General features: G+C 63.4%; 59 protein-coding genes (1 of these 59 cut by a window edge). 27 read left to right on the top strand and 32 right to left on the bottom strand.

Annotated features, from left to right (window positions below; genetic code table 11):
- A protein-coding gene (locus AC04SF_RS28690) for a response regulator (protein ID WP_096449299.1) crosses the window boundary here: on the bottom strand, positions 1–24 show its beginning. Its footprint begins 696 nt before the window's first position; the window shows 24 of its 720 coding nt (coding positions 1–24); the start codon lies at positions 22–24; its stop codon lies off the left edge, out of view.
- Positions 11–544 carry a MarR family winged helix-turn-helix transcriptional regulator gene (locus AC04SF_RS28685; RefSeq protein ID WP_202353709.1) on the bottom strand — a complete coding sequence of 178 codons (534 nt, stop codon included), beginning with the start codon at positions 542–544 and terminating at the stop codon, positions 11–13. Before AC04SF_RS28685 ends, AC04SF_RS28690 begins: the two co-directional genes overlap by 14 nt.
- A gap of 254 nt (positions 545–798) precedes the next feature.
- Here AC04SF_RS28685 and AC04SF_RS28680 point away from each other — a divergent pair, with 254 nt between their 5' ends.
- The 3 genes from AC04SF_RS28680 (at position 799) to AC04SF_RS28670 (ending at position 2,952) form a co-directional block, all read left to right on the top strand.
- Positions 799–1,692, top strand: coding sequence for a branched-chain amino acid aminotransferase (locus AC04SF_RS28680; protein WP_488480514.1), 894 nt, complete (start codon positions 799–801; stop codon positions 1,690–1,692).
- A gap of 145 nt (positions 1,693–1,837) precedes the next feature.
- Positions 1,838–2,155, top strand: a complete 318-nt coding sequence (locus AC04SF_RS28675) for a hypothetical protein (protein WP_096449293.1) — start codon at positions 1,838–1,840, stop codon at positions 2,153–2,155.
- A 158-nt stretch (positions 2,156–2,313) separates the two neighbouring features.
- Positions 2,314–2,952 (top strand): MBL fold metallo-hydrolase, encoded by a 639-nt coding sequence (locus AC04SF_RS28670; RefSeq protein WP_488480513.1) that lies wholly within the window; start codon positions 2,314–2,316, stop codon positions 2,950–2,952.
- 157 nt (positions 2,953–3,109) lie between these two features.
- Here AC04SF_RS28670 and AC04SF_RS28665 read toward each other — a convergent pair whose 3' ends face one another.
- The 3 genes from AC04SF_RS28665 to AC04SF_RS28655 form a co-directional block, all read right to left on the bottom strand.
- The gene (locus AC04SF_RS28665; RefSeq protein ID WP_488480512.1) at positions 3,110–3,553 is read right to left on the bottom strand and encodes a BA14K family protein; all 444 of its coding nucleotides are present in this window, start codon (positions 3,551–3,553) and stop codon (positions 3,110–3,112) included.
- A gap of 188 nt (positions 3,554–3,741) precedes the next feature.
- Entirely contained in the window at positions 3,742–3,954 is a 213-nt protein-coding gene (locus AC04SF_RS28660) for a cold-shock protein (protein WP_008877668.1), read from the bottom strand.
- A gap of 318 nt (positions 3,955–4,272) precedes the next feature.
- Positions 4,273–4,485 (bottom strand): cold-shock protein, encoded by a 213-nt coding sequence (locus AC04SF_RS28655; RefSeq protein WP_006202520.1) that lies wholly within the window; start codon positions 4,483–4,485, stop codon positions 4,273–4,275.
- A 500-nt stretch (positions 4,486–4,985) separates the two neighbouring features.
- On the opposite strand from AC04SF_RS28655, the gene AC04SF_RS28650 reads away from it, so the two are divergent.
- Positions 4,986–5,408: a Kazal-type serine protease inhibitor domain-containing protein gene (locus AC04SF_RS28650; protein WP_488480511.1), complete on the top strand. Its 423-nt coding sequence runs from the start codon at positions 4,986–4,988 to the stop codon at positions 5,406–5,408.
- A gap of 42 nt (positions 5,409–5,450) precedes the next feature.
- On the opposite strand, the gene AC04SF_RS28645 is transcribed toward AC04SF_RS28650, so the two are convergent.
- The 5 genes from AC04SF_RS28645 to AC04SF_RS28625 form a co-directional block, all read right to left on the bottom strand.
- Positions 5,451–5,669: a hypothetical protein gene (locus AC04SF_RS28645; RefSeq protein ID WP_477224055.1), complete on the bottom strand. Its 219-nt coding sequence runs from the start codon at positions 5,667–5,669 to the stop codon at positions 5,451–5,453.
- Positions 5,670–5,767: 98 nt separating this feature from the next.
- Positions 5,768–5,905 (bottom strand): hypothetical protein, encoded by a 138-nt coding sequence (locus tag AC04SF_RS28640; protein ID WP_436160093.1) that lies wholly within the window; start codon positions 5,903–5,905, stop codon positions 5,768–5,770.
- A 40-nt stretch (positions 5,906–5,945) separates the two neighbouring features.
- Positions 5,946–6,212, bottom strand: a complete 267-nt coding sequence (locus tag AC04SF_RS28635; protein ID WP_488480510.1) for a hypothetical protein — start codon at positions 6,210–6,212, stop codon at positions 5,946–5,948.
- The gene (locus AC04SF_RS28630; protein ID WP_488480619.1) at positions 6,209–6,478 is read right to left on the bottom strand and encodes a hypothetical protein; all 270 of its coding nucleotides are present in this window, start codon (positions 6,476–6,478) and stop codon (positions 6,209–6,211) included. Before AC04SF_RS28630 ends, AC04SF_RS28635 begins: the two co-directional genes overlap by 4 nt.
- 169 nt (positions 6,479–6,647) lie before the next feature.
- On the bottom strand, positions 6,648–6,854 hold the full coding sequence (locus AC04SF_RS28625) for a cold-shock protein (protein WP_488480509.1): 207 nt from the start codon (positions 6,852–6,854) through the stop codon (positions 6,648–6,650).
- A 326-nt stretch (positions 6,855–7,180) separates the two neighbouring features.
- Between AC04SF_RS28625 and AC04SF_RS28620 the strand changes: the two genes are divergently transcribed.
- Positions 7,181–7,405, top strand: a complete 225-nt coding sequence (locus tag AC04SF_RS28620; RefSeq protein ID WP_488480508.1) for a hypothetical protein — start codon at positions 7,181–7,183, stop codon at positions 7,403–7,405.
- Between the two features lie 186 nt (positions 7,406–7,591).
- Positions 7,592–9,226, top strand: coding sequence for a tetratricopeptide repeat-containing sulfotransferase family protein (locus AC04SF_RS28615; protein ID WP_488480618.1), 1,635 nt, complete (start codon positions 7,592–7,594; stop codon positions 9,224–9,226).
- 80 nt (positions 9,227–9,306) lie between these two features.
- Here the strand turns inward: AC04SF_RS28615 and AC04SF_RS28610 are convergent, their stop codons facing one another.
- The 3 genes from AC04SF_RS28610 to AC04SF_RS28600 form a co-directional block, all read right to left on the bottom strand.
- A complete protein-coding gene (locus AC04SF_RS28610; protein WP_488480507.1) occupies positions 9,307–9,876 on the bottom strand; it encodes a dihydrofolate reductase family protein in 570 nt (189 codons plus the stop codon).
- 92 nt (positions 9,877–9,968) lie between these two features.
- Positions 9,969–10,322, bottom strand: coding sequence for a DUF1428 domain-containing protein (locus AC04SF_RS28605; protein WP_202352939.1), 354 nt, complete (start codon positions 10,320–10,322; stop codon positions 9,969–9,971).
- Between the two features lie 98 nt (positions 10,323–10,420).
- Entirely contained in the window at positions 10,421–10,843 is a 423-nt protein-coding gene (locus AC04SF_RS28600) for a VOC family protein (RefSeq protein WP_488480506.1), read from the bottom strand.
- 255 nt (positions 10,844–11,098) lie between these two features.
- Here AC04SF_RS28600 and AC04SF_RS28595 point away from each other — a divergent pair, with 255 nt between their 5' ends.
- On the top strand, positions 11,099–11,713 hold the full coding sequence (locus tag AC04SF_RS28595; protein ID WP_488480505.1) for a glutathione S-transferase: 615 nt from the start codon (positions 11,099–11,101) through the stop codon (positions 11,711–11,713).
- A gap of 49 nt (positions 11,714–11,762) precedes the next feature.
- On the opposite strand, the gene AC04SF_RS28590 is transcribed toward AC04SF_RS28595, so the two are convergent.
- The 5 genes from AC04SF_RS28590 to AC04SF_RS28570 all read right to left on the bottom strand — a co-directional run bounded on the left by AC04SF_RS28590 (position 11,763) and on the right by AC04SF_RS28570 (position 19,297).
- Entirely contained in the window at positions 11,763–11,936 is a 174-nt protein-coding gene (locus AC04SF_RS28590) for a hypothetical protein (protein ID WP_488480504.1), read from the bottom strand.
- Positions 11,937–12,060: 124 nt separating this feature from the next.
- A complete protein-coding gene (locus tag AC04SF_RS28585; protein ID WP_095201853.1) occupies positions 12,061–12,369 on the bottom strand; it encodes a HigA family addiction module antitoxin in 309 nt (102 codons plus the stop codon).
- Positions 12,370–12,500: 131 nt separating this feature from the next.
- Positions 12,501–14,027, bottom strand: a complete 1,527-nt coding sequence (locus AC04SF_RS28580; protein ID WP_488480503.1) for an ABC-F family ATP-binding cassette domain-containing protein — start codon at positions 14,025–14,027, stop codon at positions 12,501–12,503.
- A 401-nt stretch (positions 14,028–14,428) separates the two neighbouring features.
- Complete coding sequence (gene uvrB / locus AC04SF_RS28575; RefSeq protein ID WP_488480502.1) at positions 14,429–17,542, bottom strand: excinuclease ABC subunit UvrB; 3,114 nt, start codon at positions 17,540–17,542, stop codon at positions 14,429–14,431.
- 126 nt (positions 17,543–17,668) lie between these two features.
- The gene (locus tag AC04SF_RS28570; protein ID WP_488480501.1) at positions 17,669–19,297 is read right to left on the bottom strand and encodes a DUF2778 domain-containing protein; all 1,629 of its coding nucleotides are present in this window, start codon (positions 19,295–19,297) and stop codon (positions 17,669–17,671) included.
- Between the two features lie 520 nt (positions 19,298–19,817).
- Here AC04SF_RS28570 and AC04SF_RS28565 point away from each other — a divergent pair.
- From AC04SF_RS28565 to AC04SF_RS28550, 4 genes are read left to right on the top strand one after another with little or no spacing between them, the layout of a single operon-like run.
- Positions 19,818–20,687, top strand: a complete 870-nt coding sequence (locus AC04SF_RS28565) for a protein-L-isoaspartate O-methyltransferase family protein (RefSeq protein WP_096449255.1) — start codon at positions 19,818–19,820, stop codon at positions 20,685–20,687.
- Between the two features lie 22 nt (positions 20,688–20,709).
- Positions 20,710–23,418 carry a spermidine synthase family protein gene (locus AC04SF_RS28560; RefSeq protein ID WP_488480500.1) on the top strand — a complete coding sequence of 903 codons (2,709 nt, stop codon included), beginning with the start codon at positions 20,710–20,712 and terminating at the stop codon, positions 23,416–23,418.
- A complete protein-coding gene (locus tag AC04SF_RS28555) occupies positions 23,418–24,353 on the top strand; it encodes a hypothetical protein (protein ID WP_488480499.1) in 936 nt (311 codons plus the stop codon). Before AC04SF_RS28560 ends, AC04SF_RS28555 begins: the two co-directional genes overlap by 1 nt.
- 11 nt (positions 24,354–24,364) lie before the next feature.
- Positions 24,365–24,643 carry a hypothetical protein gene (locus AC04SF_RS28550; protein WP_488480498.1) on the top strand — a complete coding sequence of 93 codons (279 nt, stop codon included), beginning with the start codon at positions 24,365–24,367 and terminating at the stop codon, positions 24,641–24,643.
- A 4-nt stretch (positions 24,644–24,647) separates the two neighbouring features.
- Here AC04SF_RS28550 and AC04SF_RS28545 read toward each other — a convergent pair whose 3' ends face one another.
- Positions 24,648–25,577 (bottom strand): LysR substrate-binding domain-containing protein, encoded by a 930-nt coding sequence (locus AC04SF_RS28545; protein ID WP_488480497.1) that lies wholly within the window; start codon positions 25,575–25,577, stop codon positions 24,648–24,650.
- Positions 25,578–25,677: 100 nt separating this feature from the next.
- Between AC04SF_RS28545 and AC04SF_RS28540 the strand changes: the two genes are divergently transcribed.
- A complete protein-coding gene (locus tag AC04SF_RS28540; protein WP_488480496.1) occupies positions 25,678–26,883 on the top strand; it encodes a clavaminate synthase family protein in 1,206 nt (401 codons plus the stop codon).
- Positions 26,884–27,059: 176 nt separating this feature from the next.
- On the opposite strand, the gene AC04SF_RS28535 is transcribed toward AC04SF_RS28540, so the two are convergent.
- The gene (locus AC04SF_RS28535; protein WP_488480495.1) at positions 27,060–28,316 is read right to left on the bottom strand and encodes a hypothetical protein; all 1,257 of its coding nucleotides are present in this window, start codon (positions 28,314–28,316) and stop codon (positions 27,060–27,062) included.
- 173 nt (positions 28,317–28,489) lie between these two features.
- Between AC04SF_RS28535 and AC04SF_RS28530 the strand changes: the two genes are divergently transcribed.
- From AC04SF_RS28530 to AC04SF_RS28510, 5 genes are all read left to right on the top strand, one after another.
- Positions 28,490–29,530: a CapA family protein gene (locus AC04SF_RS28530; RefSeq protein WP_488480494.1), complete on the top strand. Its 1,041-nt coding sequence runs from the start codon at positions 28,490–28,492 to the stop codon at positions 29,528–29,530.
- A gap of 300 nt (positions 29,531–29,830) precedes the next feature.
- Positions 29,831–30,778, top strand: a complete 948-nt coding sequence (locus AC04SF_RS28525; RefSeq protein WP_488480493.1) for a hypothetical protein — start codon at positions 29,831–29,833, stop codon at positions 30,776–30,778.
- A gap of 341 nt (positions 30,779–31,119) precedes the next feature.
- Complete coding sequence (locus AC04SF_RS28520; protein WP_027047290.1) at positions 31,120–31,362, top strand: DUF1344 domain-containing protein; 243 nt, start codon at positions 31,120–31,122, stop codon at positions 31,360–31,362.
- Between the two features lie 201 nt (positions 31,363–31,563).
- Positions 31,564–33,186, top strand: coding sequence for an FAD-binding oxidoreductase (locus AC04SF_RS28515; protein WP_488480492.1), 1,623 nt, complete (start codon positions 31,564–31,566; stop codon positions 33,184–33,186).
- Between the two features lie 14 nt (positions 33,187–33,200).
- On the top strand, positions 33,201–33,824 hold the full coding sequence (locus tag AC04SF_RS28510) for a hypothetical protein (protein WP_488480491.1): 624 nt from the start codon (positions 33,201–33,203) through the stop codon (positions 33,822–33,824).
- Positions 33,825–33,888: 64 nt separating this feature from the next.
- Here AC04SF_RS28510 and AC04SF_RS28505 read toward each other — a convergent pair whose 3' ends face one another.
- From AC04SF_RS28505 to AC04SF_RS28495, 3 genes are all read right to left on the bottom strand, one after another.
- Positions 33,889–34,410 carry a hypothetical protein gene (locus tag AC04SF_RS28505; protein ID WP_488480490.1) on the bottom strand — a complete coding sequence of 174 codons (522 nt, stop codon included), beginning with the start codon at positions 34,408–34,410 and terminating at the stop codon, positions 33,889–33,891.
- Positions 34,411–34,573: 163 nt separating this feature from the next.
- Positions 34,574–35,704, bottom strand: coding sequence for a hypothetical protein (locus tag AC04SF_RS28500; protein ID WP_488480489.1), 1,131 nt, complete (start codon positions 35,702–35,704; stop codon positions 34,574–34,576).
- Between the two features lie 6 nt (positions 35,705–35,710).
- The gene (locus AC04SF_RS28495; protein WP_488480488.1) at positions 35,711–36,145 is read right to left on the bottom strand and encodes a hypothetical protein; all 435 of its coding nucleotides are present in this window, start codon (positions 36,143–36,145) and stop codon (positions 35,711–35,713) included.
- A 716-nt stretch (positions 36,146–36,861) separates the two neighbouring features.
- Here AC04SF_RS28495 and AC04SF_RS28490 point away from each other — a divergent pair.
- Positions 36,862–37,800: a diacylglycerol/lipid kinase family protein gene (locus AC04SF_RS28490; protein WP_488480617.1), complete on the top strand. Its 939-nt coding sequence runs from the start codon at positions 36,862–36,864 to the stop codon at positions 37,798–37,800.
- Positions 37,801–37,893: 93 nt separating this feature from the next.
- On the opposite strand, the gene AC04SF_RS28485 is transcribed toward AC04SF_RS28490, so the two are convergent.
- The 3 genes from AC04SF_RS28485 to AC04SF_RS28475 are packed head-to-tail and all read right to left on the bottom strand — an operon-like array spanning position 37,894 to position 41,635.
- Entirely contained in the window at positions 37,894–38,811 is a 918-nt protein-coding gene (locus AC04SF_RS28485) for an NAD(P)-dependent oxidoreductase (protein WP_488480487.1), read from the bottom strand.
- Positions 38,808–40,022: a mandelate racemase/muconate lactonizing enzyme family protein gene (locus AC04SF_RS28480; protein WP_488480486.1), complete on the bottom strand. Its 1,215-nt coding sequence runs from the start codon at positions 40,020–40,022 to the stop codon at positions 38,808–38,810. The genes AC04SF_RS28485 and AC04SF_RS28480 overlap by 4 nt, the downstream gene beginning before the upstream one ends.
- Entirely contained in the window at positions 40,019–41,635 is a 1,617-nt protein-coding gene (locus AC04SF_RS28475; protein ID WP_488480485.1) for a GMC family oxidoreductase, read from the bottom strand. Before AC04SF_RS28475 ends, AC04SF_RS28480 begins: the two co-directional genes overlap by 4 nt.
- A gap of 217 nt (positions 41,636–41,852) precedes the next feature.
- Between AC04SF_RS28475 and AC04SF_RS28470 the strand changes: the two genes are divergently transcribed.
- The 3 genes from AC04SF_RS28470 (at position 41,853) to AC04SF_RS28460 (ending at position 43,609) form a co-directional block, all read left to right on the top strand.
- Positions 41,853–42,794, top strand: a complete 942-nt coding sequence (locus tag AC04SF_RS28470; RefSeq protein ID WP_488480484.1) for a phosphoribosylaminoimidazolesuccinocarboxamide synthase — start codon at positions 41,853–41,855, stop codon at positions 42,792–42,794.
- Positions 42,795–42,893: 99 nt separating this feature from the next.
- Positions 42,894–43,289, top strand: a complete 396-nt coding sequence (locus tag AC04SF_RS28465) for an acyl-CoA thioesterase (protein ID WP_010911043.1) — start codon at positions 42,894–42,896, stop codon at positions 43,287–43,289.
- A 116-nt stretch (positions 43,290–43,405) separates the two neighbouring features.
- A complete protein-coding gene (locus tag AC04SF_RS28460) occupies positions 43,406–43,609 on the top strand; it encodes a hypothetical protein (RefSeq protein WP_096449219.1) in 204 nt (67 codons plus the stop codon).
- Between the two features lie 168 nt (positions 43,610–43,777).
- On the opposite strand, the gene AC04SF_RS28455 is transcribed toward AC04SF_RS28460, so the two are convergent.
- Positions 43,778–44,146, bottom strand: a complete 369-nt coding sequence (locus AC04SF_RS28455; RefSeq protein ID WP_172225502.1) for a winged helix-turn-helix transcriptional regulator — start codon at positions 44,144–44,146, stop codon at positions 43,778–43,780.
- Positions 44,147–44,237: 91 nt separating this feature from the next.
- Here AC04SF_RS28455 and AC04SF_RS28450 point away from each other — a divergent pair, with 91 nt between their 5' ends.
- Positions 44,238–44,843: an NADPH-dependent FMN reductase gene (locus AC04SF_RS28450; protein WP_488480483.1), complete on the top strand. Its 606-nt coding sequence runs from the start codon at positions 44,238–44,240 to the stop codon at positions 44,841–44,843.
- Positions 44,844–44,965: 122 nt separating this feature from the next.
- On the opposite strand, the gene AC04SF_RS28445 is transcribed toward AC04SF_RS28450, so the two are convergent.
- Together AC04SF_RS28445 and AC04SF_RS28440 are read right to left on the bottom strand one after the other, a co-directional pair.
- Positions 44,966–45,688 (bottom strand): MBL fold metallo-hydrolase, encoded by a 723-nt coding sequence (locus AC04SF_RS28445; RefSeq protein WP_488480482.1) that lies wholly within the window; start codon positions 45,686–45,688, stop codon positions 44,966–44,968.
- A gap of 157 nt (positions 45,689–45,845) precedes the next feature.
- On the bottom strand, positions 45,846–46,301 hold the full coding sequence (locus AC04SF_RS28440; protein ID WP_488480481.1) for a winged helix-turn-helix transcriptional regulator: 456 nt from the start codon (positions 46,299–46,301) through the stop codon (positions 45,846–45,848).
- 49 nt (positions 46,302–46,350) lie between these two features.
- Here AC04SF_RS28440 and AC04SF_RS28435 point away from each other — a divergent pair, with 49 nt between their 5' ends.
- The 4 genes from AC04SF_RS28435 to AC04SF_RS28420 all read left to right on the top strand — a co-directional run bounded on the left by AC04SF_RS28435 (position 46,351) and on the right by AC04SF_RS28420 (position 50,672).
- Entirely contained in the window at positions 46,351–47,346 is a 996-nt protein-coding gene (locus AC04SF_RS28435; protein ID WP_488480480.1) for a quinone oxidoreductase family protein, read from the top strand.
- A gap of 107 nt (positions 47,347–47,453) precedes the next feature.
- Positions 47,454–48,008: a winged helix-turn-helix transcriptional regulator gene (locus tag AC04SF_RS28430; RefSeq protein ID WP_488480479.1), complete on the top strand. Its 555-nt coding sequence runs from the start codon at positions 47,454–47,456 to the stop codon at positions 48,006–48,008.
- A complete protein-coding gene (locus AC04SF_RS28425; protein WP_488480478.1) occupies positions 48,005–49,108 on the top strand; it encodes an HlyD family secretion protein in 1,104 nt (367 codons plus the stop codon). The genes AC04SF_RS28430 and AC04SF_RS28425 overlap by 4 nt, the downstream gene beginning before the upstream one ends.
- A 7-nt stretch (positions 49,109–49,115) precedes the next feature.
- Positions 49,116–50,672 (top strand): DHA2 family efflux MFS transporter permease subunit, encoded by a 1,557-nt coding sequence (locus AC04SF_RS28420; protein ID WP_488480477.1) that lies wholly within the window; start codon positions 49,116–49,118, stop codon positions 50,670–50,672.
- A gap of 39 nt (positions 50,673–50,711) precedes the next feature.
- Here AC04SF_RS28420 and AC04SF_RS28415 read toward each other — a convergent pair whose 3' ends face one another.
- The 3 genes from AC04SF_RS28415 to AC04SF_RS28405 form a co-directional block, all read right to left on the bottom strand.
- Positions 50,712–51,398: a hypothetical protein gene (locus tag AC04SF_RS28415; protein WP_488480476.1), complete on the bottom strand. Its 687-nt coding sequence runs from the start codon at positions 51,396–51,398 to the stop codon at positions 50,712–50,714.
- Between the two features lie 162 nt (positions 51,399–51,560).
- Complete coding sequence (locus AC04SF_RS28410) at positions 51,561–52,802, bottom strand: RNA polymerase sigma factor (protein ID WP_488480475.1); 1,242 nt, start codon at positions 52,800–52,802, stop codon at positions 51,561–51,563.
- On the bottom strand, positions 52,799–53,203 hold the full coding sequence (locus AC04SF_RS28405) for a YciI family protein (protein WP_488480474.1): 405 nt from the start codon (positions 53,201–53,203) through the stop codon (positions 52,799–52,801). The genes AC04SF_RS28410 and AC04SF_RS28405 overlap by 4 nt, the downstream gene beginning before the upstream one ends.
- A gap of 242 nt (positions 53,204–53,445) precedes the next feature.
- Between AC04SF_RS28405 and AC04SF_RS28400 the strand changes: the two genes are divergently transcribed.
- On the top strand, positions 53,446–54,315 hold the full coding sequence (locus AC04SF_RS28400) for a DMT family transporter (RefSeq protein WP_488480616.1): 870 nt from the start codon (positions 53,446–53,448) through the stop codon (positions 54,313–54,315).
- Positions 54,316–54,445 lie beyond the last annotated feature (130 nt).

Raw genomic sequence — 54,445 nt, 5'->3', positions numbered from 1 at the left:
ATCGACCCTCTCAGTGCTCTCCATGGTTTTTCCCTGACATTTTTGCGGACCCAACGTCGATCTGAGCTCTCAGTTCCGGATTGACCATCGCTTCGAGGAAGCGTTCCACCAAGGTCCGTTCGGTGGCGCCGGAATCTTCCAATGCAGCACGGATGCGGCGCGACTGTGGCCGTGCCAGGGCCAAGGCCAGCGCACGGCCCTTCGCCGTCGGATAAAGTTCGCGCTGCCGGCGGTCGCGCGGGCCTTGCAACTGCACGACATGGTCGGTGTCGATCAGTTGCTTGAGCACGCGCGCCAGGCTCTGCTTGGTGATCTTCAGCACGTCGAGCAGTTCGGCAACCGTCAGGCCCGGCCGGCGGTTGACGAAATGCAGCACCCGGTGATGCGCGCGGCCGAAACCATAGTCGGCCAGGATCTGATCGGGATCGGAGGTGAAGTCGCGGTAGGCGAAGAAAAACAGTTCGATGATGGCGAAGTCGATGCCGTCCTCGACTGACATCGCGGTCCTGATCGGTTTTCCGGCGGCTGCGCTTCGATCCGTCATCATTTCTCCATGGGAACGGGAGATTATGTCAGTACTATTGACGTAATTTCCCTGCAATGGTAATTTTTGACAAGCTTTTGGGCGGATTGCGAACGAAAAGGCAAGGCAGGCCGGTTTTTCCGGAACTTCCTGAGTTTGCCAGAGCGCGATTATCCGCTTACGCTTCGCAACATCGGCCGGCGTGTCCAATCACGGCCAAAAAGAACACGCAACGACACTAAGGATATGCGGGCCGTGGCCCGCGGGAGGTTACCATGGCATCCGTTCCCTTCGATCAACTGGACGGCTTCATCTGGATGAATGGCGAATTCGTTCCGTGGGGCGAGGCCAAGATCCATGTGCTGACGCACGGTCTGCACTACGCCAGCGCGGTCTTCGAGGGCGAGCGCGCCTATGGCGGCGAGATATTCAAGCTCAACGAGCACACCGAGCGCCTGCATGAATCGGCGCGCCTGCTCGGCTTCAAGATTCCCTATTCGGTGGCCGAACTCAACGATGCCTCGACCACGCTGTTGAAGAAGCAGGGCTTCCAGGACGCTTATGTCAGGCCGATCGCCTGGCGGGGCAGCGAGCAGATGGGTGTTTCGGCGCAGAACAACCGCATCAACGTCGCCATCGCCATCTGGCAGTGGCCGAGCTATTTCGATCCGGCGCAGAAGCTGAAGGGCATTCGCCTCGATGTCGCGGAATGGCGCCGGCCCGACCCGCGCACGGCGCCGTCGAAGTCGAAGGCGGCCGGCCTCTACATGATCTGCACCATGTCCAAGCATGCCGCCGAAGCGAAAGGCTATGCCGACGCCATGATGCTCGATTGGCGCGGCCAGGTCGCGGAAGCAACCGGCGCCAACATCTTCTTCGTCAAGGACGGCAAGATCCATACGCCAAAGCCCGACTGTTTCCTCGACGGCATCACCCGCCGCACGGTCATTGGGCTGGCCAAGGATCGCGGCCTGGACGTGATCGAACGCGCCATCCTGCCGGAAGAACTGGAAGGCTTCGAGCAATGCTTCCTGACCGGGACGGCTGCGGAAGTAACGCCGGTGTCGGAAATCGGCCCTTACCGATTCGAGGTCGGCGAGATCGCCAAGAACCTTATGAACGACTATTCTGCAGCGGTTCAGCCGAAGCACGCGATCGCCGCAGAATAACGATAGTCACAGCTTTTCGCGCAAGCAGGGGCGGTTTTCGAGCCGCCCCTTTTATTTCAGCGTTTCTGCATTTGACTTTCAGTCAATTCGGCGTCTCATGATGGTGTCGGCCCGGGAGGCTGGCAGCTATGGAGGGACTAATCATATGGACATGAACACGCTTCTTCCGATCATTGTACAGGTGATTACGGGTATCATCGGTGGTCAGGCGGTTGGTGTTGCGCTCAAGAACGCGGCTATGGGCCAGCTTCCCAAGATCCTGGGTGGCGCCATTGGCGGCGTCGGCGGCGCGGCAATCCTCGGCAGCCTGCTTGGCGGCGGCGCGGTCGATCCGGCAGCGGCCGCGGCGGCGACGAGCGGTCTCGGCAGTGCGCTCAACCTCAACAACATCATCGGCGGCGCCGGCGGCGGTGCGATCCTGACCGGCATCATCGGCGCGGTCATGGGCGCCATGAAGAAGTAAGTCTGACGCTTTCAGGCTTGTTCAAATGGGCGGCTTCGGCCGCCCATTTCCGTTTCTGGCCATTTTCGTTTCTGGGATGACTGACTGTTCGTCTTTCGAGGGGTGGACGCCCTTCATTCGCGCCTCTACATCACCGCGTGAACATCGAAAGGACGATCATGGGTCAGCTCAATGCCGGCATCGTGCCGGTCACACCGTTCCAGCAGAACTGCACCATCCTGTTCGACATGGACGACAAGCACGGTGTCGTCGTCGATCCGGGCGGCGACATCGACAAGGTGCTGGCGGTGCTGAAGGACAATGCGATCACGGCCGAAGCGATCTGGATCACGCATGGCCATATCGACCATGCCGGCGGCGCCATGGAGTTGAAAGAGGCGCTTGGCATCGATATCATCGGCCCGCATGCCGCCGACAAGCCTCTGCTCGACAATCTGGAGAACCAGGGCAGGCGTTATGGCATTGAAGGCGCGCGCAACTGCGTGCCCGACCGGTTCCTCATCGAAGGCGAGACCGTGTCGTTCGGCGCGCATGTGTTCGAGGTGCTGCATTGCCCGGGCCACGCGTCCGGCCACGTCGTCTACTACAACCGCGCGGCCAAGTTTGCCCATGTCGGCGATGTGCTGTTCCGTGGCTCTGTCGGCCGCACCGACCTGCCGGGCGGTGACCATGCGACGCTGATCGCCTCGATCAAGGACAAGCTGCTGCCGCTCGGCGACGATATAGGTTTCATCTGCGGCCACGGTCCTGGCGGCCGTTTTGGCGAGGAGCGCAGGACGAACCCGTTTCTGACCTGAATCTCAACACACCCGGGCAACAACAAAAAAGCGCTGGCCTTGCGGTCAGCGCTTTTCTGTTTGGGCAGGGAAGCTCTGAAGCGCTTTCGCGCTTCAGAGTTCTGTTTGGTGCAAGTCGTTATCCCAAAACCGCTTGAGCACTTTGGGCGACATGCACTCAGTTTGCAGTGCAGAAATGCTGCTCGCCGTCATTGCCGGTGAAGGTGCCGGTGCGGGAGTTGAAGGTGCGGTAGCGGTCCGAGCAGTACTCGTACCAGTCGCGCGTCCACGGTTCGGCATAACGGTCGGCGTAAACCACCCGCGGCTCCACATAGTAGCGGCGGACCGGAGCCGGGCGGACCCGCACCTCACGATCGTAGTAACCGTCATTGTAGTAACCGTCATCGTAGTAGCGGTTAGCGTCAGGCGGTGGCCGGTCATTGGCCAGCGCGCCACCGATCAGGGCGCCGGCGGCAAGGCCAAGCACGCCGGCGGCAATGGCATCGCCATTGCCGTGGTGGCGGTGATGGCGCCATTCATCGGCGTTGGCCGCGGGCAGGGCCACAAGCATGGTGGCGGCCACGGCGGCGGACAGCACGGCTGTCTTGAAAATTCTGTTCATCTTGGTCTCCTTCGTACCGGGCCGTGCAGTTTTGCAGGGGATGCGGTCCGGCTTTACCCAAGACTAATATGCGACCGTGGCTGAACGGAGGCTGAACGGATTTCGACCTGCCGATCCAAGAGAGGCGACAAAAACCAAGCTCGAAATGAGCCGGGCTGCCCTGCTCGGGCCGGCAGCATGAAGCCGGCTCAGCCGACAGACAGGTTGACGGCCTTGGGTCCCTTGCCGCGCTTGTCCGGCTCCGTGTCGAACGTTACTTTCTGCCCATCTTCGAGACCGGGAAGACCCGACGCCTGCACGGCCGAAATATGGACGAAGACATCCTTCGCGCCATCGTCCGGCGTGATGAAGCCGAAGCCTTTGGCATGGTTGAAGAATTTGACGGTGCCGGTCTGCGGCATGGGAAGCTCCTTTGATCCCATAAACTCCAGTCTCGGGCCGGCAAATGCCCGAGAGGAAATTTGTCCTTTATTTTAGCGTCATCGGCAAGAGAAAGTTTTGCGGGCGCCTAAAGCGCGTCAAGCGCTTGTTATGATGCACGTCGTTGACCCAAAACCGGATCCAGTTTTGGGCGACATGCATTTCTGCTTTGCCGAGGACATGAAAAAGGCGCGACGAAAATCGCCGCGCCTTTCAAAAACTGTCTGCGTGCCCAGAGACTGGGGCAAGCGCCGGACCCGCGTTCGCCCGCGGTCAAGGACGCGCGGTGCGCCGATGGTTCAGGCAGCGCGGAGGTTGACCGCCTTCGGGCCCTTGCCCATGCGGTCCGGCTCGACGTCGAAGGTGACCTTCTGGCCGTCGACGAGCGTGCGCAGGCCCGATGCCTCGATCGCTGAAATGTGGACGAACACGTCCTTGGCGCCGCCGTCGGGCGTGATGAAACCGAAGCCTTTGGTCGCGTTGAAGAATTTAACGGTGCCGGTCTGGGCCATTGGGGAAACTCCTTCACCCGTTCAGTCTTTGGTGGTCCTGCCCGCCACCTGGCGTCGAGGGCAGTTCCCGGTGGTTGCTTCGGCAGTCATGCATTGGCGCATGGTCAAACCCCCCGCCGAAAACGGGGCCGTCAGAGATTCACAGTATCGGGGAAAGGTCGTCCAAAACGTTCCGCTCTCCGGGTCGCAAATGCCCGAACACGGAATTTATCGCACGGAAACGTGAAGGTTGCAAGATAGCGCCGCGGGCCGCCACACTGGGCGCATCCCGACGCAAGAATCGACCGATCTGAGCGTCGACCGGGCGCAAATAGGCTTGGTTGCGGATCGGGTCATCGGCCCACAGCCACGGTCACGCATGGGCCAGAGGCGGCTAACGACAGCTGTTGCCGATCGCCCCGGTTTCAGACGCCGCTTCGGTGTGAGGCTGCAAACAGGGGTTGCATTCGACAAGGGAATGGCGAGGATCGGAATGGATCGCGATCGGGGGAGAGATCAGCATGAAATTCCTGGCGTCAATTTTCTCGCGGCAAGGGGTTGCCGTGCTGTTGCTGCCGGTGCTTCTGGCCGCCTGCACCGTCGTTGTCGATGACGGGCCCGGACCACGCCCGCGTCCGCCGCGTCCCGAACCGGAATTCTGCACCAGGCAATATGAGCCGGTCTGTGCCCGGCGCGGCGGCGACCGCCAGACCTTCGCCAATGCCTGTCTTGCCGATCGTGCCGGCTACCGCATCGTGCGCGACGGCCCGTGCCGCGGCGACGGTGATGGCGGTGGCGGTGGCGGTGGCGGTGAAGAGCAGACGTTCTGCACCCGCGAATACGCGCCCGTCTGCGCCCGCAGGCACGGCGAGGAGCGCACTTTCCCCAATGCCTGCGAAGCCCGCGCCGCGGATTACCGCATCGTTGGCGACGGGCCGTGCTGAGGTTTTTCCTTCTCCTCTCGTGAGGCGCTTGGGAGGGGTTGCCTAGGCCGGATAGGCCCCATCGGCAGGCCCGGCATAAAGCTCGCTGCCATCCTCGTCGCAGATGCGCAGGCGGTCGGGGATCTGCGGCATGGCTAGGCTGTGGAACAGCGCTGTGGCGCCTTGCAGGGCGGCGCGCAAGGTCGGCGCTTCCAGCGACACCTTGTCGAGTGTCGCTTCCTCGGCGTCGCGCGACCGGTAGAACTCGATGACGAAGTTCAAGCAAGCCTCCGTGGCAGGACCTGACATGGGCCTGTTGTCAGTTCATCGCCTGCCCAAAGCAGGGGATGGGGCGCATGCGAAGCGCCCCCCAAGGGCCGTCAGCCCTTGGACTTTGGCTTGAGGCCGCTCTCCGCCTGCTTGACCGATGAGCCGAACGGAGAGGCGGGCTTGGCCACGACCTTGTCCTTCTTCGGCTTGCGTGTTTCGCGATTGCTTCGCTGTTGACCCTTGGACATGGACTGCTCCTTGTGCGTGTTGGCTGGCTGTTCGGGGATCTCAGACAGCAGGATTGTTGGCGACGACTGGAGTGTCGACCGGTTCGAGATTGTCTTCCGTGGTGACCCGCTCGTAGGTCTCCTGCTCGCTGCGGATGCGGTATTGCGGCGAGCCGTCCTTGACCGGCAGCCTGCTCTTGATCTGGAACAGATCGGCCGTCTTTTGGACGAGGCCGGTGCGGCTCTTCATGCGCACCGTCTGGCCAATGGCGAAAAGGTGCGAGGGCGTGTCGGTACGCGGACGCGTATTCTGCTGGAAACGGATCATGCTGCATTCTCCCGGTCGCGCTTCAGCGCGGTTTCGAGTTCGAGGTGGTCGATGGCGATAAGCTGGCTGGTGGTCGGATTCTTCACCGCCCTCGCAGGCAGGTGAATGAAGGTGGCGACGCGGCGCCAGGCAACACGCGACATGCCTTCGATCAGCTCTTCGTCATGATCGATGTCGTAGTCGCCGGCCGGCAACGGTCCTTCCAGACCACCGAGCGCGAAAGCGGCGGTGAAGTGGGCTATGGAATGGGTGGTGCGGTCCGGCATCATCCTGGCCTTCGATTGGTTCACGCCTTGGGCGTCATGTAAAACAGCGGCCTGAAAGCAAAAAAGCGGGGACGAGCCCCGCTTTCCTATTTCCGGCAATCGCTGGAAATAAGCCGCTTTCGAGAGCTGCCAGTACATCCGTGGTCAGCGTTCATCGAATTCGGCCGGATCAGATCAGTTGCAGGTTGGCGGCCGACTCGCGGCCCTTGCCGTCACGTTCCAGTTCGAACCGCAGCTTCCGGCCTTCGGCGAGGCCGGGGAAGCCGGCGCGCTCCAGCGCGCTGACATGGACGAAAACGTCCTTGCCGCCGTCGGCCGGCTGGATGAAGCCAAAACCCTTCTGGCCATTGTAGAACTTCACGGTTCCGGTGGTCATATCTGTCTTTCGCGGATTGAAAAATCGTCGCACGGCGAATGTGCCGTGCGTCCGGTATCGACGATTTGGAATGAGATTGGCGGGTCGAGAACCTCTGACGCCGCGAGATGCCAATTCTGGCCAAAACGATCCGCCTTATATAGATCGCTTGAACCGCCTATTCAAGGTGAATCCGAAATTAAGCCTGATTCGATTAAAAAATAGATCGCTATAGGCGTTCGGATATTTCTGCTATGGTTTAGCATATCTCTAAAAAAATCTTGAGGATGCGCTGGGATTTTTCCCTCGCTCTGTATTTTTATTTCCTCCGGAATAAGGACAAAACCATGGTTTCCATAAGAAGCTCAAGGGCGAAGACCGTCGCGGTCAATCCGGTCATCAAGCCAATCGCCATACATGCCATTGCCGTTGGCCCGACCGGGCAGCCGATGATCGTCAAGTCGGCACGGCTGACCATCAGAAGCGATGAGGCGGCAAGGCGCGCGATCTCCGATACCGATGGCACCATGAGGCGGGCCAGGCAGGTTGCCGAGGCCAACCGCCTGATCTGATCGCTTCAAGGCGCCGGAAAGGCCGCAGAACCACGCCGAGACTTGAACCTGCCGCGCCAATGGCCTAGATCGCGGCAGGCGGACAAACACGGCAGGTTTCCCATTAACAGAGATCAGAGACGAGCGGCGGGTGCGGGAGCCAGGTCTGGCGCGGGCGGACAGCCGCCGTTGGGCCTCGACCAGTATGTGCAGCAGGCCCTGCAACTGCACCAGGCCGGACGCCGGCAAGAAGCCGAGACAATCTACCGGCAAGTTTTGGCGCGTCAGCCCAAACACGCGGCGGCTGCGCATTTCCTGGGGCTGCTGCTGCACCAGACCGGGCGCAGCGAAGAAGGGTTGGATCTCATCGAACGCTCGGTGAGCCTGCAGCCGACAAATGCCGATTTCCTCAACAATTTCGGCACTGTGATGCGCGACCTCGGCCGCGTCGATGCGGCAATCGACTTCTTCCGTGGCGCGGTGGATCTGCGGCCGGAGCAACTCGCGGCGCGCGACAATCTCGGCTCGTCGCTGAAGCAGCTCGGCCGGTTCGAGGAGGCCGAAGAGATCTATCGCGGCACGGTCGCACGCAATCCCTTCCACGTGCGCGCCCGCATCGGACTTGCCGAAACCCTGCAGGAAGCCGGACGGCTGGACGAGGCGCTGGCGGTTTTTCGCGAGTCGCTGACCATCCGCCCCAAGGATGCCGAGCTGCTGCACGGGCTCGGCGTCGGGCTGATGGAAAAGGGCAAGCTCGACGAGGCCGCCGACCTGTTCCGGCAGGCGCTGGCGATCAACCCCGGCATGGCCACCGCCTGGCTGATGCTGACGCAGGTCAAGCGCCAGAAGGAGCGCGATGCCGAATTGGCCGGCATGGAAGCCCAGCATGCCAAGGCACCGCAGGACAGCCTGGCACGCATGCAGCTGTCCTTCGGCCTCGGCAAGGCCAATGACGATTTGAAGGACTACAACAGGGCCTTCGACTATTTCGCCGAAGGCAATGCCATTCGCCGCAAGGGCATCAACTATGATCCAGTCAGGACGCGGGCCGAATTCGAGGCTATGAAGACGGTGTTCGATGCCGGCTTCTTCGAAGGGCACAGGCAGAGCCCGATCACCGATGACGCGCCGATCTTCGTCGTCGGCATGCCGCGTTCGGGCACGACGCTGGTCGAGCAGATCATCGCCAGCCATCCCAAGGTCTATGGCGCCGGCGAGCTCAGCATCCTGAAGAAAGCGGTCGGCAAGCAGTTCCCGGCCAACATGCCGGGCGGCTTCCCCTGGGGCGTATCGGATACGGACGATGCGGATTTCGCCGAGGCAGGCCAAGCCTATCTCGACATGCTGCATGCCCGCTATCCGCATATCAGCCACGTCACCGACAAGATGCCGGGCAACTTCCTGCTCATAGGCTTCATCCACATGATGATGCCGAAGGCCAGGATCATCCACTGTGCCCGCGATGCGGCGGCAACCTGCCTGTCTATCTACAAGGTGCATTTCCGCGGCGATACCCACCGCTATGCCTACGACCTCGGCGAGCTCGCCGACTTCCACAATCTCTACACCGACATCATGGCGCATTGGCACAAGGTGCTGCCCGGCGTCGTGCACGATGTGCGCTACGAGGATTTCGTCGCCGATCAGGAAGGACAAAGCCGGGCGCTCATCGACTATCTCGGCCTGCCATGGGACGATGCCGTGCTGTCGTTCCATGAGACCGACCGGCCGGTGCGCACGGCGTCCGCCGCGCAAGTGCGCCAGCCCATGTATCAAGGCTCGGTCGATTTGTGGAAGCGTTATGGAGACCGGCTGAAGCCACTGCTCGACAAACTGGACTGAAGAGCCAGGCAGATGTGCCGCGATTAATCAGGACGATGTTTGGTTGAAATCGTTGTCCTGATCTCTTTGGGCAACATGCATTAGCCGGCCTGCGGCTTCTGCTCATAGCGCAGGAAGACGTTGCCGTTGCCGAAGGCTTGCGACCGGGCCAGCTTCACGTTGAGCCGATTGCCGATGCCTTCGAACATCGTCCTGCCGGCGCCAAGCATGATCGGCACGATGACGAACTGGTATTCGTCGATCAAATTCTCCTCGGCCAATTGAGCGACGAGATTGCCGCTTCCCAGGATTGTCATGTGGTTGCCCGGGTGCTGCTTCAGGTCCCGAAGCTTCGCAGCCGGCCCGCTTTTGACCAACTCGGTGTTGTTCCAACTCGCCGTGTCGAGCGTGCGGGAAAACACGATCTTCGGCATGGCGTTCATGCGTTCGGCCACCACCGGTGCGATTTGGGCCGCCATCGGCGTCGGCCAGAACTGGATCATCAGGTCGTAGGTAACGCGGCCCAGCACCAGCATGCTACCGCCCTTGGCATTGTCGGCGACGAAAGCGTTCCATTCCGGATCCTGGCTGTGCGCCCAGTCCATGGCGCCGTGCCCGTCGGTAAAATAGCCGTCGAGCGAGATGCTGTTGAATACGATCAGCTTGCGCATAAGTCGGTCCTGCCTTGAGAAATGAAGACGAGTTTCGGGTCCCACCGTTGGCGTTGGCACGCGGCAGCGGGCGATCAGTCTGGATGTTGGGTTTACAGCTCTATGAAGGGTTTGAAGCCACCGAAGATCATGCGCTTCATATCGAAGGGCATGGGCCCCAAATCGGGTGTCAAACGCGGGTCGGCCATCACCTTGGCCATCACCGTGTCGCGGCTTTGCCTGGATTCATAGACCGCCCAGGCGAAGACGACGATCTCGTCGTCAGTTGCCTGAACGGCACGCGGAAACGAGGTCAGCTCGCCATAGGGCACGTCGTCGCCGATACATTCGACATAGGCGAGCGCGCCGTGTTCCATCCATATCGGGCCTGCGAGGTTGGCCAGCTTCTTGTAGTCGTCGAGTTTGGCCTTTGGCACGGCAAGCACGAAACCATCGACATAGGACATGGTGAACTCCTTTGCTGAACGAGCGCCGGGTCGGCGGGGATACGACCCGGCGCGGTGAGCGCGTCAGCCGTGGCGGTGACGCCTGCTCGCCAGGGAATCTACTTCACCGGCGCGTTCATCGCCCAGGCGACGCCGAACGGATCGTTCAGCTGGCCCCAGCGGTCGCCCCAGAACATCACCTGCAACGGCGTGACCACTTCGCAGCCGGCATCGACGGCGCGCTGCCACCAGCTGTCGATGTCGCCATCGTCGAGATGGAGCTGCAGCGTGTAGCCTTGCGCCGGCTTATGCGGATGGCCGTGCTCGGGATAGGCATCGCCCAGCATCAGCGTCGAGCCGTTGACGTGGAGGTGGATATGCATGGTGCGGCCTTTTTCGTCCGCCGGATAGGCAAAGACCTGCTCGGCGCCGAAGGCCTTCTTGTAGAAATCGGCAGCCTTGAAGGCGCCGTCCACCTGCAGATAGGGGGTCAATCCGCCGAGCACTTCTGCCTTGGGCTGAACGGGGGTCTGGTCAGTCATGTCTTGCTCCTCTTTGCGTCTGGTTTGGGCGTTTGCTTGGCCTTGCGAGCCACAGGACGCACGAGGTGCCGGCAATCCTACATGGCCCGCGAAATTTTTTGGGCGGGCCGGCTCCGGACAGGCCGTGCCAGCGGCGGTTTGAACGGAAGGCGTGAAACGAACTTGCGTCCGCGGCCCTCAATCAGAGCGCAATTCTCGCAGCCGCAGGCTAGAACGGGTGGATCACGCGCCGCTTGCTCAACTCCTGGGACGACAATGATCCTCTATTACCAGACCCACTCACCTTTCGCCCGCAAGGCGCTCGTCTTCGCGCATGAGGCCGGCATTGCCGATCGGCTCGAGGTCCTTCATCACGAGACCAGTCCGACCTTGCGCAACGCTCGCGTCTACGCCGAAAACCCGCTCGGCAAAGTGCCGGTGCTGCTGCGGCTGGGCGCATCGGCGCTCTTCGATTCCGATGTGATCTGCGCCTATCTCGACACGCTGCATGACGGCCGCAAGCTTTTGCCGCAAGACGGCGAGGCGCGCTGGCAGGCATTGCGGCTGCAGTCGGTCGCCCAAGGCTTGGCGCAGACGGGCATCGCCTTGCGCTGGGAGACGGAAAGGAGGCCCGAACCACTGCGCTACGGCGCTCTTGCGCAGGGATACCGGGACAAGATCGAGGCGAGCTACGACTGGATCGAAAGCACGATGGACGACGACGCGCCGCTGCATGTCGGCCATGTTGCGCTTGCCACCACGCTGTCCTGGATGGCGTTCCGCCAGCTTCCGTCGTTTCGCACGCGGGCACGGTTGACGGGCTGGTTCGAAGCTTTCGAAAGGCGCGCGTCGATGCGGGCGACGCCGCTCTCGGGCGACACGCATGATTGAGCGATGGTCGCCTCGTGGCGGCCTGCATCGATATTTTCCGGCCGCATGGTCAGGGCGCCCTGCGGATCCGCGGAGCGTTGTGCGCGTCGATGACGATTTCCGGCCAGCCGATATCCTTGCGCAGTTCGATCGGCAGGGACAGCAGCTCGCGTTCGCTGCGGTGGCGGGCGCGGTTCTGTGCGTAACGGCTGGCAACGCGACCCAGGGATGACAGAATGGACATGATGCTTTCTCCTCAGATGAAGCCGGCATCATCGTGTCGGCATCCCAAGGACGCCGCAGGTTCAGGCGATCCGACAGAGCGTCGGAATTTTTGTTACGACACCGGATTCAATCCAGAAGGGGGCCTAGGCGACCTTAAGCGTTGGGATGGCTGAAACATCCACTTCACGCTCGGCGTGCCAGGCGTCGAAAGCCGCCTGCATCCGAAGCCAGATCGCCGCGCCGTCGCCGAACAGCTTCCCAAGGCGGGCGGCCACTGCCGGCGAAACCGGCTTCTTTTCGCGGATGATGTCATAAAGCTGCTGCCGGGAGATTCCGAGCAGATTTGCAATTTCCACCTTGGTCTTTCCAGTTGCCGGGATGATGTCCTCAAGCAGCGCTCCCGGGTGGGAGGGACAACGCTCGATCGGACGCGTCGGCTTGTGCACGTTCATAAGTCGAACTTCTCCAATCTGGCCGCCTCAGTGATATTGCTCGAAATCGACCCTGGTCTGTAAGCAGATAGCTTACAGGCGTAGCGACTAAAAAGCGAACTGAGAACCCGAGTTCTGTCGTTCAGTCGCCATCAACCCGCCGCATCAGGTACCTCGCGGAAAAAGTCCTCGGGATCCTCGACCTCGGTCAGTTTCCGCTTGTCGATCAGCCAGAAGCGGTTGCCGATGGCGCGGATGAAGGAGCGGTCGTGCGAGGCGAGGACGCAGCTTGCCTGGTGCTTCAGCAATTCCTCCTCCAGCGCTTCCTGGCCGTCTATGTCGAGATGGTTGGTCGGCTCGTCGAGCAGATAGAAATTCGGATTGGCGAGCCTCAGCGCCAGCATCATCAGCCGCGCCTTCTGGCCGCCGGACAGCACGCCGATCTTTTTCTCCTGCATCTCGATGACCACGCCTGCGCCGGCAAGCAGTGAGCGGGCGCGCTGTTCACCGACATCATAGCGGCGCGACACCATCGCCAGCGGCGTGTCGTCGCCGCTGATGCCCGACAGCGCCTGGTCGCTGTAGCCGAGCACCGTCGAGGGTGTCACCTTCACATTCGCGACCGTGTCGGGCTCGATGATGGCGTTGCGGATCAGAGTGACGAAGCGCGACTTGCCGACGCCATTGCGGCCGAGCAGCACGATGCGGTCGCCCTGGCAGATATGGCGCTTGCCGGTCCTGAACAGCAGCGTGCCGTCCGGCGTTTCAACAGCCGCGTCGTCGAGCGTGATCAGCACCTTGGCATGCGTGCCGCGATTGGCCAGCTTTATCGCACCGGCCGATTTCTCGCGATGCGCTGATACCGCCGCGTCTTCCAGCTTCTCCGCACGCTCCCTGAGCTGCTTGGTTTTCACCGTCAGCAGATCACTGCCGGAATTGATGCCGATGTTGTTGAGCTTGGCGGCTTGCTTTCGCAACTGCTGGGCGACCTTCATGTCGCGCTCGAACTTGCGCGCCGTCGAGGCGTCGACCTCGTCGAGCGCCTGCCTGGCGCGGGAGTAGGGCAGCGCAAACACCGGCGATTGTTCCGGGCGCAGGAACAGGGTGCGGTTGGTGGCGGCGTCGAGGAAGGCGCGGTCGTGGCTGGCGATGACGACGGGCACCTCGCGCGGCAGCGCGTTCAGCCAGTTTTCCAGCTGGCTGATGCGGGCGAGGTCGAGATGGTTGGTCGGCTCGTCGAGCAGCAGCACGTCCGGATCGGTGACCCAGACGCGAGCGATCAGCGCCAGCCTCTGCCAGCCGCCGCTCAGCGCCTGCATCGACCGTTCGCGCATTGCCTCGGGCACGTCGAGCGAGTCGAGAACGACGTCGACGCGCCACATCTCGCTTTCGGCCTGCTCCGCCGGCAAGGCATCGGCCACCGCCTGGTGGAAGCTGCGGCTGAGAAGGGCAGGGGGAACGGACTGTTCGACATGGCCGACGCGCAGGCCGCGTGTGCGGGTGATGTCGCCGGAGCTCGGCTCCATCTCGCCGGTCAGGCATTTGAGCAAGGTCGACTTGCCGCGGCCATTGGCGGCAACGATGCCGAGCCGGTCGCCGCTGCCGATGGTGAGGTCGAGGTTTGCGAAAAGCGGCGCACTCATGGTGACGCCGAGGGATTTGAGGCTGATCAGGGCCATTGGATTTCTCTGGTCTTGCCGGAAACATTCCGGATGCACTTTGACGGTGCGCGTGCTGGCCATCGGGCTCGGCGTTGCGGCACCACGAAGGGCAGACCAAAAAATCGAAGCGGGAAAAACCCGGACCGTCCCTGGTCAGCCCTGCAAGCGAACTCGCAGGGCAGAAATCGGGCCACGCTGACGATGGTGACGATGAAACGTAAACACGTGAGCCCTCCTTTCAAGACAAGACGTTGAGTGTGCGGGAGCGATTACACCAAAGGTGGGGCAAGTGGCAAGTCCAGGAGGGAGCGATGCGCTGGAACTGCCGATCTCCCCCCTCGTGGGGGAGATGTCCGGCAGGACAGAGGGGCGCTGTCCCGCCGACATCTCTAATGATTTCGTGGCGCGGCGTTCCGAAACTACTTCCCCGGCCGTCCCGTCTTGCCCGGCCTGCGCTTCTCGCGGCGGGCATCGCCTGGGTCTTCGTAAGAGCCGATGCCGGCGCGCTGGCGAACGATTGGCTTGAGGGAATCGTCGCGTTCCTTCGCGCGCCCCTCTGTCCTGCCGGACATCTCCCCCACTTTGGGGGAGATTGGCTGGGGCTTCGCCGGCACTTTTCCTTCTACCGGCTTTTCCGTCCGCCGCACCGTCATCTCGTCCAGTGAGTTCTTCTTGAACAGCGGCCTGGTGGCGTCGCCCGGAATGCCGAAGTCGGAGCCGTGCGCTTCCTCTGCCGACTGCTTCTTGAACAGCGAGCGCGATACAGCACCCGCTGGCGTCGGCATATCGGTGCCCGGCCCCATGGCATCGAGATCAGGCTTGCGGAAGAGGTTGGGCCGGGCGGCCCTGGCCGCCTCTTCGGCGGCGCGTGCTTCGTCGAGCTTGCGGAAACGTTCCTGTTCCTCGACCGTGCGGTGCTTGGCCACGCCCTTGTTGTGCTTGCCCTTTTCGCGGCCCGAGACCGGGCTTTCCATGTCGGCATATTTGGCCAGCGGGTCTTCGGATATGGACAGTTCCATCTCGCGCAACCGCTTGATCTCGTCGCGGATGCGGGCCGCCTTCTCGAAATCGAGATTGGCGGCGGCGTCGCGCATCTGTTTCTCCATCGCGTCGAGATGTGCCTTGAGATTGTTGCCCATCATGGCGCCGGCACTGTCGGTGAACTGCGAGATGTCGGCGCGGACGTGGTCCTTCTCGTAGACCGAGTCCAGAATGTCGGAGATGCGCGACTTGACCGATTCCGGCGTGATGCCGTTGGCGGCGTTCCATTCCATCTGCTTTTCGCGGCGGCGGTTGGTCTCGGCCATCGCGCGTTCCATCGAGCCGGTGACCTGGTCGGCATAGAGGATGACCTTGCCGTCGACATTGCGCGCGGCGCGGCCGATGGTCTGGATCAGCGACGTCTCGGAACGCAAGAAACCTTCCTTGTCGGCATCGAGAATGGCGACGAAGCCGCATTCGGGAATGTCGAGGCCCTCGCGCAAAAGGTTGATGCCGACCAGCACGTCGAAGGCGCCGAGGCGCAGATCGCGCAGGATCTCGATGCGCTCCAGCGTGTCGATGTCGGAGTGCATGTAGCGCACGCGTACGCCCTGTTCGTGCAGATATTCGGTCAAATCCTCGGCCATGCGCTTGGTCAGCACGGTGACCAGCGTGCGGTAGCCGGCGGCCGTGGTCTCGCGGATCTCGCCGACGACATCGTCGACCTGGCTTTTCGCCGGGCGCACCTCGACCGGCGGGTCGATGAGGCCGGTCGGGCGGATGACCTGTTCGGCGAAGACGCCGCCGGCCTGTTCCATTTCCCAGCCGCCGGGCGTCGCCGAAACGGCGACCGAGAGCGGGCGCATGGCGTCCCATTCCTCGAAGCGCAGCGGCCGGTTGTCCATGCAGGAGGGCAAGCGGAAGCCATATTCGGCCAGCGTCGCCTTGCGCCTGAAGTCGCCGCGATACATGCCGCCTATCTGCGGCACGGTGACATGGCTCTCATCGATGAAGACCAGCGCATTGTCCGGAATGTATTCGAACAAGGTCGGCGGCGGATCGCCGGGCTGACGGCCGGTGAGATAGCGCGAATAGTTCTCGATACCGGCGCAGGAGCCGGTGGCTTCCAGCATTTCGAGGTCGAAGCGGGTGCGCTGTTCCAGCCGCTGCGCTTCCAGCAGGCGGCCGGCACGCTCCAGTTCGACCAGACGCTGCTTGAGCTCTTCCTTGATCGACTTGATCGCCTGGTTCAGCGTCGGACGCGGCGTCACATAGTGCGAGTTGGCATAGATTTTCACGCTTTTCAGTTCGCCGGTTTTCTGGCCGGTGAGCGGGTCGAATTCGGTGATCTGCTCGATCTCGTCGCCGAACATCGAGATGCGCCAGGCGCGGTCCTCAAGGTGGGCCGGGAAGATCTCGATCGTGTCGCCGCGCACGCGAAACGAGCCGCGCACGAAATTGATGTCCTGGCGCTTGTATTGCTGGGCGACGAGGTCGGCGAGCAGCGCACGCTGGTCGAGCCGGTCGCCGATCTGCATCTGGAAGGTCATCGCCGTATAGGTCTCGACCGAGCCGATACCGTAGATGCAGGACACCGAGGCGACGATGATGACGTCGTCGCGCTCAAGCAGCGAGCGCGTCGCCGAATGGCGCATGCGGTCGATCTGTTCGTTGATCGAGGATTCCTTCTCGATGAAGGTGTCGGTGCGCGGGACGTAGGCTTCCGGCTGGTAATAGTCGTAGTAGGAGACGAAATATTCCACCGCATTGTCGGGGAAGAATTTCTTGAACTCGGAATAGAGCTGCGCTGCCAGCGTCTTGTTAGGCGCCAGGATCAGAGCGGGACGCTGCGTCTCCTCGATCACCTTGGCCATGGTGAAGGTTTTGCCGGAGCCGGTGACGCCGAGTAGTACCTGGGTGCGGTCGTTGTTATCGACGCCTTCGACCAGATCCTTGATGGCGGTCGGCTGGTCGCCGGCCGGCTCGAAGTCCGACACCATCTTGATGGCGATGCCGCCTTCGGATTTCTCCGGCCGGGCAGGGCGGTGCGGTGTCCACAGCACGCCATCCTTGTGCAGCGGATTGCCGGATTCGATCAGTGCCGACAGCGCTGCCACCGTGGCGGTGACGCTGCTCGAGGCCATTGTCTCGGCGTCTTCCAGCGAGATGTCGAGGCCTGCGACCGGATTGAGGCCGGCCGCGGTCCGCTCCCTGGCCGTTGCCGCGCCGCCCATCGAAGTGCCGCGCGAGCTGCGACCCGGAGCGGCGGAGCGCTCGGGAATCTTCTTCGACGGTTTTGGCGATTTGCCGCCGTCGCCCTTGCCGGTCTGGCGCCCTTCCTTCTCGGCCTGCTGCTCGATCTGCTCGGCCCAATCCGCGATCGAACCGGTCAGTGGCGTGCCCGACAGTTCGGGCTGCGGCATCTCGGCGAAGCCGCCTCTGTGCAGCGGCTCCGAGGCGTCGAGGAAATCGGTCAGCGGGCTGCGCCGCTTCGGCGCGGCGCGGTCGTCATCCGCCGTCGGCGGCGTTCTTTTATCGGGGGATTTGGCCATGTCCCGAATATGGGAGGTCTTGGCGAAAATGGAAAGAGCGGGATGCAGCGCGGCGCATGCCTGGATGCAGCTCCTGACAGAAGGCTGTCAGGAGGAGTCATGTGCCAGGGGATGCCTGCTGTCCCGTCAGGCTCCGCGGGCGTTGTCCGTTGCTACCTGGGTCGGCGATCCGTTCAGGCGCGGCACCACGACGAGACGTGTGACCTTGCCCTTCTTGAAGGCGGCGAGGAAGCGGGAATAGTCCCTGAAGACGACGCAGCCATTGGACTCGGCGCGGCCGCCGCGCAGCATGTAGGTGTGGGCGAGCAGGCCGTCGCGGTTGTACTTGTTGCCGCCGCCGACCGGGGTCAGACGTATGGCCTCGACGCCATGGAAGCGGGATTCACGCAGCGACAGATTGTAGGTGTTGGGCGGCGTCGGACCACGATCCTTGACGTGGACATAGCGCGGCTGGTCGACCATGGCGCCGAGACCGGAATGCGCCTCGAGCCGCTGGCCGTCCGGCATGTAGACGGTCTTGGCGCTGATGTCATAGACGGCGACGCCGTGGCCCGCGCCGCTTCCGCCGCCCGGCCCGTTGAACAGGTTCCTGAACGCCTGGCCAAGGCCGCCCGAGGGCATGTCCGGTTTGGCATAGGCCAGCACATCGCCGCCCTCGCCAGACCGGCCGGTCCTGGCCGGCCTTGTCGGCTGCTGTGCCTGCTGGACCGGCTTCGCTTGCGGCGCCGGTTTCTGCTGCGCGATCTTGGGCTGAGCAATCTTGGGCTGCGGCGCGGGCCTGTCCTGTTCCACGGCCTTGGGCTGCGGCGTGTCATACTGCGGGCGACGGGTCGGCAGCGGCACGTCGTCGGTTAGTGCATCCGGCAGCGCGGCGGCGTCGCCGGGCTGTTGCTGCTGGGTCTCGACTGGCGCGACCGCGACATCGGCCGAGGGTTCGGTCATCGGCAGCGGCGAGGCGAATGCCTCGTCATCGACCGGCATCGACTCGACGAGGGCCAGCGCCAGTTGCGAATTGTCAGGCGTCTGCGACTGGGCAAAGCCCTGCGGTGCCGGCGCGGTCTGGACGACGACGCCGGTATCGGCGCGGGCGAAGCGTTCCGCCGCTGGAGCCGGCATGTCATCCGACAGGCTGGCCACGACCTGGACGGACGGCACCAGCGACGCCTCGGTAATCTGCGCCCCGATGCTGGAAATCACCGGACGGTCGGCCGTGGCGACAGGCTTGCCGGCGCCGGCAAAGGCAGCGGCAAGCTTGGTCGGCGACAGCGACGCTTCCATGCGTTCGAAGCGCTCCTGCGCCTTCGACTTCAGGATTGGCTGATCCGGCTTTGCATGAGCCACCAGGCGCGCGGATTTCTCCGCCAGCGGGCTCACCCTGGCCAGCTTGAAGCAGCTGGCGCCGCATTGCACGGCATGGTCGTGCAGGGCCTGCGCGCCACCATGGGCATTGGCCAGCACGAATGGCGCCGAGGATCTCAGGAAATGCTGTTTCAGCGGATCGGCCATCGCCAGCGAGCCTGGCATGGCCAGCGTCTGCGGCAGGCCGCCGCCCGACGTCGCCGACAGCGAAGCGCCGACGGAACTGAGGCCGGCCATGGTGCCGATCAGCCACAGGCCGACGGCGGCGCTGGCACCGGGCACAGCGACCCAGCGGACGATCCGTTTCGGGTTGAAGGAAGGGGCACGCTGCGCATCGACGAACTCGCCGCCCTCGCGCTGGTCCCAGATTATTTTGTGTTTACTCGACAACGCCATGCAACCAATCTCGCTCCAATCGGTTTTCCCCGTACGTGGCCTTGTCAGCCGCGACGACCATTCTGCGAGTGATCCCAGGGTGGTCCCCGACGCGTTTGCCGCGCCTGTCGTTGATTGCCGATTGCTTCAAAATATGGACAAAGTTGGTTAACCAATCCCTCTCAAAACCAACTTTGAGACGTGGACTTTGTGCCAAAAAAGGCTCGTCCACGATCATGCACGCGGTATTTCAGCCCTTCCGATCCAGGTTTGCTGCCTGTTTTTGACGGCCGAGTCAAGCACAACAGCTCTTGCTAATTTAAGGCAAAGGCGCTCCAGCGGGCCCTGCGGCAATGCGGCGCGCCATTCCAAGGTGCTGAAAAAGGCCGATGGTATCGCAAAAAACTGTTGCCCGTTTGCAACAATTTTCCGGCCCGGACGCCCACCTCCCGACGGCCATTGACTCGTTTTGGGAGGCGGTGCAATCCCGTTGAAGTGCTTGGTTTTGGGGTGGCAAAGGCCACTTCTGGAGGCTTTTTCCATGAAGCGTCGGGATTTCTTGACGCTGTCGGCGGGTGCGGCGGCGTTCTCCATTCTTCCAGCCACCGTCAGGGCTGCCTTGCCGGTGCCCTACGACCGCAATGCCGAAGTGCCGTTGAGCGATAAAAAAGCGTTCATCGAGTGGATGGTGGCCAATCGCGGCGAGGATCCCAAGTTCTTGGCCGAGCGATTCGATCGCTTCCAGATCATGGTCTACAACAAGGATGTTCTGGACGACCGCAACAAGCGCGCCTTCCTTTCGACGCCGCGTGAAGAATTCGTGCTGCCGCAGAATCTGGGGCGCGCCTATGACCATGCCTTCCTCGACATCGGCTATGGCGTGACCATTTCCGGCCCGCATCTGGTCGGACGCATGACGACGGCCATTGACGTGCAGTTCGGCGAGGCCGTGCTCGAGGTCGGCACCGGCTCCGGCTACCAGTCGGCCTATCTCGCCAACCTGACCGACAAGGTGCACACGATCGAGATCATCAATCCGCTGGCGCAGCGCACGCGGCGCACCTATGACGGGCTGATCGATCGCGGCTACAGCGTGTTCGGCTCAGTCACCAGCCGCAATGCCGACGGCTATTATGGCTGGGAAAGCGTCGGCCCGTTCGACAAGATCATCGTCACCTGCGGCATCGACCATATTCCGCCGTCGCTGCTGCAGCAGCTCAAGCCTAATGGCGTGATGGTCATTCCGGTCGGCCCGCCGGGCGCGCAGCACGTGCTCAAGGTGATCAAGCAGCAGCTTGCCGATGGCACGTTCAATATCGTCCGCTCGGACATCTACAATGGCAAGGTGGTGCCGTTCGTGCCGTTCACCAAGCTCGAAGGCGACCAGATCGTCGGCACGCACAACGGTTGAGTTGCCGCATCAAGGGGCCTGAATGACGGCTGTCGTATCGACCTCTCGACCAAGCATCGCCTCGCTGGAGGCGCCGCGGCTCGCGCACTATCTCGCGGTCGGACTGATCGCCGGCGCCATCATCGCGCTGCAGATCGCGGTGATGCGGGTGTTCGCCGTCGGCAGCTGGTCGCATTTCGGCTCGCTGGTGGTCAGCCTCGCCATGCTCGGCTTCTCGCTGTCCAGCGTCGTCATCTTCGCCGGCAAGGGCTGGTTCGACCGCCACTGGCAGGGTGCCGCTACCGCGGCGCTGCTGCTGATCGGCCCGCTTGCCGTCGGCTCCAACCTCGTTGCGCAGACGGTGCCGTTCAACGCCATCTTCCTGGTTTCCGACCCCGCGCAGAAATGGCGGCTGCTCGCCAATTTCCTGCTCTATCTCCTGCCGTTCCTGGCCGGCGCGTTCTTCCTCGGCATCGTCTTCCTGAAAAGCCGCACCGCCTTCGGCCGCGTCTATTTCGCCGACCTCACCGGCTCGGGGCTCGCCGGCCTCGTCGTGCTGGTGTCGCTCTATCTGTTCGCGCCGGAAACCATCATCGTCGTGCCGCTGCTGCTCTGGGGTGCCGGCTCGCTACTGTGGTTCTTCGCGTTCGGCGCCTGGAAGAGCGTTGTTGCCGGCGTGGTCGTCGCGGCGCTGTCTATATCAGGCTACCTCACGCTGCCCGGCCTGCTCGGCATCCCCGACATTGCCGTGTCGCAGTATAAGGGCGTCGCCTATGCCCGCAACTTCCCGGACGGCAAGCGCATCTACCGTAGCGTCTCGCCCTTCGGCGATCTGCAGGTCTATGCCAGCTCCTACATGCATTTCGCGCCGGGCCTGAGCGACAATGCCGCCTTCGGCATGCCCGAAGTGCCGGCCAACACCTATGTTGGCATGTATCGCGACGGCGACGGGCCGGAAGGCATCATGCGCAATCTGGCGCCGGCCGAGCAGGTCTATTTCCGCTATCTGCCGATGCACTATCCCTATGTCATCAAGGACAAGCCGAAAACATTCGTCGTGCAGTTCGGCGGCGGCATCTCCACGCAGGCCGCGCTCAATGCCGGCTCGACCTCGGTGACCGTCGCCGAGAGCAACCCAATGACATTGCGGGCGTTCCGCGACCCGGTGTTGAAGGATGTCACCGGCGATATCCTCGCCGAGCCGCGGCTGAGGGTGATCGACTATGACGGGCGGCTGTTCCTCGCCAACACGACGGAGCGCTACGACGTCATCGACCTCAGCCTCGCCGACAGTGTCGGCCTGTCCAATCCCGGCGGCTTCGCCATCTCGGAGAAATATGCCTACACGCGTGAAGCGATGCTGAGCTACATGCACGCGCTGGCCGATGGCGGTGTGCTGTCGGTCACCTTGTGGAACAAGGAAGAGCCGCCGAAATCGGTGCTGAAGCTCTATTCGACCGTCGCCGAGGCAGCGAAAACCTTCGACCCGCAAGGTGCGGCCAACGACATCTTCGCCGTGTCGAGCTACCTCTCGACCACGACCGTGTTGTTCAAGCGCGGCGGCTTCACCGAGGCCGAGATCAAGACGCTGCGCGACTACACCAAGTCGATGTCTTGGGAGGAGGTCTATTATCCCGGAATGGTTTATGACGGTTCGGGCGCGCAAAAGGTGCTCGATGATTACCGCGCCTCGATCTTCGGCAGCGGACAGGACGCGACACTGACGCAGCAGCCGGCCGCCGATGCGACCGCGCCCGCTGACCCGACCGCCCCGGTCAACCCCGATTGCGACCCTACGGCGCCGGCCGATCCGACGCTCGATGCCTGTGCGGGCGCCGGCGGCGACACCGGCCCGCAGGTGCTGCCGGCGACGGAACTGCAGCGCATGGCCTGGCACGCGCTGTTGACCGGCGGCTGGGAAAAACTTGCCGGTGACTATGTCTTCGACGCACGGGCGCTGAGCAACGACCAGCCCTATTTCGCCGCTTATGTGAAGGTCGCCGACCTGCCGCGCACGCTGGACCGGCTCGACCTGTTCCAGGACGATTGGGGCTATCTCTTGATCTGGGCGACGCTCGGCATTGCCTGCATCACGGCGGCGTCGCTGGTGCTGCTGCCCGTGATCCTCGGCTGGCGCATCGTCTTCTCGCGCTCGCGCGGCAAGCTCGGCACCATCCTCTATTTCGCCTGTCTCGGCCTCGGCTACATCATGGTCGAGGTCGGGCTGATCAGCCGCTTCACCGTGGCGCTCGCCAATCCGACCGTTTCGGCCTCGGTGCTGATCTCCTCGATGCTGGTTTTTTCCGGTCTCGGCAGCCTGTTTGCCGAGCGCATCTTCGACCGCGCCAGAACGCTGCTGCCGGTTGTCCTGCTGGCGGTCTGCCTGCTGCTGCTCGCCTACGGCTTCTATCTTTCGCCGGTGCTCGACTGGATCGGCGCCTATCCCTATGCGGTGCGGCTGCTGCTCTGCTTCCTGCTGGTGTCGCCACCGGCCTTCCTGATGGGCATGCCGATGGCCACCGCCATGACCTGGCTGGCGCGGCTGGGCAAGGAGCATCTGTTCGTCTGGGCCTGGGGCATCAATGGCTGTTTCTCAGTGATCGGCTCGGCCGCCGTGCCGATCGTCGCCACCAGCTTTGGGCTGAGCGCCGTGCTGCAATGGTCGGCGATCGCCTATCTCATCGCCATCCCGGCCTTCTTCGCCGTGCTGCTGCCGTCGAAGGCACCTGATTTGCGGCTGGTGGCGGCCTGATGCCGGACCGGCGCGCCATCGTTGCCGGATTGCTGGCCACGGCGGCGTTTCCGGTGGCAAGTGAGGGGGCACGCTTGCACAAGGCCATCTCGACCATCGTGCCGTTCAAGGCATCACCCTTTCCCTACCGGGGCGAGCTGCCCGACGGCGAGGCGCCGTTCCTCGACGTCACGGCGGCGGACGGAAGGCGCGGCCACACCTCGCCGCGCGGCGGCATCTACTGGGAAGACGAGACCTATTCCGACCGCTCGACGCTGCTGGCGGTGCCGAAAGGGTTCGATCCGGCCAAGCCGGCGGTCATCGTGGTGTTCTTTCACGGCAATGGCGCCACCTTGCAGCGCGATGTGGTCGGCCGCCAGCGTGTGGTCGCGCAGGTCGAGGCGTCCGGCCTCAATGCCGTTCTGGTGGCGCCGCAATTCGCCAGCAATGCGCAGGATTCCAGCGCCGGCAATTTCTGGACTCCGGGCTATTTTGCTAAATTCATGGCTGAGGCCGCGCAAGGACTGGCCAGGCTGACCGTCGCCAAGGCGGCGAGGTTCGACACCATGCCGGTGGTGCTGGTGGCCTATAGTGGGGGCTACAACCCGGCAGCTTCCATTCTCAAGAATGGTGATATCAGCGGACGCCTGCTCGGTGTCATCCTGCTCGATGCCGTCTTCGACGAGGCCGACATTTTCGCCAACTGGGTCGCGCAGCACCGGAAGCGTTTCTTCGTCAGCGCCTACGGCAAATCCTCGGCCTCCGGCAATGCCGAGATCCGGCAGTTGCTGGCGGGTCAGGGCGTCAACGCCAGCTCCGATCCGCCCCGCCGCCTTGAAGCCGGCACCGTCGCCTTCCTCGCCTCGGATGCCGCCCACGACAGTTTCGTCACCCGGGCGATCGTCGGCAATCCGCTGCAGTGGTTGCTCGCCCGGCTGCACGGGTTTGCGCGCTAAGACCTCTTGCCATGCTTCTGACCGCCATTGTCATCACCCAGATATTGGACCCGCTCAGGATCCTGCTGATCGGGATCGCTTATTTCCTCAGCCGCCTGGTCAAGCGGCCGGGCATGGGCTGGCTTGGACTGCTCGCGGCGATCGTCGTCATCGCCGCCGGATTTCCGTTCGTCATATTCGGCCAGTCGGGTGATGTCGCCTGGACGACCGCCGCGATCGGCGTGATATCGAACGCGCTGATAGTCGCCGCCCTGGCCGGGCTGCTGCGGCTCCAGCGGCGGTTTTTCTAGAGTTTCAAGCGGGCAGGGCGCCATCGATGCCGGTGTCAGCCGCCGCCAGGAGTGCCGCCGCCACCGCCGCGGCGCGGCGTGCCTTCGGGCCGTGTTCAGGCCAGACGATGCGACGCTTGATGGTCAGTGCCGGTATTTCGCGCGCGATTTCGACGAGATGGCCCGCGTCGAGATGGCGGCGCAACACCAATTCGCTGGCCAGAAGCGCGCCCATACCGGCGATCGCCGCTTGCGCCGCGACGATGGTCAACCCGAAGCGCGGACCCTGGTCGATGTCTTTCCTTTGCCGCGCCGCCGCCGTGAACCAGCCCCGCCATGTGGGATAGACATCGTCGCCCATCGTCGGGTCGATATGCAGCAGCGGCATCCTGTCCAGCATTTCGGCCCTGTCTGGACCGACATGCCTCTCGACCAGCGCCGGCGCGCAGGCCGGGATGACCCGTTCGGTGAAGAGGTCGAGCGCCGCGATGTCCGATGCCGCGCCCTTGCGGTAGCTGATGGCGAGGTCGACGCCTTCCTCCGCCATGGCGTCGAGCCCGACGGAGGCGACGATGCGGACCTCGAGCCGCCCCAGGGCCGGCCGCACCATCGCAAGGCGTGGCGCGAGCCAAAGCGAGGCGAAGGAGGGATCGGCCGAGATGGTGAAGGTCCCGGCCTGCCGTTCGAAGCGCAGCCGCCGCATGCCGGAGGCGAGCGCGTCGAAGCCGCGGTCGATGTCGGGCAGGGCGGCCTCTGCGGCACGGGTGAGAACGATGCCATTGCCTTCGCGCCGCACCAGCTTGGCGCCGAGCCGTTCTTCCAACTGCCGGATCTGGTGGCCGATGGCGCCGGGCGTGACGCCCAACTCTTCGGCGGCGCGCGTCAGGCTGCCGGCCCTGGCGGCAGCCACCAGCGCCCGTAAACCGGAAAGCGGCAAATCTCGCAGTATCGTCATGTTTTGAATTTACCTCAAAACTTGAGGAAGGGAACTCGTTTGAACATGGGCTTTTCGCTCCCTAGGCTGGTCGAAGAAATTCAACCGCAGGGGACACCAGATGCTCTACACGCCAAAGCAAGCAAGCCAGCAAAGACATGCCAGCGCGCCGATCCGCGCCATGCGCGCGGAAGGCCCACGCATTGCCGTCGAACTGGCGGACGGCCGCTCGGCAAAACTCCCTACGCGTTGGCTGCGGCTCGCCTGCGAATGCGGTGAATGCGGCGACACCGCCTCGGGCAAGAGGTGGCTGACGCCGGCCGATGTCGGCAAGGAAATCCATGCCGAGAGCTTCGATGTCTCCGCTCCCGGGCAGGTCACCGCCATCTGGCAGGATGGGCATGTCTCGCATTACGGCGCGGCCTTTCTGGCGAGCCATGTTAGCGGCTCCGGCCCGGTCCGTTTCCAGCCGCAGCTGTGGCACAGCGACCTTGCTGGGCGGCTCGGCCGTTTCGCCTTCGATGCGGTGGTCGCAGATGACGAAGCGCTGTTCCAGTCGCTTAGGGCGCTGCGCGACCACGGTATCGCCATGTTGACCGGCGTGCCGGCCGAGACGGAAGCAACAGTGCGGGTTGCCGGCCGCTACGGGCCGATCCGCGAGACCAGCTACGGCAAGGTGTTCGACCTGATCTCGCGGCCGGACGCACGCGTGGCGGGCGAGACGGCGCGGGCGCAGATCCCGCATACGGACGAGCCGTTCCGCTATTCCCCGCCGGGCTTCATCTTTTTCCACGCCATCCGTACGGGCGCGGGCACAGGCGGCACGTCGCTGATGGTCGACGGCTTTCATGTCGCCGAGCTGATGCGGACGCGTACGCCGGAGCTGTTCGACCTTTTGACGCGGCACGGCGTCACCTTCCATCGCGAGCATGAGGGCGAGGTATTCTTCCGCGCCGAGGCGCATGTCATCAGCCTCGACGCGGCGGGCGCGGTCACCGGCATCCGCTACAATGACCGGTGCCTCGCACCGCAATGGGGGCCCCTGGAGCGGATCGACGGGCTGATCGAGGCGCTGGCCGAACTGACGCGGCTGATCTGCGATCCGCAAAACCAGTTCCAGCACCAGCTTCAGCCGGGCGAAGTGCTGGTCTTCGACAATCAGCGCGTCCTGCACGGCCGCAGCGCCTTCGACCCGACGCTCGCCGTGCGGCATCTGAGAAGCTGCAACATCGACCGCGACGGCGTGCACAGCGCGTTTCGGTCGCTGGCTAGGCGGTTTGCGCCTGATGAGGCGGAGCAGGTGCTCTATCAGGGGGCGATTTTCTAAGGCGTGTTGATATTCAGGTGACGCCGGCCTGCAAACGATGGTTTCCTGCGCTTCCGGTGCTCACGTACTCAAAAGTACGCTCCGCTCCGGTTCTCGGAATCCACCGTTTTCGACTCGGCCTGACCTGAATCTCAACACGCCTTGCAGCGCGCGCTCCGCGACTTGAGATGACCTCTCTAGTTGAACCACAACGCGAATGTCAAAAACCCGCCACCGCCGAACTCGCGCTGGATCTGGTCGAAATCCTCGCTGGTCAGGATCTTGCCGCTTTCGAGATAGGGCGCGATGCCAGGGCCGGTGATCGACAGCACCAGGTCGAAGGTCTTCGGCTCGTCGAAGAAGCGCTTCATGTTGATGCCTTTGCCGGTGATGCGGAAATGTGGCAGCAGCGCGCGGCCTTCGAGCAGGTCCTCGGCCATGGTCAAGGTGGCGAGCCAGGCCTGCACCTGTTCCTCGCCGACTTCGAGGCCGGTCAGCGGGTTCGCACCCTTCTGCTGCGGTCCCGGCAGCCACTCGCGGTCATTGTCGGTCTCGGCGCGGATGGCCTTCCAGTCCTCGCGCGACAACTGGATCATTTCGAGCAATTCGCGGCGTGCCGCCTTGCGGCGCTCCGGCTCGACCACCGGCCAGTTGATCATGTGCACCATCGAGATGAAGTCGGCGATGCGCCATTCCGAGGAGAAGATGCTCGAGCCCATCTCGCTCGGCGGCGGCACAAGGATGTCCTGCAACGGCAGCTTGGCGCGCGGGAACAGCATGTGGAACGAGCCGTCGAAAGTGTTTTTGAAATCATGCGCCAGCCAGAAATCGGCCTGGGCCATCAGGAACTCGGCATAGCCCTGCAGCCAGTAACCGTCGGCGCGGTCGAAACGGAAGGTGAGCGCGGGTGCGCTGTCGCCTGGCGAAATGCTGCCGTGCGACAGCGCGGCCATGATCGCCGCCATGCTTTCATCCGGCGCGATGGTGCCGTCCTCATTGAGGTCGATGCCGACATGGGTGAGGTCGATGACCATGCCGATATCGGCGTCGGCGGGTACCGAGCCCAGCGTCGCGGCGGATTTCTCCAGCCGGTCGCGGAAGGCGACCAATAAGGCGCGGAACTCTTCGTAGGTCAGCGGCTCGGGATTGGGATTGGAGGGTACCGGCAACTGCATCAGCGGCAGCATGAAGGATTGCGGGCTCTCGAAGCCACGGCGGTGCAAGCCGCTGGCGAGCAGCTCAAGTGCGGTGAAGAATTCGCCGGCGCCGGCGGCATAGGTCGATGCCGGATCCTTCGGCGCGGCGGCTTCCAACGTCGACAGCGCGCTGTCGCGCGCGGCCACGGTCTTTGCCTCGAACAGCGCGGTTGCCGCTTCGGGCATGGCGGCATGCGCCGAGGACAATGGCAGAAGAACAATAAAGGCGGATGCCAGCAGGCTCGAAATTCTGTTCATCTTTTCCCCCAAAACATATGTGTCGCGCGGAGCAAATATACACCATTTGTGGCGTCGCGCCCGACGGTGTCGATGTGGCCCAGCGGGTCATCGTCGAAGATGTGCGATTGTCGACGGACACGCTTCAACCTGTCCGGCAGACCGTCTACACAAGGCAAACGATTGAGCGTCGCGTGTCGAACTATCCGCTTTCCTACAAACTGTCCTGGCTGCCGCGTTTCCTGAAGCCGTCGCTTGGCGGTGATGGCAACGGGTTTGCGCCGATGGCGGGGACGTTGATGGAGCCACCACCAAGAGAGACGGTGCGGCTGGCCTTCATCGGCGACATCTCGGCGGTGGCCAACCGCCGGGCGCCGGATTGCGATCCGGCGATCAAGGCACTGCTTGGCACTGCCGATCTGGTGATCGGCAATTGCGAAAGCCCTGTCGTAGACAGGCCGAGCGCGGTGCTCGGCACGAAGCTCGGTACGCATCATGCGATGAGCGAGCGGTTTCTGGCCGAGGCGCTGGCGGCGGTCGGTATCGCGCACGAGAAACTCGTGCTGTCGCTGGCCAACAATCACGTGCTCGACCAGGGCGTCGCCGGTATCGACAAGACGGTGGCGGCGCTGAAGCGGCTCGGCATCCGCAGCATCGGCCTTGCCGCCGACGGCCCGGTGCAGTCCGTCAAAGTTGGACCGCTCAACGTCGGCTTGGCGGCCTTCACGCTGTGGCGCAATGCGGGTGAAGATTTGTTTGCCGGGCGCGTTTCGATGGCCAGCGATGCAGAGCGCTGGCCGCGCGGCTTCGATCTTCTCTGCGCCGTGCCGCACTGGGACTGGGAGTTCCGCCACTTTCCGCGCGCCAGGACGCGGGCACTGGCGAGGCGCCTGGCCGGGCAGGGCGTTGGGCTGATCGCCGGCCATCACGCCCATGTGGTGCAGCCGATGGAGCGGATCGGCGACGCGATTGTCGCCTATGGACTCGGCGATTTCCTTGGCACCGCCCTTGCCCGGCAGCCATGGCCGGGGCGCATTGGCGGAATTTTCGTTGTCGATGTCAGTACGGAGGAGGGGGCGCGCGGTGCGATTGCGGCTTACCGGATGCAGCCGTTCGTACGGCTGCGGGACGGGGATCATGAACGGCTGGTGCCGGTGGAGCGACTGGAGGGCGCGATGAGGGGAAAGGTCGAGGGGCGGCTGGGCGCGATCTTCCCTTCCCCCCTTGTGGGGTGAGAAGCGGTCCGCGTAGCGGACGAAAAGCCAATTGCTTGGCTTTTCGAGCTTCGAACGCCCTGAGCCATGCGAAGGGCCGGGGTGGTCGATCCACCTGCCGGATCCCCGCTGCTTCGCAGCGTCCCGGCGTTCGCTGGCCTTTCATCGTGCCACTGGCACGATGAATTCGCTTCGCGAACCGGCTGCTCACCCCGCAAGGGGAGAAGGAAGAAGCGCCATCCGTCTGGCGCCTCTCCTGCAAAACCCGCTATCATGAACCTGTCAAGGCTTGCGGGGGTGGCCGTGGAAGCAGCGGATTTCATGCCTGATGAGACAGTCATCGCCGGCATCCGGAAGAACATCGAAGCCTATGAGGCGGCGCGGGCTTCGGCGGTGCGGCAGGTGCGCTGGCGGGTGCCGCTGTTCGTCGGGCTGGTGCTGGTGACCGTGGTGGTGATCGCCTGGCTATTCAACAAGGTCGCCGATCCCAACGAGCAATGGTTCTCGACGCCGCATGTGTTCCTCTATGTCATCGGCTTCGCTTCTTCGATCCTGCTCTATTTCCAGGCGATGAAGCCGGCGACGCGGCTGCAGCAATCGTTCCGCGACACACTGCTGCCGATCATCTTCGGCTTCATTAGGGATGTGCGCTACCAGCACGGCGGCAGGCCGAACTCGTTCGACCGGCTGCCGCGCGAGGCGGTCGGGCCTTTCAACCGGCAAACCTTCGACGATGTCGTCTCCGGCGGCTACGAAGGGTTTCCGTTCGAGCTCTACGAGGCGGAACTGCGGGAAGGCACCGGCAAGGGCTCATCGACGGCCTTCAAGGGCGTCATCGTCGCCTTCGAGGCCGTCGAGCCGTTCCCGGGGATCCTGGTGGCGACGCGGCGGAACAATGCGGTCGTCGGCTTCTTCCGCGGCCTGTTCGGGTCCAAACTGCAGGAGCTGTCGTCGGGCGAGCCCTTGCTCGACGCAGCCTATGAATTCCGCACCGACAATGTCGAGGCGGCGCGGCCGCTGGTGATGGGCCGGCTGGCGCAGGCGCTGAAATGGCTGGGTGAGACCTGGCCGGACGATCCCGCCCGCGTCGCGCTCAATGGCGGCGACGGTTTCCTGCTGTTGCCGCAGGCGAAGAATTTCTTCGAACTGCCCGAAATATCGGTGCCGCTCGACTACACCAGGCATGTCGCGCCGATGATCTCGGATATGGGCGCCATGCTGGCGACGGCCGCACTGGTGCGCAAGATCGGGGCGAAGGACGAAGGCTAGCCGGCGGTGAAATAAAACGTGTCTCGTCGATTTCCCGCAACATTTTTTGTGATCCCACCGGGTAGCAAATACGGCAGTGGCATGACGACCGTCAGACGACATCTAACGGACTCTTTTCATGACAAAAATCGCTGATGCGATTGGCCGCGAGATGACATCAGCCTTGTTGACCCGCAAGCAATGTGTCAGAATTAAGCCTATGATTTCCTTTGCGAAAGTTCACTCAAAGTGATTTGCGGGCAGCAGGCTTTCCGTTCCAGTTTCGGGCTGTTCGGTGCTGCCGTTCCCAAAGGCGGCGGCTTCAGCACCGAACGGAACCGAAACAGCACGGAGTGCTATCGATGAAGAAGACCCTCGCAACCACCGCCGCTCTGCTCGCCTTCCTCGGTACGGCCTATGCCGCGTCCGTTCAGGGCACCATTCAGGCCGTCGATCCGACGACCAAGTCGATCACGCTTGACGACGGCAAAATCTACCAGCTGTCGCCGGAAGCAAAGATCGGCAAACTGAAGGTCGGCGCCAAAGTGGCGGTAACCGTCGATGACAAGACCGGCATGGTGACGTCCATCAAGAAGGCCTCCTAGACACGAGCATCATGCGTCGGCAGACCTGCTGACCGGACTTTTCAGACCCTGCTCCAGTCTTGGCCGGTTCCTTCGGGGATCGGCCATTTTCATGCTCCTGATCGCTCATCGCCGGCCATTGGGGTGGCGGAACGCTGCCCCGACGCGCCCTATGGTTTTTGCCAAAGAGCCGCGCTATCCCTTGGCCAACGGGGGATCTGCATGGCTGACGAACAGAAGGGGTTCCGCCTGTCGCGCCGGTTGGTGCTCGGTGCGGCTGTCGTCGGCGGCGCGGTGCTGTGGGGCGGAACCACCATGGCGCGGCTGGCGCGCGGGCCTTCGGGACCGAAGAATGCCGGCCGTATCTCAGACATCGACGGCATTGCCCTGCCGCTGAAACCGATCGCCAGTCCGCCGGCCTTCGATCCTTCGCTGCCCTGGTCGGCCAAAGGCGGCGACATCAACGATGCCAGCGGGCTGTCGCGAACGCCGGTCTATGGCGTCGTCGAGGTCAGCGAGGAGGACCATATCGCCAACGCGTTGGCTTTCGCGCGGGCCAACGGGCTGAAAGTGTCGCTGGCCGCGATCCGCCATTCGATGGGCGGGCATGCCTTCGACGACAATGCGCTGGTGCTCGACCTCAAGAAATTCAACAAGGTCAGCGTCGACGCGTCGGCCAGGACCATGAGGCTGCAGCCGGGCGCACGCTGGCACGACATCCAGAACATGCTGCATCCGCGTTTCGCGGTGAAGGCGATGCAGTCGACCGACATTTTTTCGGTCGGCGGCTCGCTGTCGGTCAACGCGCATGGCATGGATCACCAGGCGGGTTCGGTGGCCGGCTCGATCCGCTCGATGCGGGTGATGCTGGCCGACGGGTCGGTGACGACCTGCTCGCCAACCGAAAACACAGACCTGTTCCGTCATGTCGTCGGCGGCTATGGCCTGTTCGGCGTGGTGCTGGAGGCGACGCTCGACATCGTCGACAACGCCGTCTATCGCACCTCGCGCGAAATCATCAAATCCGACGATTTCCCAAGGTTCTTTGTCGAGGTGCTGGAGCCGAACAAGGATATCGGCCTGTTCTACGGCCATCTGTCGACGGCGCCGGGCAACTTCCTCGAGGACATGATCGTCTACCGCTACGACAAGGTGGCCGAAGAGCCGCCGGCCGACCAGCCTGATATCGGCGAACCGGGCTCGGTCGGGCTGAAGCGGGTGATCATCAATCTGGCGAAATGGGGCAGCCTGTTCCAGGAGCTGAAGTGGTTCACCGAAAAGACGCTGGAACCGAAATTCGAGAACTGCACGGTGGCGCGCACGACGGCGATGGCCCAGGGTGAGGCCTGCCTCGTCACCCGCAACAACCCGATGCACGATTCGGTGCCGTATCTGTTCAACGACCTGATGGACGAGACCGACATCCTGCACGAATATTTTATTCCACGCGCTGCGTATAATCTATTCATCACCGAAGCGGGCGAGATCCTGCGCAACCAGTCGCTGCCGGTGCTCAACGCCTCGGTGCGCATCGTCCACAAGGAGGATGTGGCGCTGACCTATGCGCCTGAGCCGGCCTATTCGCTGGTGCTCTATATCAACCAGCCGACCGATGCCGACGGCAATGCCAGGATGCGAGCGCTGACGCGGGCGCTGATCGATGTGACGATCAAGCATGGCGGGCGCTTCTTCCTGCCCTACCAGCTGCATTACACGGCCAGGGAATTGCTGGCCTCCTATCCCGAACTGCCGGCCTTCCTGGTGGCGAAACGGCACTATGACCCGACGGAACTGTTTTCCTCGACCTTCCACCGTGCCATCAAGGCGCTGAGCGGGGTGGCGTAAGCAGGAGAACAATCATGCGGATGGTATCGGCGGCAGCCCTCACTCTTATCGCGCTGTGCGCTGGACCGGCCGGAGCCGAAGACCTCAAGGCGTTCAAATTGACGATCGACGGTGTGGCCGTCGACATCGATCCCGGCGAGAGCACAACGGTGACGCTGCCTGGCGGAAAACAGAGCAAGGTGACGCTGCAACGCAACGACTTCGCCACCTTTTCCGGTGACAGTTTCTCCTTCGTCCATCCGAGCAGCATTTCGGTGACCAAGACCGATCTCGGCGAAAACATCACGCAATATCTGATGGCCTCGGCGCTCGGCACGATCGTCGTGGTGCAGGAATATGGCAAGATGAACCCGGTGTCGCTCAACCAGCTGATGCTGCAGGAGATGACCAGGGAATCGGTGCAGGCCGGTGCCGAACTGACGCAGCAGCCGACGACACGCAAGCTCGCCGACGGCAAGGAGCTGACCGGCATCCGCGCCGAGGTGAAGACACGCACCGAGACCGCGTATTTCGAGATCGTCGGCTACGGCCTTGCCGATCAGGGGCTGTTGTTCATCACGCGCGTCGGCAGCGAGGACCTGGCCACCGAACAGCCGCTGATCGACAAGTTCTGGGAGAAGCTGAAGGTCAAGATGTAGGGAGCTATTGTGTCTTGACGCAATTCCGGACGGAAAACCGTTTCACACTTTTCCTGGAATTGCTCTATAGCCCCGTCGGCACCAGGCCAGCCAGCCAGTTCACCGAACGCTTTGCCGCGTCGGCGGTCGCGGAAGCCGCGCGGCCGAGATCGGTCTTGACCACGGCATAGCCGTTCTTGGTGCGGTAGAGCACGCCGGTACCGCCATCGACCACCTGTTCATAGGCAACGGGCCGGGCGGCGTCCGCTTCGACGGCCGTCGTCGGGGTGCCGACCGGGACGCTCGGCCGATGGCCCAGTTCCGGCGGCAGCGGGTTTTCCGTCCGGACGACCCTGCTGGCAGGTTTCAGTTCCGGGCGGGATGCGGTGGCGGCCAGTTGCGAGGAGGACGAGGAACCCTTGGTGCGGCAGATGCCGGACACCAGCGGATAGTTGAAATTGCGCTGGTGCAGGATCTGGCTCTTCATCGCGGCTTCGCACTCGGCGATGGTCGACCACTTGGCCGGCGTCTCGCCGATATATTCGCACAGCTTGGCGTCACAGTCGCAGCCGACAATGGTCATGGCGACAAGGGCGGTCTTGATCACGGTCTTGTCCCTTCGAGATGCCCCCCGGCAGCCCATTCAGGTGCATGTCGCCCTTCAGGCAACATGCACCATTCCATCGCGCGCGAACAAGGCGGGATTTGGCCGCGATTGTGGAATGAGCATGGCGGTACGGCTGATCCTGGCCGGGCGTGGCCGAAAGGCCTCAATAATCGTAGACGTGTTCGAGTTTTGCGCCCGCTTTCATGAGCGACGGCAGCACCAGATGCAGCTTGCGCACGGCAACGACCATGCCGGTGCGGCGCGTCGAGGTGTCCGCCGGCAGCGGATAGCTGAACAGGATACGCATGCCTTCGGGAACGGCGATCGCGTCGGTCGAGAGCACCGTGACCATGATCTCGTCATTGCCGCCGATCTCGACGAAGGAGACGCCCTTGTCGATCAGCCGCGGGATCATGTCGGTGAACACCTGATAGCGCTTGGTGACGAAGATGGTGCCACCGGCGCCGTAGTCGCGTTCCAGCAAGGTGTCGGGCTCGTTGCGGGTGGCTTCGCCGACCGGGCCCTTGGCCCAGACATGGATGTCGAGGAAGGCCGGGTCGGAGGTCGCTGCGAGCGCCTTCTTGATCAGGTCGGCATAGCCCTGCTTGATGGTATCGGCGAGGCCGAAGGCGAGCTTGCGTTCGCTGGTGCGCACGGAGCTGTCACCCGGCGCCGGCTGCACCGCAAACAGGCCGGCGCGCTTTTCGGCATAGGGGAACTGGTACCACGGCACCTGGTCGAGGAAGGCGGCGTAGTTGGCCGCCACCCTGGCCTGGTAAATGTCGGCGGCGGTGCGCTTGGCCGATGTCGCCTCGGTGATGCGGCCGACCGTGTTCTCATAAGCCCATTGCAATATGTGCTCGATCGAGTGGCTGATGCCGATGATGACCAGCATCTGATGGTTGGCGTAGTTGAACTTGTAGGGAGAACTGGCGCGGATCACCGTCGCGTAGTCCTGCCAGAAGCGGCCGACATAGGACCAGTAGGGAAAGCCGCTCGGCTGGTCCTTGGCGACGAAGCCGGCATATTCGCGCGCGGCGTAGACGATCGCCCATTCGGGGTAGGTGAGGAAGGTCGATTCCTCCGGCCTTTGGTAGCCGGCAATTTCGGCGCGGACCTTGTCGGCCAGCGCCTTGGCCGGCGCGCCATCGGCGATGCCGGGCAGCGGCGTCTTGTCGAGCGACGGCGTAGTCAGGAAGCCATAGCTCAGCCCGACGACCGGGATGAGGATGACGATGACGATCAGCCAGACGATCGTCTTGATGATGCGCTTCAGCCAGCGGAACAGGAACATGGCCGGTCAGGCCGTGGCGAAGTGGTCGTGTATGCGCTTCGACAGCCAGAAGCCGACATAGACGGCAAAGCCGCCGATGACGATGTGCGGCAGGTTGGCGAAGAAGCGGGCAGGGAATTCGATGTCGTTGAGGGAGCGGAAGCCGTTGATGAAGATGCCGGCATCGAGACAGCCGGAGCCGGTGATCAGCCCGAGCACGCCGTCGAACAGATAGACCGAGCCGAACAGCTTGAAATAGAAAACCGCCAGGCGGTGCGAGACGAAGGCGGCGGCCAACGCCCAGGCGCCGGAGAAGGCGTGCAGCAGGTCGTCATACCATTGCAATGAGAACAGGCCGAACAGATTGCCGTTGGCATCGTTGAACGCCGGTATGTAACCGATGGCCACGACGCCGAAGAACAGGAAAGCATAGGCAACCGCAAGCTTCTGGATCAACGTCATGAAGTACCCCCCTTCAATTGACGTAAAACGTTAGCCGATTTTGGCGCCGGTTGCAGCCCCAACCGGAAACACCGTGAAAATTGTGTGGGATGGGCCAAAAGACAGTCGGCGCCGGGATTTCTCCCAGCGCCTCCCTGTCAGATCAGGACACGGTCGCGGCAGCAACTTCCGTAAAGTCGTCGCGCCATGCCGGCCTTGATTTTGACGGTCCTGCCAGTCCGCCACCCGAGAGCAGCGTCCGTTCGGGACCTCGCCGGTCTCCACCCTTGCGGGCTTTGCCCTGCGGCCATCGAAGGTTTTTGCCGTCCTTCATGGCAGCATCGGTCCGCCGTCGGCGTTGGCACGCTTTCCGCGGCCCCGTAGGTCTCGGCTACCGTCCCTCGAAACAGGCAAGCCTGTTCTCGCTTCGGGCCGTACGGGCCTCAGGAAATCCGCCTTTCACTTTCGCCTTTCGGCTTGGCGATCAGTGGCCGCCTGAGATGGGTTTAACGTACGCCGGGTAAGGGTCCTGGGGAATGGCCCTGGGCCTGTGGATAGCGGGATTATCGGGGACCGTTTGCGAAGAACCCCAGAATTTCGAAGCCGGCTGCCTTAGACAGCCTGCCCTCGCTTTTTGGTGCTCCGACCGACAGCGCCCCTTGCTCCGCCGACGGGCGCGGGCTTCAATGCCGGCAAACGATCGGACATGGATGTCCGGCGCCGGGGAGGGCGAGTATTTGAAAGTCGGGGTGGTTCTCAATCCTATAGCCGGTGGCGGCCGGCTGAAACGGCATTGGCCTGAAGTCGCCGCTTCGCTGACGAAGCACTTCGGCGAATTCGAGTTGCGCGAGACACAAGCCGAGGGTGACGCCGAACGGCTTGCAATCGACCTCGCGGCCAGTGGCTTCGACCTGGTGATCGCGGCGGGCGGCGACGGCACGGCGAGCGAAGTGGCCGACGGGCTGCTGCAGGCGTCGGAAGAGGGCGGCAAGACGACCGAGCTTGGCCTAATTCCTTGCGGCACCGGCATCGATTTCGCGCGCGGGCTTGGCCTGCCGAAAGCGGTGGACGCAACCCTGAAGCGGATCGCCGGGGCGGAGGGACGCAAGGTCGATGCCGGCCGCGTCTGCTACATCGACGACCATGGCGCGCTGGCCAGCCGCCACTTCATCAACATCGCCAGCCTTGGCCTGTCGGGCGCCACCGACCGCGCGGTCAATGCCGACAAGCGCAAGGGCAAGATGTCGGCCAAGACGCTGTTCCTGTGGCGCACCGTGGTCGAGTTCATCCGCTACCGCTTTCAGGACGTGCGGATCACCGTCGACGACGGCGCCCCGGTCGAGGCGCGCATGGCGCTGGTGGCGGTGGCCAACGGCAAATTCTTCGGCGGCGGCATGATGATCGCGCCCGACGCCGAACTGACCGACGGGGAGTTCGACATCGTCATCCTGCGCGCGGCAGGCAAGCTGAAGCTGATCTGGGATATCCGCCTGCTTTATGGCGGCCGACACCGCAACCATCCGGCCATCACCATATTGCGCGGCAAGAAAGTGGTTGTCGAACCGCTGGGTGATGTGGAAAAGAACGGCGCCTTGGTCGACATAGACGGTGAGTCGCCCGGGCGCATACCGGCAACCTTCGAGATTCTGCCCGGCGTGCTGACGCTGAGATATTGAATCAAGGCGTTGCCAGATTGATTCAAGTCGTTTCGAAACTGAATCCGGCTATCGATTCAAGTAGATGAAATTGCTTGGTTTTCCGTTCGCCGGTCAGATTTCCAATTTGGCTGGAAAACCAGGCGCGCGCAGGTCGGTGCCGACGGCATCTTCCAGCAATTTGACGATCTGGGTCGACCAGGCGCCGCCGCCATAGGCCGCTTTGCCCTGCTCGAAAATCGCGTTGACGCGCGATGCCAGCTCCAGCGGCACGCCGAAATCCTTGCCCATGCCCAGCGCAAAGCCGAGGTCCTTCAGCGCCAGGTCCATGGTGAAACCGATATCGTAGGAGCCGTTGAGGACGAGCTGGCTTTCGGTCTCGTGGACGAAGCTGTTGCCGGAGGAGGCAACGATGGCGTGGTAGGATTGGGCAAGGTCGAGCCCACCCTGCTTGGCCAGCATCAGCGCCTCGCCGGCGGCGACGAGATGGATGAAGGCCAGCATGTTGGTGATGACCTTGATCACCGCCGCCGAACCGATCGGCCCCATCAGGAACGATTTAGCGCACATCGCTTCGATGGCCGCGCGATGACGTTCGTAAAGCGCGGCATCGCCACCGACGAGCGCGGTGATTTTGCCGACCGCCGCCAGATGCACGCCGCCGGTGACCGGGCATTCCAATGTCGCGATGCCCTTGGCCGAAGCGAGGGCGGCAAGGCGCACGATCTCGTCGCGGCCATTGGTCGACATCTCGATCCAGGTGCCACCCGGGGCCAAGCCTTCGAGCAACCCGCCGGGTCCGGCAAGCACCGCTTCGCTGACCTTGGGCGAGGGCAGGCAAGAGATGGCATTGCCCGCCCGCGCCGCCGCCTCGGCAGGGCTGTCGGCGGCGGTGGCGCCGAGTGCAACGAGACGCTCGACGGCAACCGGGTCGCGGTCGAACACAGTGACCGCGAAGCCGTTGCGGATCAGGCTGGCGGCAAGGTTGCCGCCGAGATGGCCGAGGCCGATGAAGGCGTAGCGTTCGCTCACGGCATCAACGGTGTCTGCATCATCTGCAGGTGCAAATCCTTGCCGGTGTAGGGATGCGCATCGCAGACCGCTTCGTTGAGCTCGACGCCCAGCCCCGGTTCCTTCGACGGGATGACATTGCCGTCCTGCCACTCGATCTTCTTCTTCAAGAGCGTGGCGTGGAAACCGTCCCACTGCTTCAGCGATTCCAGGATGAGGAAGTTGGGCAGCGTCACCGCCAGCTGGATGTTGGCGGCGCCGACGATCGGCCCGCAATAGCAATGCGGCGCGACCTGAATGTGATAGGCCTCGGCCATCGCGGCGATCTTCTTGGTTTCGAGGATGCCGCCGGAGCGGCCGAGATCCGGCTGCAATATGGTCGCCGCGCGGTTCTCGATGACGCGGGCGAATTCGAACTTGGTCGTCAGCCGCTCGCCGGTGGCGATCGGGATGGAGGTACCGCGGGCTACCTGCGCCATCACTTCGGGCATGTCGGGCGGCACCGGCTCCTCGAACCACAAGGGATCGTAGGGTTCGATGGCGCGCGCCATGCGCAGTGCGCCGGATGCGGTGAACTGGCCGTGCGTGCCGAACAATATGTCGGCGCGGGTGCCGACCGCCTCGCGGATCGCCTTGATCATGCGGGTGGAGACGTCGATGTCGACGAGGCGCGGCTGATGGCCGTCAAAGGCGGTGTAAGGGCCGGCCGGGTCGAGCTTGACCGCATTGAAACCCTGCTCGACATATTCGAGCGCGCAGGCCGCCGCCATTTCGGGGTCATTGTAGACGTTCCTGCCGTCCGGCGCGTCCTCAGAATGGACGCTGCCGGTGTGCGGGTAGAGATAGGTGTAGGAGCGCAACGTCTCATGCACCTGGCCGCCGAGCAATTTGTAGACCGGCTTGTTCGCCTCCTTGCCGATGATGTCCCAGCAGGCCATTTCGAGCGCCGAGAAGCAGCCCATGCCGGACACGTCGGGACGCTGGGTGAAGCCGGAGGAATAGGCGCGGCGGAAGAAATTCTCTATGTCGTGCGGATCGCGGCCGACGAGATAGCGCTCGGCCATGTCCTCGACCATTTTCGCCGTGACATGGGCAGAGAAGGTGGCGTTGTATGCCTCGCCGTAACCGACCACGCCGCCATCGGTGGTCAGCTTGACGAAGATGAAATACTTGCCGCCGATGCCAGGTGGCGGGTTGCCGACAACCCAGGTCTTGACGTCGGTGATCTTCATTTTTGGTCCTCCAGAACCAGTTCAGCGCCCTTCCATCCGGTCATGATGGAGGCTGCATTGGTGTTGCCGGTGATGTTGTCGGGAAAGATCGAGGCGTCGATGACGCGCAAGCCTTCAAGCCCGTGCACCTTGAGGCGCGGATCGACGACGGCGCGCGCGGGATCAGGCCCCATGCGGCAGGTCGAAACCGGGTGATAGACGGTGCCGGAACGTTTCCTGAAATCGGTGATCAGGTCGGCGTCGGATTGGATCGACGGGCCAGGCAGGACTTCTTCCCTGATGATTTCCGCCATGGCCGGCATCGAGGCGATCTTGCGCACGAATTTCACCGCCGCCAGCATCTCCTCGACATCGGCATTGGTCGAATAGGCATTGGCGCTGATCTTCGGATAGTCCAGCGGATTGCTGGAGCGGATCATGATCTCGCCACGGCTCGACGGGCGGCAGTTGGACAGGCCGATGGAAAAGCCCGGCCAGGGGTCGGGAGTCAGGATCGGCCGCTCGCCGCTCTTCGGGATGACGGTCGAGAAGGCCTGGAAATAGAGCTGCATGTTGGGGCGCGAAAACGCCGGGTCGGTGCGGAAGAAGCCGCCGCCATGGTTCATCGACAGCGACAGCGGACCCGAGCGCGTCAGGATGTACTGCATACCGACCAGCAGCTTGCCCCACCAGGGGCGCAGGATCTGGTTCAGCGTCGGCACCTTGCCCTTGAATGTGTAGTTGATGCCGACATGGTCCTGCAGATTGGCGCCGACATTCTCGTTGGCATGAACGACAGGGATGCCCAGCCCTTTCAGAAGTGCCGAGGGACCGACGCCCGACAATTGCAGCAGCTGCGGCGAGTTGATCGAGCCGGCGGACAGGATCACTTCGCGGCCGGCCCGCGCCGTCTTCGTCTGGCCGTTCTGCAGATATTCGATGCCGACGGCGCGCTTGCCGTCGAACAGGATGCGGCTGGCCAGCGCGTTGGTCTCGACGCGGACATTGCCGCGCTTCATCGCGGGGCGCAGGAAGGCCCGCGCGGCCGACATGCGGCGGCCGTTCTTGGTCGAGATCTGGTAGGTGCCGACGCCTTCCTGGGCAGCGCCGTTGAAATCGGGATTGAGCGGCAGGCCGGCCTGCTGGCTGGCGGCGAGATAGCGCTTGGTCAGCGGGTGGACGGCGTTGGCCGTCTCGCTGATGTGCAGGGGACCGCCGGTGCCACGCCATCTGTCGGCGCCGGCCTCATTGTCCTCGAGCGCCTTGAAGGCCGGCAGCAAATCGTCATAGCCCCAGCCGGGATTGCCGGCGGCGCGCCAGTCGTCGAAATCCTCGCGCGCGCCGCGGATCCAGACCATGGCGTTGATCGAGCTCGAGCCGCCGAGCAGCTTGCCGCGCGGCCAGTGGTCGACATTGCCGCCAAGGCCGGGATCGGCTTCCGTCTTGTAGTTCCAGTTGACGGCCGGATCGAAGAAGGTCTTGCCGTAGCCGAGCGGCATCTGCACGTAGAAGCGCCGGTCCGTGCCGCCGGCCTCCAGCACCAGAACCGAAAAGCGGCCCGAAGCCGACAGTTTGTCGGCGAGCACCGAGCCGGCCGAGCCGGAGCCGACGATGATGAAGTCATAGATCTGCATGATTGAAATGGGTGGCTCCGGAAAACTGGCCGCAGCCTAGACGCCATGGGTTCGCCAAGTCGCCGCGCCTTCCGGCATGCGTTGTGAAAAATGCGACTGCGATATCAGGTCGAGTTGCGGGGAATACCGACAATCATGCTTGATATGCAGGGGGTCGACAGCTTATGCGAGGGCATTGTTTTTGCTCTGGCGCACTCTGCAGAAGGCAGGAAATCATATGCGGACCCTGTCGGATGCCTTCATTCCCGAACTGCCGGGCCACTACAAGGGCAAGGTCCGCGAAAATTACGACCTGCCGGACGGGCGGCGTATCATCATTGCCACCGACCGTCTCAGCGCCTTCGACATCATCCTGACCTCCATCCCGTTCAAGGGAGAGATCCTCACCCAGACGGCACGCTACTGGTTCGAGGAAACCGCCGATATCTGTCCGAACCATGTGCTCGAATATCCCGACCCCAATGTCGTCGTCGGCACGAGGCTCGACATCCTGCCGGTCGAGATCGTCGTGCGCGGCTATCTGGCGGGGACCACCAGCACCTCGATCCTGACGCGCTACAAGCGCGGCGAGCGCGACATGTATGGGATGCGCCTGCCGGACGGCCTGCGCGACAATGAAAAGCTGGCCGCGCCCGTCATCACGCCGACGAGCAAGGCCGCGGATGGCGGCCATGACGAGCCGCTGTCGAGGGCAGAGATTATCGAGCAGAGCCTACTCTCAGAGGCGCAGTGGGATACCGTCTCGGATTACGCCTTGCGGCTGTTCGCCCGCGGCCAGGCGCGCGCCGCCGAGCGCGGCCTGATCCTCGCCGACACGAAATACGAATTCGGCTCCAACAAGAACGGCACGATCATCCTGGCCGACGAAATCCATACGCCGGACTCCAGCCGGTACTGGATCGCGGCGAGCTACGAACAGGCGCTCGCAAGCGGCACGCGGCCGGAGAGCTTCGACAAGGATTTCATCCGCTCCTGGGTGGCGGCGCGCTGCGATCCCTACAAGGATCCGATCCCCAGGATTCCCGACGAGATCGTCGAACAGGCCTCGCGTATCTATGCGCAGGCTTACGAGGCGATCACGGGCAAGGCATTCGTCCCTGACGTTTCCGGGGATACGGTTCTCGATCGCATCCGGTCGAACCTCGCGCGCTACTTTTGACGGCCAGGCGAAGCTTTGCCGCGTTGACGCGTCCGCACGGTGACGCTACGGGATCGAGGGCAATCGATCTCAAGCCATCGACCTCGGGGGATTTCTCGCATGGTGCACTACGCGGACGGACGGCCGATCGGAGACCTGACGCTGCGCACGCTGGCCATGCCTTCGGACGCCAATGCCGCTGGCGATATTTTTGGCGGCTGGGTCATGGCGCAGATGGACCTTGCCTGCGGCATCCGCGCCGCCGAGCGCGCCCGGGGCCGCGTGGTGACGGCGGCGGTCAAGGAGATGTCCTTCGCCAAGCCGATGAAGATCGGTGACACGCTGTGCATCTACACCCATGTCGAACGCGTTGGCCGCACCTCAATGACGCTGAAGGTCGAAGCCTGGGCGCAGCGCTATCTCTCCGACCTGATGGAAAAGGTCACCCACGCCGACTTCGTCATGGTGGCGCTGGACGGCGAGGGCAAGCCGAAGGCCGTTCCGGCCGAGGGTTGACGAAAGCCCGGTTTCCCAATCCAGCGCAATTGTAACATCGCCCGCGCGGGTGATGCGTTCCGCGACATCCAGTGGTTGCCTTCACGCCCGATTGTGCTGGCGTTGGGGGAGAGACAATGCGTCAACACATACTGAACAGCTGGCTCGTGGCAGCCCTTGTCGCATTGGTCTGCCTGCTCGGCGTCACCGCCTATGCCGAAGTCAAGAACGACCTTCCGCACACGACTTGCCTGCAAGACGGCAAGGGTGACCGCAAGCCGGCCGCGACATGCACGACCTGCAGCACGACGTCCTGCGATGGCCTGGCGCCGAGAAGCTGAATAGCTGCCTTTGGTCTGCGATTGCCGTCGTCAAGGCAGCGCGTGCGTCATCGTCCTCAAGCGCCACAAGACAAGTTGCCAGGCTGCGTTTAGAGAACCCATGAATTCGCTTGCCGCCAGGCGTCCTCACTCAACGCGAAACTCCGGACACCTTGCAGCGCAAGGGTTTTAGCCATGCGCACCGTCGAATTTTTCGCGTGCCGCCTGGACGCGCTGCGTGTTCCTGCGCGCCCATTCGCCGAGTGCGCCGACCGGCACCAGCAACTCATGCCCGAGTTCGGTCAGTTCATAATCGACGCGCGGCGGAATGGTCGGAAACACGGTGCGGGTGACGAAGCCGTCGCGTTCCAGGCCGCGCAAGGTGGTGGTCAGCATCTTCTGCGAGATGCCGCCGACAGCCGCGCGCAGCTCGTTGAAACGCAGCGGTCCGCCGCCAAGCTTGCCGACCACGAGCACGGTCCATTTGTCGCCGACGCGCTGCAGGATTTCCGAAATCGCGCGGCAGTCTTCGGTGTTGTGCGGGTGCCTCAGTAACAAAACGGTGCCTCCTTGCGTCGGCAGTTGACAGTATCTCATATAGCGCCGGTATCTAAACGATACCAGCTTTTTACTGGAATGGAGAGCCCCCATGTCAAAGCCGAAAATCGCCATCATCGTCGGTTCGACGCGCGCCGCGCGCTTCGCCGATACCCCGACCCAATGGATCGCCAAGATCGCCAAGTCGCATGCCGATATCGACGTCGAGGTTGTCGACCTCAGGGACTTCCCGCTGCCCTTCTTCGACGAAGTCGCCTCCTCCGCCTGGGTGCCGTCGACCAACGAAGTGGCGCAGCGCTGGCAGAAGAAGGTCGCCGAATTTGACGGCTTCATCTTCACCGCCGCCGAATACAATCACGGCCCGACGGCCGTGCTGAAGAACGCCATCGACTACGCCGCCAATGAATGGAACAAGAAGCCGGCCGGCTTCGTCGGCTATGGCAGCGTCGGTGGCGCCCGCGCCGTCGAGCAGCTCCGTCTCCATGCCGTCGAACTGCAGATGGCGCCGGTCAAGTCCGCCGTCCACATCGCCTGGGGCGACTACCTCGCCGTCCGCCAGGGCGAGAAGAAGCTCGAGGAGCTCGAGCACTTGAACCAGGCCGCCACGGCTCTGGTCAATGACGTTGCCTGGTGGGCCAAAGCGTTGAAGAAGGCGCGCGATGCCGACGCGCTTGCCGAGGAAGTCAAGGCGGCCTGAAGGCTCTTTGAGATTATCCTCCCAAGGGATGCGGGGCGGCGCTTGCGCCGCCCTTTTAGACTCTTTATTTTGACGCAATTCCGGACGGAAAACCGCTCACACTTTTCCTGGAATTGCTCTGGCTATAGCGGCTCAAATCGAAAGCTGCCGCCGGAGCGGACGACACGGCCAATGCCGGGCGAGTCCAGATGCGCGCCGGCAACGAAACAATGATCGTCCGCCGCAAGCGCAAGCAGTCGCAACCGGCTCGCGCGCGCCTGATCCTGATTTTCGTCGAATTCCCACGTCAGCTCAGGCCGCTCGAACTGAAGCGATGGGACGTGGACAGTATCGCCCCAGATCAAGATGCTCTCGCCGCCGCTCGAAACGCGAAAGCAGCTGTGGCCCACTTCATGGCCATGAGCGCCGACAATGTCGATATGTGTCCCGAGACGGTCTCCGGCCTCGAACGGTTGCGCCATGTCGTGAAATCGCTTGAGCCGCGCCACGGCATGGAAGAGGCCGAGCTCCTCCCTGGGAACGAGCAAGTGCGTCAGGCGCGGGAACGCGTCCCGGCCGTCGGCAAGCACGAGGCCATGGATGTGGTCGAGATGCGTATGGGTGAAGCAGACGGTACGGACTTTTCCGACATCGATGCCGGCTTCGCCCAACGCCTGGGGAAGCCGGCCCATGGTGGGGTGCCAGGCATTCGAGGCGCCGGTATCGATCAGGATGATCTCGCTTCCATCGTCAATCGTGAAGGCGTTGACGGAGAGCCTGAGTTGACCGCCAAACAACGGGACCTGTGGCGGCAAGTCATCATCAAATGGCTTGCCGCCGTCTTGCCAAAGCCGCCTGACCGGCATGTCGACATATCCATCGCGCAAGGCGGTGATGCGCAGGTCACCAAGAGTATAGGTCTGATAAAGTTCGCCCGAAGCTATGCGATGCATTTTTTGCCGATCCGTTCTGTAGACAATCTGCGATGGGCAGCCGGCGTCGGCAACCCGCCATAATTTCGATTCAGGCCGTGTGTGCGTGCTGGGCCTGCCGTGGCCGGATGATGCAGTCGGCGAGGCGGTGCGTCTCGTCCAGTTCGTCGGCGTGGTGCTGGCCCCACTGGCAGAGCGCCAGCAGGATCGGCTCGAGGCTGAGGCCGAGGCTGGTCGCCGAATATTCAACGCGCGCCGGGACTTCGGCGAAGATCTCGCGGCTCACGAGGCCGTGCTCCTCCATTTCGCGCAGCTGCTGGATCAGCACTTTCTGGGTAATGCCGGGCATTATCGCTTTCAGCGCCGACAGCCGCCGGGGACCATCGAAGAGATGGTAGAGGATGACCGCCTTCCAGCGCCCGGCGATCACCTTCAGCGCCCGCTCCGCCGGCAGCATCGGCAGCCGCTTGATCGGCATTTTCGTGGGCGAACCGGCCATGGTCACCTCCTGGTCAGCTGGGGAGAAATGAGTGTGTAGTCGCGGCATCGCAGATAGTGGCAAAGCATGACCGATGCCAGCGTGATCGGAGTTTGCCATGAAAGCCGTTCAATTCAGCCGCTTCGGCGGCCCCGAGGTGCTGGAGGTCGTCGACCGGCCAGCGCCGGAGCCGCAAACCGGCGAGGTTCTGATCCGCGTCCGTGCCGCCGGCATCAACTTCTTCGAGGTGCTGATGCGCGCGGACCGTTACGCGGTGACGCCGCAACTGCCGATGTTTCCCGGTGTGGAAGTGGCTGGTGTCGTCGAGGCCGTCGGACAAGGTGTGGATGGGGCGCTCAAGGGAAGACGTGTCGCCGCACCACTGTTTGCCTCGCAACGTCCCTATGGCGGCTATGCGGAGCAGGTGACGATACCGGCCGATCTCGCCGTGCCGCTGCCGGATGATGTCTCGTTCGAAGACGCGACGGCGCTGATGGTACAGGGGCTGACCGCCCTGCATCTGCTACGCCAGAGGCCGCCGGAGGGCAGGACGGTGCTGGTGCCGGCCGCCGCTGGTGGCGTTGGTTCGCTGCTTGTCCAGCTGGCGAAGGCAAAGGGTGCGGTCAAGGTGATCGCCGCTGCCGGCGGCGCGGGAAAGATCGAGCTTGCCTTGTCGCTCGGCGCTGATGCCGCCGTCGACTACACCAATCCGGATTGGCCCGCGCGCGTCCGCGTGCTGACAGGCGGGGAGGGCGCCGACACCGTCTACGACACGGTTGGCGGCGCGCTGACGGCGCTGTCGCTGCCGGCGTTGGCGCCCGGTGGCGAACTGGTGTTCGCGGCGCTCGGCCGGTATGGGCTCGCGGCTTCCGATCTGGAAGCGATGATCGGCCGCAACCAGTCGCTAAGAGGTTTTGCGCTGCTGCCGCTATTGTCCACGGACGGGCTGAAGGCCAGCCTGTCCGAACTGTTCCAGTTGGCCGCGAGCGGCCAACTGAGGGTCGCAATTGGCGGCCGTTTCACGCTCGATCAGGCCGGCGAGGCGCACCGCCACTTGGAGGAGCGCCGTGCGATGGGGAAGGTCGTGCTGGTGGCTGACGGACTCGGTCACTGATGCAATCATTGCTCGCGGCCAAAGGCCGCCATGGTCACATTTAGTGACTTGCATAATGCAACTGACTTTGCTATGTGTCACTTTCATTTTGAAAGAGACCTCCGGCCATGGTTGCCAAAACAAGCTTCGAATCCCGCCCGTGCCCGATCGCGCGCAGCCTTGACGATGTCGGCGAATGGTGGAGCATCCTGTTGCTCAGGGACGCCTTCCAGGGGCTGACGCGCTTCGACCAGTTTCAAAAGAGCCTGGAGATCGCGCCCAACATTCTGACGCGACGGCTGAACAGCCTGGTCGAGCGCGGCCTGTTCGAGAAGCGCGCTTACTGCGAGCGGCCGCTTCGCCATGAATATGTGCTGACCGCCAAGGCGCGCGATTTCCGCCCGGTGCTGCTTTCCCTGCTCGCCTGGGGCAACAAGCATCTGGCGCCCGAGGGTCCGAGCCTCGTGGTGGTGGACAAGGCTGACGGGCGTTGGGCCGAGCCGGTTCTGGTCGACCGCGAGAGCGGCAAGGAACTCGACAGCGATGAGTTCATCATGGCCACCGCACCCAAGGCCACCGACCGCATGCGGCAGCGCTATCGCTTCAGCAGCGAAGGCTCAGGCCTTCCGCTCACCGACAATACGGTGATCGAGCACAGGTCGGATGAGGCACGCCGCCCATGAACAAGGTTCTCTCCGCTGCCGAGTTGCAGCCCGTGCAGCCCGCGGTCGTCCAGGTTCCCGCGCCCGCCAAAAACCGCCGCAAGCCGCGGCTGATGCTGGGCGCCGCGATCGCCATCGGCATCGCCGGCTGGTATGGCTTTCAGTGGTGGCAGGCCGGCCGCTTCCTCGTCTCGACCGACGACGCCTATGTCGGCGGCAACGTCACGCCGCTGGCGCCACGGGTCGCGGGGCATATCGACCAGATCCTCGTCGAGGACAACCAGCATGTCGCCGCCGGCCAGCTCATCATCCGCATCGACGACCGGCCGTTCAAGGCGGCGGTGGAGCGTGCGCAGGCTGCCGTCCAGCAGCAGCAATCGGCCCTCGACAATCTCCGCGCCCAAGTCTCGCTGCAGAATTCGCTGATCGAACAGGCTGAGGCCGATCTCGATGCCAAGAGCGCCGCCGCGACTTTCACCACCCAGGACGCGCAACGCTATGCGGTGCTGGCCAGCACCAAGGCTGGCACGCAGCAGGACGCGCAGAGAAGCCTTGCCGCCGATGGCCAGGCGAAGGCTTCCGTTGCCGCCTCCCGCGCCGGGCTTGCAGCGGCCAGGCAGCAGCTCGATGTGCTCAACACGCAGATTGCGGAAGCGACGGCCGCTGTGGCAGCCGCCAAGGCCGATCTCGACACGGCAGAGCTTGATCTCGGCTTCACGCAGATCCGCGCTCCCATCGACGGCCTCGTCGGCAACCGGCTGGCGCAGGTTGGCACCTATGTCTCGCCGGGCAGCTACCTCCTGACGATCGTTCCGGAGAGCGGGCTGTGGGTCGACGCCAATTTCAAGGAGAACCAGTTGCGCAGCATGGCCGACGGCCAGGCGGCGACGGTCTATACCGACATCGCGCCCGACCAGCCGCTCAAGGGCCATGTCACCAGCCTGGGGCCTGCAACGGGAGCAATCTTCAGCGTCATCCCGGCGCAGAACGCCACCGGCAATTTCACCAAGATCGTCCAGCGCGTTCCCGTCCGGATCGCCATCGATCCGGATCAGGCGCGGAAGGTCGCGCTGCGGCCGGGCCTCTCCACCGTGGTGACGGTCGATACCGGCGCGCACTGAGAGCATCATGTCGGAGCGCCCGCAATCCTTCATCGCCAGCATCCTGCCATTCATGGTGATGTGCGTGGGGATGTTCATCGCGCTGCTCGACATCCAGATCGTCGCCTCATCGCTGCAGGATATTGGCGGCGGCCTGTCGGCGGCGCAGGACCAGATCGGCTGGGTGCAGACCTCTTATCTCGTCGCGGAAATCATCGTCATCCCGCTGTCGGGCTGGCTGACCCGCGTGTTCTCGACACGTTGGCTGTTCACCATCTCGGCGGCCGGCTTCACGCTCGCCAGCACGCTGTGCGGCTTCGCCTGGAGCATTGAAAGCATGATCGTGTTCCGGGCGCTGCAGGGGCTGCTCGGGGCGTCGATGATCCCGACGGTCTTCACCTCGTCATTCCATTATTTCCAGGGGTCGAGGCGGGTCTATGCGGCCGCGGTGGTCGGTAGCATCGCGTCGATCGCGCCGACGCTCGGCCCCGTCATCGGCGGCTGGATCACCGACACGCTGAGCTGGCACTGGCTGTTCTATGTCAACGTCATTCCGGGCACCATCATCACCATCCTCGTCGCGGCCCTGGTCAAGATCGACAAGGCCGATCCATCGCTGCTGAAGGGCGCCGACTATATCGGCATCGTGCTGATGGCGGTCAGTCTCGGTACCGCAGAGTATGTGCTGGAAGAGGGCTCGCGCTGGAACTGGTTCGATGACGCAACCATCCGCAATGGCGCTTTCGTCGCCGGCATCACCATGGTTCTGTTCGTCATCCGCAGCCTGACCTATGCGCAGCCGGTGGTCGATTTCCGCGCCTTCGGCAACCGCAATTTCGCTATCGGCTGTTTTCTCTCCTTCGTCACCGGCATCGGCATATTCGCCACGATCTATCTGACGCCGCTGTTCCTGGGCTATGTCAGGGGCTACGACGCCTTGCAGACCGGGCTCGCGGTGTTTTCCACCGGTGTCGCCTCGATGATCGGCGTTCCCGTCTACATCTTTCTCGCCAAGCGCTTCGACACGCGTTGGCTGATGATGTTCGGCCTGGCCTCCTTCGGCGCCTCGATGTGGAGCTTTAGCGCCATCACCAGCCAGTGGGGCGCGGCAGAGCTTCTGATCCCGCAGCTGTTCCGCGGCTTCCCGCAGGTCTTTGCGGTGGCGCCTAGCGTCAATCTCGGCCTTGGTAGCCTGCCGCCCGAACGGCTGAAATATGCCAGCGGGCTGTTCAACACGATGCGCAATCTCGGCGGTGCCGTCGGCATCGCCATTTGCGGCGCCATCCTGAACGACCGCACCAACTTCCATTTCCTGACGATCGCCTCGCATCTGACGGCACAGAACGAGGCCGCCATGCGGCTCGTCGACAACGTCGCGCTGCGCTATGGGCAACTGCCCGGCGCCGTCGCCGACGGCCATACCGCCTCGCTGAAGCAGCTGTGGGCGCTGGCCTACCGCGAGGCGTCCACCATGGCCTATGCCGATGCGTTCCTGGTGATCATGGCAGCGTTCGTCGTCGCGACTGCGCTGGTTCCCTTCCTGCGCAATGTCACGCCGAAACCGCTGCCTCCTGGCGCACACTGAGGCGCGCCCGGGTTTTCCGGGTATCGGCTCTTCAGCGATTCATCTCGATGCGCCGGCGCCGGTGTCCGTCCTTTTGCCGAAAGCCTGCCAGCGAGCCTCGACTTCGGCGCGAAGCTGCTCGCCGTTGGTGGAGAGCACTTTGTGGGGCAGCGCGACGAACCGTTTGCCATCCCGGGCTGGAAAAATGTTGCCCAGGCGCGAGGCCGTGAGGTTCGGGGCGAATGTGAAGGTCGCCAGACCGATGCGGAACCGCTTTGACCCCCTGCTGTTTCGGTAGACAGCCCTCCACAGAGGCATGATCGTTTCATCCATGAACGCCTCGGAAACCTGCAGCGCGGTGACATCCCGGTACTGGTCTTTGCCCCAGCGATACCAAGACGTGCCCCATCGCCTCTTCACAACCTCGAAGCTAATGTCGAGCGAGGAAATGTCCTCGACCTCCCGCCATGGGACGTCGAGAAAGACATAGCCGTCGAGATTGAGGCGCAATCCGGCCGGCGACAGCAGCAAAAATGGCTCGGCGGTCAGCCATCCGTTGATTTGCCAGACAATCATGACGGCGGCCAAAGCCGCCAGCGGACCGCCCAACAGCCAATTGTTCTTGCCGAAGGCGACAATGAGCCCGACAACGAGAACAAGCGCCGAGAAGGCGATGTATTTCAATGCGATCTTGCCGCTGCCATAGGCAATTATCTGGTTGACGTCTTGTGCCTGGACTGAACTCAACGTTCGCCTCCCTTGGCCGGCACGAGTTTGCAGGCGAGAGCCGCCGCCAAGACATTGATGAACGATACAGGCTGGCCATCGGCCCAACAAGTCCAGGGTGCATAGCACAGGCGTCCACGTCAGCGTACCGGTACGCGGTAGGTGCCGGGGCGGGCGGGTGGCTTAGGCGCCCGCGCGGGCGAGTAACAAAGCCCGCTCCCTGTCATTGCCGGTCAACTGGGCGGCCTGGCGGAACGCCGCGCGGGCTTCCGCGGGACGTCCCAGCTTCTCCAGGAGATCGCCGCGTACCGTGGGCAAGAGGTGCGAGTCCTTCAGGCGGGGTTCGTTCTTCAGCGCATCGACGATGGCCAGACCCTGCGCCGGTCCGAAGGCCATGCCGACGGCCACTGCCCGGTTGATCTCGACGATCGGCGAGGGGGCCGCCAGGGCCAGGGCCTGATAGTATGCGGCGATTGCAATCCAGTCGGTGTCGGCGGCTGTTGCCGCGCGGCTATGGCAGGCGGCGATCATCGCCTGCAGGAGATAGGGGCCGGGTGTCGATGTCAGCGTCATGGCGCGGTTCAAGCCGTCGAGGCCACGCCGGATGAGCGACCAGTTCCATCGACCGCGGTCCTGGTCGAGCAGCAGGATCGGTTCGCCCGCCCAGCCGGTGCGTGCAGGGAAGCGCGAGGCGTTGAGTTCCATCAGTGACATCAACCCCAGCACCTCGGGCTCGTCAGGCATCAGCGCCGCCAAGGAGCGGCCGAGGCGCAGCGCTTCGCCACAGAGATCGGCGCGCAGCCAATCCGGCCCGGTGGTTGCCACATAGCCTTCGTTGAAAATGAGATAGACCACCTCCAGCACGGCGGCGAGGCGTTCGCGCCGCACCTCGCCGCGCGGGGTCTCGAACGGGATGGCGGCATCGCGTAGCGCCCGCTTGGCGCGCACGATGCGCTGGGCCACTGTGGCTTCGGGCACCAAGAAGGCGCGGGCGATCTCAGGCGTCGACAGCCCGCCCAGCAGCCGCAGGGCGAGTGCCGCGCGCTGCTCGGCCGGCAAGACGGGATGGCAGGCGGTGAAGATCAGCCGCAAAAGGTCGTCGTCGATATCCTCGTCGAGTGCGGCCTCGATGTCGGGCATCTCGCGCTCCAGCGCGGCGAGATCGATGGCCAGTTCGCGGTGCTTGCCGTCGATCATGGTGGTGCGGCGCAGCCGGTCGAGCGCCCGGTTCCTGCCGACCTCAGTCAGCCAGGCGGCCGGGTTGCGCGGGATGCCTTCCCGGGGCCAGCGCTCCAGCGCCAGCAGGAAGGCATCGCCGGCGACCTCCTCGGCCAGCCCGATATCCCTGAGATAACGGACCAGCCTGGCGGTGAGCTTCGGCTGCTCGATCCGCCAGACCGCTTCGATGGTGGCTGTGGCCGTCAACCCATCAGCTCGCTGAAGCCTTCCGCCGCCTTCTGGACGTCCTCGGGGAAATCGCTCATCTCAAAGACGCGGCGAACTTCGATCTGGTCATTTTCGCCGGCGGGGCAGCGGCGGGCCCATTCGATGGCTTCTTCACGCGAGCGCACGTCGATCACCCAATAGCCGCCCAGCACTTCCTTGACCTCGGCGAACGGGCCGTCGGTGACAACGGGCTTGCCGCCCTTGAAGCTGACCCGCGCGCCCTCGGACGGCGGATGCAGCCCATCGAGCGCCAGCAGCACGCCGGCCTTCTTGAGCTCCTCATTGTATCGCATCATCCCCTCCACCGCTTCGGCGCCGGGCCTGACATCGGGCGCCGCCTCCGCGTAGCCGCCGGGGATCATCAGCATCATGAACCGCATGGTCGTCTCCTTGTTTGGGTTGGTTCGATGATACGACGAACGGCGAGTGACGAAATCGACACGAGTGGCAAAAAAGTTCAAATCCCCGGTCGCGCCAAGGGCCGAGGGTGTTGGACCGTCATATGGGCGAGGCTGCCATCTGGCCCTGCCAGTTTGCCCTGATATGTCAGGCTGCAATTCCTCACTCGAGCAAATCCGTGAAATCATCCAGCCTTGCCGGCGCAATCTCCCCCACGATCCCGATGCTCGTCTGCGTGTTCGGCATCTTCCTTTTGTCCGGCATGGATGCGGCGATGAAGGTGCTGGTCATCGCGGTCGGCGTCTACAACACGGTGCTTTGGCGCAGCATGCTGGCGACCGTGGTCGCCGGCGCGGGTTGGCTGGCAGGGCCACGCTCGCTTCCTGCGCCCTCGGTGCTGAGGCTGCATGCGCTGCGCGCCACGATTGTCGGCATTGTCCTGCTGTGCTTCTTCTGGGGGCTTGCAAGACTACCGCTGGCGGAGGCGATCGGGCTGAGTTTCGTGGCGCCGCTGTTTGCGCTGCTGCTGGCCGCGCTGCTTCTGGGCGAAAGGATACAGCGCAAGGCGATCTGGGCTTCGCTCGCCGGCATTGCGGGCGTTGTCATCATCGTGGCCGGCCAGTTCGGCCACACAAGCTACGCTAGGGATGCCTTGCTCGGCACGGCGGCGGTGCTCGTCTCGACGGTGTTCTATGCCTACAATCTGATCCTCGCGCGACGACAGGCGCTGCTGGCCAAGCCCATTGAGATCATGCTGTTCCAGAACCTTGGCGTTGCGGTCATGCTCGGTCTGGCAGCCCCCTGGCTCGCTATTGCGCTGCCCAGCAATCTCTGGCTTCCGCTCGCAGGCGTAACGGCCCTGTCGCTCGCCGGTCAGTTCCTGATGAGCTGGGCCTATGCGCGTGCCGAAGCGCAATACCTGATCCCGACGGAATATTCGGCCTTTATCTGGGCGATCGCGCTCGGCTGGTTCTTCTTCGACGAGGCGGTGACCTGGACCACGCTGGCGGGAGCCGGCCTCATCGTGGCCAGCTGCCTGATCGCCGCACGCTCGAACCCGAGACTTGCCGAGCCGATCGAAGTCGCGGTTTGAGGGGGGAAGCGCCCTCCACGACACGTCGACGCGTAGTTCTCATCGCAGAAATTGCGCCACCCCATCCAAAAGCAGGGAGCGCTTCTGTGTGACCTGAACCAAATATATTCATAAGTAGATTGCTGTCTTC

It is taken from the genome of Mesorhizobium sp. CNPSo 4671 (assembly GCF_057784245.1).
This window is presented reverse-complemented; position numbering and strand designations above follow the sequence as displayed.

Coding starts and splice junctions, on each gene's coding strand:
- AC04SF_RS28685 (WP_202353709.1), bottom strand. CDS start 544: ATGACGGATCGAAGCGCAGCCGCCGGAAAACCGATCAGGACCGCGATG.
- AC04SF_RS28680 (WP_488480514.1), top strand. CDS start 799: ATGGCATCCGTTCCCTTCGATCAACTGGACGGCTTCATCTGGATGAAT.
- AC04SF_RS28675 (WP_096449293.1), top strand. CDS start 1,838: ATGGACATGAACACGCTTCTTCCGATCATTGTACAGGTGATTACGGGT.
- AC04SF_RS28670 (WP_488480513.1), top strand. CDS start 2,314: ATGGGTCAGCTCAATGCCGGCATCGTGCCGGTCACACCGTTCCAGCAG.
- AC04SF_RS28665 (WP_488480512.1), bottom strand. CDS start 3,553: ATGAACAGAATTTTCAAGACAGCCGTGCTGTCCGCCGCCGTGGCCGCC.
- AC04SF_RS28660 (WP_008877668.1), bottom strand. CDS start 3,954: ATGCCGCAGACCGGCACCGTCAAATTCTTCAACCATGCCAAAGGCTTC.
- AC04SF_RS28655 (WP_006202520.1), bottom strand. CDS start 4,485: ATGGCCCAGACCGGCACCGTTAAATTCTTCAACGCGACCAAAGGCTTC.
- AC04SF_RS28650 (WP_488480511.1), top strand. CDS start 4,986: ATGAAATTCCTGGCGTCAATTTTCTCGCGGCAAGGGGTTGCCGTGCTG.
- AC04SF_RS28640 (WP_436160093.1), bottom strand. CDS start 5,905: ATGTCCAAGGGTCAACAGCGAAGCAATCGCGAAACACGCAAGCCGAAG.
- AC04SF_RS28635 (WP_488480510.1), bottom strand. CDS start 6,212: ATGATCCGTTTCCAGCAGAATACGCGTCCGCGTACCGACACGCCCTCG.
- AC04SF_RS28630 (WP_488480619.1), bottom strand. CDS start 6,478: ATGCCGGACCGCACCACCCATTCCATAGCCCACTTCACCGCCGCTTTC.
- AC04SF_RS28625 (WP_488480509.1), bottom strand. CDS start 6,854: ATGACCACCGGAACCGTGAAGTTCTACAATGGCCAGAAGGGTTTTGGC.
- AC04SF_RS28620 (WP_488480508.1), top strand. CDS start 7,181: ATGGTTTCCATAAGAAGCTCAAGGGCGAAGACCGTCGCGGTCAATCCG.
- AC04SF_RS28610 (WP_488480507.1), bottom strand. CDS start 9,876: ATGCGCAAGCTGATCGTATTCAACAGCATCTCGCTCGACGGCTATTTT.
- AC04SF_RS28605 (WP_202352939.1), bottom strand. CDS start 10,322: ATGTCCTATGTCGATGGTTTCGTGCTTGCCGTGCCAAAGGCCAAACTC.
- AC04SF_RS28600 (WP_488480506.1), bottom strand. CDS start 10,843: ATGACTGACCAGACCCCCGTTCAGCCCAAGGCAGAAGTGCTCGGCGGA.
- AC04SF_RS28595 (WP_488480505.1), top strand. CDS start 11,099: ATGATCCTCTATTACCAGACCCACTCACCTTTCGCCCGCAAGGCGCTC.
- AC04SF_RS28590 (WP_488480504.1), bottom strand. CDS start 11,936: ATGTCCATTCTGTCATCCCTGGGTCGCGTTGCCAGCCGTTACGCACAG.
- AC04SF_RS28585 (WP_095201853.1), bottom strand. CDS start 12,369: ATGAACGTGCACAAGCCGACGCGTCCGATCGAGCGTTGTCCCTCCCAC.
- AC04SF_RS28580 (WP_488480503.1), bottom strand. CDS start 14,027: ATGGCCCTGATCAGCCTCAAATCCCTCGGCGTCACCATGAGTGCGCCG.
- uvrB (WP_488480502.1), bottom strand. CDS start 17,542: ATGGCCAAATCCCCCGATAAAAGAACGCCGCCGACGGCGGATGACGAC.
- AC04SF_RS28570 (WP_488480501.1), bottom strand. CDS start 19,297: ATGGCGTTGTCGAGTAAACACAAAATAATCTGGGACCAGCGCGAGGGC.
- AC04SF_RS28565 (WP_096449255.1), top strand. CDS start 19,818: ATGAAGCGTCGGGATTTCTTGACGCTGTCGGCGGGTGCGGCGGCGTTC.
- AC04SF_RS28560 (WP_488480500.1), top strand. CDS start 20,710: ATGACGGCTGTCGTATCGACCTCTCGACCAAGCATCGCCTCGCTGGAG.
- AC04SF_RS28555 (WP_488480499.1), top strand. CDS start 23,418: ATGCCGGACCGGCGCGCCATCGTTGCCGGATTGCTGGCCACGGCGGCG.
- AC04SF_RS28550 (WP_488480498.1), top strand. CDS start 24,365: ATGCTTCTGACCGCCATTGTCATCACCCAGATATTGGACCCGCTCAGG.
- AC04SF_RS28545 (WP_488480497.1), bottom strand. CDS start 25,577: ATGACGATACTGCGAGATTTGCCGCTTTCCGGTTTACGGGCGCTGGTG.
- AC04SF_RS28540 (WP_488480496.1), top strand. CDS start 25,678: ATGCTCTACACGCCAAAGCAAGCAAGCCAGCAAAGACATGCCAGCGCG.
- AC04SF_RS28535 (WP_488480495.1), bottom strand. CDS start 28,316: ATGAACAGAATTTCGAGCCTGCTGGCATCCGCCTTTATTGTTCTTCTG.
- AC04SF_RS28525 (WP_488480493.1), top strand. CDS start 29,831: ATGCCTGATGAGACAGTCATCGCCGGCATCCGGAAGAACATCGAAGCC.
- AC04SF_RS28520 (WP_027047290.1), top strand. CDS start 31,120: ATGAAGAAGACCCTCGCAACCACCGCCGCTCTGCTCGCCTTCCTCGGT.
- AC04SF_RS28515 (WP_488480492.1), top strand. CDS start 31,564: ATGGCTGACGAACAGAAGGGGTTCCGCCTGTCGCGCCGGTTGGTGCTC.
- AC04SF_RS28510 (WP_488480491.1), top strand. CDS start 33,201: ATGCGGATGGTATCGGCGGCAGCCCTCACTCTTATCGCGCTGTGCGCT.
- AC04SF_RS28500 (WP_488480489.1), bottom strand. CDS start 35,704: ATGTTCCTGTTCCGCTGGCTGAAGCGCATCATCAAGACGATCGTCTGG.
- AC04SF_RS28495 (WP_488480488.1), bottom strand. CDS start 36,145: ATGACGTTGATCCAGAAGCTTGCGGTTGCCTATGCTTTCCTGTTCTTC.
- AC04SF_RS28480 (WP_488480486.1), bottom strand. CDS start 40,022: ATGAAGATCACCGACGTCAAGACCTGGGTTGTCGGCAACCCGCCACCT.
- AC04SF_RS28475 (WP_488480485.1), bottom strand. CDS start 41,635: ATGCAGATCTATGACTTCATCATCGTCGGCTCCGGCTCGGCCGGCTCG.
- AC04SF_RS28470 (WP_488480484.1), top strand. CDS start 41,853: ATGCGGACCCTGTCGGATGCCTTCATTCCCGAACTGCCGGGCCACTAC.
- AC04SF_RS28465 (WP_010911043.1), top strand. CDS start 42,894: ATGGTGCACTACGCGGACGGACGGCCGATCGGAGACCTGACGCTGCGC.
- AC04SF_RS28460 (WP_096449219.1), top strand. CDS start 43,406: ATGCGTCAACACATACTGAACAGCTGGCTCGTGGCAGCCCTTGTCGCA.
- AC04SF_RS28450 (WP_488480483.1), top strand. CDS start 44,238: ATGTCAAAGCCGAAAATCGCCATCATCGTCGGTTCGACGCGCGCCGCG.
- AC04SF_RS28445 (WP_488480482.1), bottom strand. CDS start 45,688: ATGCCGGTCAGGCGGCTTTGGCAAGACGGCGGCAAGCCATTTGATGAT.
- AC04SF_RS28440 (WP_488480481.1), bottom strand. CDS start 46,301: ATGCCGCGACTACACACTCATTTCTCCCCAGCTGACCAGGAGGTGACC.
- AC04SF_RS28435 (WP_488480480.1), top strand. CDS start 46,351: ATGAAAGCCGTTCAATTCAGCCGCTTCGGCGGCCCCGAGGTGCTGGAG.
- AC04SF_RS28430 (WP_488480479.1), top strand. CDS start 47,454: ATGGTTGCCAAAACAAGCTTCGAATCCCGCCCGTGCCCGATCGCGCGC.
- AC04SF_RS28425 (WP_488480478.1), top strand. CDS start 48,005: ATGAACAAGGTTCTCTCCGCTGCCGAGTTGCAGCCCGTGCAGCCCGCG.
- AC04SF_RS28420 (WP_488480477.1), top strand. CDS start 49,116: ATGTCGGAGCGCCCGCAATCCTTCATCGCCAGCATCCTGCCATTCATG.
- AC04SF_RS28405 (WP_488480474.1), bottom strand. CDS start 53,203: ATGCGGTTCATGATGCTGATGATCCCCGGCGGCTACGCGGAGGCGGCG.
- AC04SF_RS28400 (WP_488480616.1), top strand. CDS start 53,446: ATGCTCGTCTGCGTGTTCGGCATCTTCCTTTTGTCCGGCATGGATGCG.